The sequence below is a fragment of the Kitasatospora sp. NPDC023176 genome (genome assembly GCF_055560495.1).
Map to the genome: position 1 here is coordinate 1 of NZ_JBVHIP010000040.1, position 51,297 is coordinate 51,297.

At 71.7% G+C, this 51,297-nt stretch carries 42 protein-coding genes and 5 pseudogenes; 24 read left to right on the forward strand and 23 right to left on the reverse strand.

The window, feature by feature from the left end; translation table 11 throughout:
- Positions 1 to 435: 435 nt before the first annotated feature.
- Both ACZ3YL_RS35760 and ACZ3YL_RS35765 read right to left on the reverse strand, forming a co-directional pair.
- Positions 436 to 819: a hypothetical protein gene (locus ACZ3YL_RS35760; RefSeq protein ID WP_465661667.1), complete on the reverse strand. Its 384-nt coding sequence runs from the start codon at positions 817 to 819 to the stop codon at positions 436 to 438.
- 74 nt (positions 820 to 893) lie between these two features.
- Positions 894 to 1,058: pseudogene (locus ACZ3YL_RS35765) on the reverse strand (DEAD/DEAH box helicase family protein); the annotation flags it as partial.
- A gap of 351 nt (positions 1,059 to 1,409) precedes the next feature.
- Between ACZ3YL_RS35765 and ACZ3YL_RS35770 the strand changes: the two are divergent.
- The 3 genes and pseudogenes from ACZ3YL_RS35770 to ACZ3YL_RS35780 all read left to right on the forward strand — a co-directional run.
- Positions 1,410 to 1,949, forward strand: coding sequence for a GNAT family N-acetyltransferase (locus tag ACZ3YL_RS35770; RefSeq protein WP_465661593.1), 540 nt, complete (start codon positions 1,410 to 1,412; stop codon positions 1,947 to 1,949).
- 313 nt (positions 1,950 to 2,262) lie between these two features.
- On the forward strand, positions 2,263 to 2,436 hold the full coding sequence (locus ACZ3YL_RS35775; RefSeq protein ID WP_465661595.1) for a hypothetical protein: 174 nt from the start codon (positions 2,263 to 2,265) through the stop codon (positions 2,434 to 2,436).
- A 3-nt stretch (positions 2,437 to 2,439) separates the two neighbouring features.
- Positions 2,440 to 2,791: pseudogene (locus tag ACZ3YL_RS35780) on the forward strand (IS5/IS1182 family transposase); the annotation flags it as partial.
- Positions 2,792 to 2,935: 144 nt separating this feature from the next.
- On the opposite strand, the gene ACZ3YL_RS35785 reads toward ACZ3YL_RS35780, so the two are convergent.
- Positions 2,936 to 4,909 (reverse strand): hypothetical protein, encoded by a 1,974-nt coding sequence (locus tag ACZ3YL_RS35785; protein ID WP_465661597.1) that lies wholly within the window; start codon positions 4,907 to 4,909, stop codon positions 2,936 to 2,938.
- A gap of 59 nt (positions 4,910 to 4,968) precedes the next feature.
- Here ACZ3YL_RS35785 and ACZ3YL_RS35790 point away from each other — a divergent pair, with 59 nt between their 5' ends.
- Complete coding sequence (locus ACZ3YL_RS35790) at positions 4,969 to 5,358, forward strand: hypothetical protein (protein WP_465661599.1); 390 nt, start codon at positions 4,969 to 4,971, stop codon at positions 5,356 to 5,358.
- Positions 5,359 to 5,609: 251 nt separating this feature from the next.
- Here the strand turns inward: ACZ3YL_RS35790 and ACZ3YL_RS35795 are convergent, their stop codons facing one another.
- Positions 5,610 to 5,918 (reverse strand): hypothetical protein, encoded by a 309-nt coding sequence (locus ACZ3YL_RS35795; RefSeq protein ID WP_465661601.1) that lies wholly within the window; start codon positions 5,916 to 5,918, stop codon positions 5,610 to 5,612.
- A 25-nt stretch (positions 5,919 to 5,943) separates the two neighbouring features.
- Here ACZ3YL_RS35795 and ACZ3YL_RS35800 point away from each other — a divergent pair, with 25 nt between their 5' ends.
- The gene (locus tag ACZ3YL_RS35800) at positions 5,944 to 6,618 is read left to right on the forward strand and encodes a hypothetical protein (protein ID WP_465661602.1); all 675 of its coding nucleotides are present in this window, start codon (positions 5,944 to 5,946) and stop codon (positions 6,616 to 6,618) included.
- Positions 6,619 to 6,666: 48 nt separating this feature from the next.
- Here the strand turns inward: ACZ3YL_RS35800 and ACZ3YL_RS35805 are convergent, their stop codons facing one another.
- Positions 6,667 to 7,026: a hypothetical protein gene (locus tag ACZ3YL_RS35805; protein ID WP_223242277.1), complete on the reverse strand. Its 360-nt coding sequence runs from the start codon at positions 7,024 to 7,026 to the stop codon at positions 6,667 to 6,669.
- 400 nt (positions 7,027 to 7,426) lie between these two features.
- Complete coding sequence (locus ACZ3YL_RS35810; protein WP_465661604.1) at positions 7,427 to 7,999, reverse strand: TetR/AcrR family transcriptional regulator; 573 nt, start codon at positions 7,997 to 7,999, stop codon at positions 7,427 to 7,429.
- A gap of 66 nt (positions 8,000 to 8,065) precedes the next feature.
- Between ACZ3YL_RS35810 and ACZ3YL_RS35815 the strand changes: the two genes are divergently transcribed.
- From ACZ3YL_RS35815 to ACZ3YL_RS35830, 4 genes and pseudogenes are all read left to right on the forward strand, one after another.
- Positions 8,066 to 9,037: an SDR family NAD(P)-dependent oxidoreductase gene (locus ACZ3YL_RS35815; protein WP_465661606.1), complete on the forward strand. Its 972-nt coding sequence runs from the start codon at positions 8,066 to 8,068 to the stop codon at positions 9,035 to 9,037.
- 281 nt (positions 9,038 to 9,318) lie between these two features.
- The gene (locus tag ACZ3YL_RS35820; protein ID WP_465661608.1) at positions 9,319 to 9,777 is read left to right on the forward strand and encodes a TnsA-like heteromeric transposase endonuclease subunit; all 459 of its coding nucleotides are present in this window, start codon (positions 9,319 to 9,321) and stop codon (positions 9,775 to 9,777) included.
- A gap of 303 nt (positions 9,778 to 10,080) precedes the next feature.
- The gene (locus ACZ3YL_RS35825) at positions 10,081 to 10,836 is read left to right on the forward strand and encodes a hypothetical protein (RefSeq protein WP_465661610.1); all 756 of its coding nucleotides are present in this window, start codon (positions 10,081 to 10,083) and stop codon (positions 10,834 to 10,836) included.
- A gap of 341 nt (positions 10,837 to 11,177) precedes the next feature.
- Positions 11,178 to 11,682: pseudogene (locus ACZ3YL_RS35830) on the forward strand (transposase); the annotation flags it as partial.
- A gap of 67 nt (positions 11,683 to 11,749) precedes the next feature.
- Here ACZ3YL_RS35830 and ACZ3YL_RS35835 read toward each other — a convergent pair.
- The 3 genes from ACZ3YL_RS35835 to ACZ3YL_RS35845 all read right to left on the reverse strand — a co-directional run bounded on the left by ACZ3YL_RS35835 (position 11,750) and on the right by ACZ3YL_RS35845 (position 14,362).
- Positions 11,750 to 12,181 carry a hypothetical protein gene (locus tag ACZ3YL_RS35835; RefSeq protein ID WP_465661612.1) on the reverse strand — a complete coding sequence of 144 codons (432 nt, stop codon included), beginning with the start codon at positions 12,179 to 12,181 and terminating at the stop codon, positions 11,750 to 11,752.
- A gap of 610 nt (positions 12,182 to 12,791) precedes the next feature.
- On the reverse strand, positions 12,792 to 13,847 hold the full coding sequence (locus ACZ3YL_RS35840) for a hypothetical protein (RefSeq protein WP_465661613.1): 1,056 nt from the start codon (positions 13,845 to 13,847) through the stop codon (positions 12,792 to 12,794).
- A 32-nt stretch (positions 13,848 to 13,879) separates the two neighbouring features.
- The gene (locus ACZ3YL_RS35845; protein WP_188304916.1) at positions 13,880 to 14,362 is read right to left on the reverse strand and encodes a hypothetical protein; all 483 of its coding nucleotides are present in this window, start codon (positions 14,360 to 14,362) and stop codon (positions 13,880 to 13,882) included.
- A 720-nt stretch (positions 14,363 to 15,082) separates the two neighbouring features.
- On the opposite strand from ACZ3YL_RS35845, the gene ACZ3YL_RS35850 reads away from it, so the two are divergent.
- Positions 15,083 to 15,508, forward strand: coding sequence for an ASCH domain-containing protein (locus tag ACZ3YL_RS35850; protein ID WP_188308408.1), 426 nt, complete (start codon positions 15,083 to 15,085; stop codon positions 15,506 to 15,508).
- 77 nt (positions 15,509 to 15,585) lie between these two features.
- On the opposite strand, the pseudogene ACZ3YL_RS35855 reads toward ACZ3YL_RS35850, so the two are convergent.
- A pseudogene (locus ACZ3YL_RS35855) lies at positions 15,586 to 16,159 on the reverse strand (IS5 family transposase); the annotation flags it as partial.
- A gap of 239 nt (positions 16,160 to 16,398) precedes the next feature.
- On the opposite strand from ACZ3YL_RS35855, the gene ACZ3YL_RS35860 reads away from it, so the two are divergent.
- Complete coding sequence (locus ACZ3YL_RS35860) at positions 16,399 to 16,545, forward strand: hypothetical protein (protein WP_465661615.1); 147 nt, start codon at positions 16,399 to 16,401, stop codon at positions 16,543 to 16,545.
- Between the two features lie 166 nt (positions 16,546 to 16,711).
- Here the strand turns inward: ACZ3YL_RS35860 and ACZ3YL_RS35865 are convergent, their stop codons facing one another.
- A complete protein-coding gene (locus ACZ3YL_RS35865; protein ID WP_465661617.1) occupies positions 16,712 to 17,146 on the reverse strand; it encodes a hypothetical protein in 435 nt (144 codons plus the stop codon).
- A complete protein-coding gene (locus ACZ3YL_RS35870) occupies positions 17,146 to 18,255 on the reverse strand; it encodes a molybdopterin-dependent oxidoreductase (protein ID WP_465661665.1) in 1,110 nt (369 codons plus the stop codon). The genes ACZ3YL_RS35865 and ACZ3YL_RS35870 overlap by 1 nt, the downstream gene beginning before the upstream one ends.
- Positions 18,256 to 18,695: 440 nt before the next feature.
- Between ACZ3YL_RS35870 and ACZ3YL_RS35875 the strand changes: the two genes are divergently transcribed.
- Positions 18,696 to 20,360, forward strand: coding sequence for an IPT/TIG domain-containing protein (locus tag ACZ3YL_RS35875; protein WP_465661619.1), 1,665 nt, complete (start codon positions 18,696 to 18,698; stop codon positions 20,358 to 20,360).
- Positions 20,361 to 20,425: 65 nt separating this feature from the next.
- Here ACZ3YL_RS35875 and ACZ3YL_RS35880 read toward each other — a convergent pair whose 3' ends face one another.
- On the reverse strand, positions 20,426 to 20,782 hold the full coding sequence (locus ACZ3YL_RS35880) for a hypothetical protein (protein WP_465661621.1): 357 nt from the start codon (positions 20,780 to 20,782) through the stop codon (positions 20,426 to 20,428).
- Here ACZ3YL_RS35880 and ACZ3YL_RS35885 point away from each other — a divergent pair.
- The 7 genes from ACZ3YL_RS35885 (at position 20,775) to ACZ3YL_RS35915 (ending at position 28,686) form a co-directional block, all read left to right on the forward strand.
- The gene (locus tag ACZ3YL_RS35885) at positions 20,775 to 21,023 is read left to right on the forward strand and encodes a hypothetical protein (protein WP_317621433.1); all 249 of its coding nucleotides are present in this window, start codon (positions 20,775 to 20,777) and stop codon (positions 21,021 to 21,023) included. The genes ACZ3YL_RS35880 and ACZ3YL_RS35885 overlap by 8 nt on opposite strands.
- A 154-nt stretch (positions 21,024 to 21,177) precedes the next feature.
- Positions 21,178 to 23,874: an AAA family ATPase gene (locus ACZ3YL_RS35890; protein ID WP_465661623.1), complete on the forward strand. Its 2,697-nt coding sequence runs from the start codon at positions 21,178 to 21,180 to the stop codon at positions 23,872 to 23,874.
- A 256-nt stretch (positions 23,875 to 24,130) separates the two neighbouring features.
- On the forward strand, positions 24,131 to 24,586 hold the full coding sequence (locus ACZ3YL_RS35895) for an SRPBCC family protein (RefSeq protein WP_188309098.1): 456 nt from the start codon (positions 24,131 to 24,133) through the stop codon (positions 24,584 to 24,586).
- Between the two features lie 71 nt (positions 24,587 to 24,657).
- Positions 24,658 to 26,091: an MFS transporter gene (locus ACZ3YL_RS35900; RefSeq protein WP_465661625.1), complete on the forward strand. Its 1,434-nt coding sequence runs from the start codon at positions 24,658 to 24,660 to the stop codon at positions 26,089 to 26,091.
- Positions 26,092 to 26,143: 52 nt separating this feature from the next.
- Positions 26,144 to 26,584, forward strand: coding sequence for an SRPBCC family protein (locus ACZ3YL_RS35905; protein ID WP_188309100.1), 441 nt, complete (start codon positions 26,144 to 26,146; stop codon positions 26,582 to 26,584).
- 77 nt (positions 26,585 to 26,661) lie between these two features.
- A complete protein-coding gene (locus ACZ3YL_RS35910) occupies positions 26,662 to 28,008 on the forward strand; it encodes a carotenoid oxygenase family protein (RefSeq protein WP_465661628.1) in 1,347 nt (448 codons plus the stop codon).
- 69 nt (positions 28,009 to 28,077) lie between these two features.
- The gene (locus tag ACZ3YL_RS35915; RefSeq protein ID WP_465661630.1) at positions 28,078 to 28,686 is read left to right on the forward strand and encodes an SRPBCC family protein; all 609 of its coding nucleotides are present in this window, start codon (positions 28,078 to 28,080) and stop codon (positions 28,684 to 28,686) included.
- A 278-nt stretch (positions 28,687 to 28,964) separates the two neighbouring features.
- Here the strand turns inward: ACZ3YL_RS35915 and ACZ3YL_RS35920 are convergent, their stop codons facing one another.
- The 6 genes from ACZ3YL_RS35920 to ACZ3YL_RS35945 all read right to left on the reverse strand — a co-directional run bounded on the left by ACZ3YL_RS35920 (position 28,965) and on the right by ACZ3YL_RS35945 (position 37,535).
- Positions 28,965 to 30,437, reverse strand: a complete 1,473-nt coding sequence (locus ACZ3YL_RS35920) for a hypothetical protein (protein WP_465661632.1) — start codon at positions 30,435 to 30,437, stop codon at positions 28,965 to 28,967.
- Positions 30,438 to 30,705: 268 nt separating this feature from the next.
- A complete protein-coding gene (locus ACZ3YL_RS35925; RefSeq protein WP_465661634.1) occupies positions 30,706 to 33,069 on the reverse strand; it encodes a helicase associated domain-containing protein in 2,364 nt (787 codons plus the stop codon).
- Positions 33,070 to 33,223: 154 nt separating this feature from the next.
- Complete coding sequence (locus ACZ3YL_RS35930) at positions 33,224 to 33,784, reverse strand: hypothetical protein (RefSeq protein WP_317621435.1); 561 nt, start codon at positions 33,782 to 33,784, stop codon at positions 33,224 to 33,226.
- A gap of 88 nt (positions 33,785 to 33,872) precedes the next feature.
- A complete protein-coding gene (locus ACZ3YL_RS35935; RefSeq protein ID WP_188309104.1) occupies positions 33,873 to 34,580 on the reverse strand; it encodes a helix-turn-helix domain containing protein in 708 nt (235 codons plus the stop codon).
- Positions 34,577 to 36,895, reverse strand: coding sequence for a hypothetical protein (locus tag ACZ3YL_RS35940; protein ID WP_465661636.1), 2,319 nt, complete (start codon positions 36,893 to 36,895; stop codon positions 34,577 to 34,579). The genes ACZ3YL_RS35935 and ACZ3YL_RS35940 overlap by 4 nt, the downstream gene beginning before the upstream one ends.
- Before the next feature lie 7 nt (positions 36,896 to 36,902).
- A complete protein-coding gene (locus ACZ3YL_RS35945; RefSeq protein WP_465661638.1) occupies positions 36,903 to 37,535 on the reverse strand; it encodes a MerR family transcriptional regulator in 633 nt (210 codons plus the stop codon).
- Positions 37,536 to 38,026: 491 nt separating this feature from the next.
- Between ACZ3YL_RS35945 and ACZ3YL_RS35950 the strand changes: the two genes are divergently transcribed.
- Positions 38,027 to 39,598 carry a serine/threonine-protein kinase gene (locus tag ACZ3YL_RS35950; RefSeq protein WP_465661640.1) on the forward strand — a complete coding sequence of 524 codons (1,572 nt, stop codon included), beginning with the start codon at positions 38,027 to 38,029 and terminating at the stop codon, positions 39,596 to 39,598.
- A 362-nt stretch (positions 39,599 to 39,960) separates the two neighbouring features.
- Here ACZ3YL_RS35950 and ACZ3YL_RS35955 read toward each other — a convergent pair whose 3' ends face one another.
- On the reverse strand, positions 39,961 to 40,953 hold the full coding sequence (locus ACZ3YL_RS35955; protein ID WP_465661642.1) for an Lrp/AsnC family transcriptional regulator: 993 nt from the start codon (positions 40,951 to 40,953) through the stop codon (positions 39,961 to 39,963).
- Between the two features lie 217 nt (positions 40,954 to 41,170).
- Between ACZ3YL_RS35955 and ACZ3YL_RS35960 the strand changes: the two genes are divergently transcribed.
- The 3 genes from ACZ3YL_RS35960 (at position 41,171) to ACZ3YL_RS35970 (ending at position 44,270) form a co-directional block, all read left to right on the forward strand.
- Positions 41,171 to 41,887: an SDR family NAD(P)-dependent oxidoreductase gene (locus tag ACZ3YL_RS35960; protein ID WP_188309109.1), complete on the forward strand. Its 717-nt coding sequence runs from the start codon at positions 41,171 to 41,173 to the stop codon at positions 41,885 to 41,887.
- A gap of 548 nt (positions 41,888 to 42,435) precedes the next feature.
- Positions 42,436 to 43,095 carry a ParA family protein gene (locus ACZ3YL_RS35965; protein WP_223243388.1) on the forward strand — a complete coding sequence of 220 codons (660 nt, stop codon included), beginning with the start codon at positions 42,436 to 42,438 and terminating at the stop codon, positions 43,093 to 43,095.
- On the forward strand, positions 43,095 to 44,270 hold the full coding sequence (locus ACZ3YL_RS35970) for a ParB/RepB/Spo0J family partition protein (protein WP_465661645.1): 1,176 nt from the start codon (positions 43,095 to 43,097) through the stop codon (positions 44,268 to 44,270). Before ACZ3YL_RS35965 ends, ACZ3YL_RS35970 begins: the two co-directional genes overlap by 1 nt.
- A 147-nt stretch (positions 44,271 to 44,417) precedes the next feature.
- Here the strand turns inward: ACZ3YL_RS35970 and ACZ3YL_RS35975 are convergent.
- Together ACZ3YL_RS35975 and ACZ3YL_RS35980 are read right to left on the reverse strand one after the other, a co-directional pair.
- Positions 44,418 to 44,552 (reverse strand): annotated as a pseudogene (locus ACZ3YL_RS35975) (pYEATS domain-containing protein); the annotation flags it as partial.
- A gap of 93 nt (positions 44,553 to 44,645) precedes the next feature.
- Positions 44,646 to 45,152 carry a hypothetical protein gene (locus ACZ3YL_RS35980; RefSeq protein ID WP_465661647.1) on the reverse strand — a complete coding sequence of 169 codons (507 nt, stop codon included), beginning with the start codon at positions 45,150 to 45,152 and terminating at the stop codon, positions 44,646 to 44,648.
- 138 nt (positions 45,153 to 45,290) lie between these two features.
- Between ACZ3YL_RS35980 and ACZ3YL_RS35985 the strand changes: the two genes are divergently transcribed.
- Positions 45,291 to 45,953 carry a hypothetical protein gene (locus ACZ3YL_RS35985; RefSeq protein WP_465661649.1) on the forward strand — a complete coding sequence of 221 codons (663 nt, stop codon included), beginning with the start codon at positions 45,291 to 45,293 and terminating at the stop codon, positions 45,951 to 45,953.
- Between the two features lie 671 nt (positions 45,954 to 46,624).
- Here ACZ3YL_RS35985 and ACZ3YL_RS35990 read toward each other — a convergent pair.
- The gene (locus ACZ3YL_RS35990) at positions 46,625 to 50,644 is read right to left on the reverse strand and encodes a DEAD/DEAH box helicase (RefSeq protein ID WP_465661651.1); all 4,020 of its coding nucleotides are present in this window, start codon (positions 50,642 to 50,644) and stop codon (positions 46,625 to 46,627) included.
- Positions 50,645 to 51,297 lie beyond the last annotated feature (653 nt).

The following is a 51,297-nucleotide window of genomic DNA, read 5'->3' on the forward strand; positions in this document are numbered from 1 at the left end:
GGGCCACCGAGGTGACCACGAGGGCCTGTGCCCGCACGTTCGTGCGGGCACAGGCCCTCGTGGTGTTTCCCTGCTATCGGCAGTGTCGGCGAACCCCTCCCCAGCGAGCAGCACGTCACTGCCGGATGCCCGGGCGGCTTCCTCACCGTTGTCGAGGAGCAGGCCGCCGAACTCGTCCGCGCCGCCGAAGCGCTCTACCTGTACGGCACCTCCTAGCAGGGCAGCGGCGAGCCGATGCGCTACCTCGACGTCGCCGGCGGCCTGCTCGCCTACTACGTCGTCCCCCGCTTGGAGCTCGTCGTCGTGTGCCAGCTCACGCCGCCTGTGTGACCCGCTAGGTCCCGCCGCGACGGCGGATTGGCCGGGCCCCTCACGCTCGAATCGTGATGATCAGTGAGGGCCCGCCATCAGCCTGCGCGGGCAGCCTTCCGCCCCTCACCGGCCGGGACCGACACGAACCGGAGCCCGTCGTGGACACCCACGACAACCGACGCCGTCGACCTCCTGCTCCGAGGCCGCCGGCAGGTCGGCGGCGAACTCCCGCGCCCCCGACACCCGGGAGTAGAACGTGATCACCCGTCGCAGGTCCAGATCGGCGACCGCGCGCAGCACCGCAAGCTGCAGGGCCAGGCGCAGCAGGTCCTCGTTGGGGCGCTGGGAGCGCAGGTCGGCGACGGCCGGGAGGTTGAGCAGGTCGCGCAGGTCTTCGTCGGTGACGATGGGGACCAGGACGCGGTAGTCGGCGAGGAAGCCGTGCTCGCTGCCCTGCCCGAGGGTCCAGGTGTAGACGGTGGGGCCGTAGATCGTCTCGTCGTCCATCGAGCACAGGGCGGGCAGCTGCTGCGCACCCTCGCTGTCGGCACCGTCCGTACCGGCGGGATCGGCACCAACACCAACACCCGGCCCCCCACCGCCAGACGCCGGGCACACCCGGCCGCGATCAGGGTCTTGCCGGATCCGGTCGCAGCGACCACCGTCGCCCGGCCGCCCGTCTTGGTGGCCTTCACGGCGGCGGCGACGGCATCCTTCTGGAACCAGTGCAGCGGCAACGGGTTCACCGGCGCGCCGACGGCCTGCTGGGACGGGACGCGGCCTTGGCGGCGGCCAGGCCGGCGGCGGTGGTCGTGGTGTCCACGGCGGAGTGTCTCCTCGCTGGGGTGGGGTGGTACCGGGTCCGCTGTGACTGAGCACTTCAGTTGGCGAGTTGAGCGTCGGCTGAAGCAGGTGCCGTCGGCCTCAGGTGACGTAATATGTGCCCTGCAGTAATGGCTATTACATTGCCGATGGTGGGGTCACAGCTTCGGGAGGGCTTGATGGCTGGGGACATAGTCAGGACTTGGGTGGCGGGCTGGGCAGTGTCCCGACGGACGCCCCCGCCGGTCGAGAAGCTCTGGGGGTACTACATCGAGGTGGCCGACAACCCCGACGAAGTGGGGCGTCATGTTCTCCCCGAGGCCAAGGAGACATTGGTCCGCAGCGCCGCTGCCTCCGTGTCCGCACCGCGGACCTGGATGAAGATGCCCGCGGAACCGGAGGAGATCGAACCCTGGCTGCCCCGTGGATGGGTGGTGGCTTGGAAGGAGACCGGACATCTGATGGCCGTTGACCTGACGGCCACACATCCGGCCCCACCCGACGGGTACACCACGACTGTCGAGACCATAGGAGCCGTCACCTGCATCCGGGTGCTGGATGCGGCAGGCGAGCAGGCTGCCAAGGGACAGATGGCCGCCCTTGGGGAGGCCGTGGTCGTGGACCGGGTGGTGACAGAGGAGACCCACCGGCGGCGCGGACTGGGCGGCTTCGTGATGCGTTCGCTCGCCGACCACGCCGTGCGGGAGGGCGCCGTTCTCGGCGTTCTCGGCGCAACGGCCGCCGGGCGCGCGCTGTATGAGACGCTGGGCTGGAAGAAGCACGCAACGCTCACGGAGTGCATCTACCGGCCCTGAAGCCAGAAGCACCCCTCTTGCAAGAAGAGGACTCGGAGCAGTCGGTCGCCGGCGGTGGGGTGTACCGGCCCACCGCCGAGCTCGCGTACACCGCAGGGACCGGCGAGGAGCGGCACCGGCTGCGGGCGTTCGTCGAACGGCACCGCCCCGGGGTCGGCGCCGAGGAGACCGCGGCGCAGCTGGCGGCCTGCGCCGCCCTGGGGAGCAGTCGGGCCCGGGTGGCCGGGGCCGGGCGTGGGAGCGGCGCTGGCGATCCTTCCCGCAGCTGCTGGTCGTCCTGGTCGGCACGGCGGCCGCCGGGGTGCGCGGCGCGGTGGCGGACCTGCGCCTGGCCGCCGAGGAGAACCCGGCCACCGCCGAGCTGCTCACCGCCGTCCCGGCCGACGCCGCCCGGATCGAGGACCTGGTCCAGCGCGGCCCGTCCGCACCGGTCTGGCACCCGCTCGGCGGCCGGGGCGGGCGGGCGTGCTGGTGGACCGAGCTGTAGGCGCCGCGCGAGGTGGCCGGCCATGACGCTACCTCGGGTGACCGCTCGTCGGCCCACCACGTCGGATCTGGCGGGCGTCTCCGGGGCATCGCTGCCACGATCCCCGAGCGCCGTGACCAGGAGGCCAACCGCCGACGCCGGGGGCGCCTCGGCGGCCGACCGCCCGCCTTCGACAAAGTGGTCTACCGCGACCGCAACGTGGTCGAACGATGATTCGTACGCCTCAAGCAGTTCCGCGCGATCGCGACCACGTTCGACGAGCTCGCCGACCGCTACCGCGCCGGAGTCGTCCTGGCGTCCCTGGTTCTCTGGCTCCGTGAGCCCGTCAGGTGATCATTTGTCAGACAGGCCCTAGCGCGGACGGGTGGATCCCCTATCAGGCGAAGGACGCCCGCGAGCCAGCGCAGGACTCGTTCGCCGCTGCCCGAGACGGCCAGGCGATCACGGTTCGTGCCAGCCGGGGCACCGATGGGTGCATCACGCGCCCCGGAGGTACTGGTCAGCGGCGGTACATCAGGTGCATCACGCCGTTGTGGGGGGCGAGGGTGGGCTGGCCGGCCATGACAGGCTCGTGGGTGACATCGTGCCGGTTGTACCAGTACCCCCCATCCCCATTGGTTTGTGCGGCGACGATCCTCCCGTCGCCCCCGCGGACCGCCAACCAGAGGGTGTTGTTCGCGTTTGTTGCGATTGCGGGTCCGTCTGGAGTGCTCCAGCCCGAGGGGATCGGCTGAGGGGTGGACTCCCCTCCGGCTAGGTCCTTGTAGAGCAGGCGGAGTTTACCGCTCTGCTGGCTGTCGCGGAAGGCTACGACCATGTGGCCAAGGCGATCGGTCGCACCCATCTGGTCGTGGGTTTTGATGCCTGTCCCCTGACCGGTGTGCAGCCATGTTCCGTTGGAGTCGTCGAAGTTCAGGTACAAGACCTCCCAGAGACTTCCGGGGGGTTGCCTGTACAGGCACCGCAGTTTGGTATCCACGCGCACCAGGCAGGGGGCATCCTCGGATTCTGCCTTCACGTCAACGGCGGGCCAACTGTTGCCGTTGAGGTGGCTGGTGACCAGGTAGCCCTCCAGCGCGACGACGACAGCGTGCAGCTTTCCGTTGTGCTCGGCCAGGGCGGGCCTGTAGTCGCTCCTCCAGTTGTTGCTCACCTGGACGGGTACCCGCCAGACGCCGTCCTCCAGCACACTCCACATCACCGCCCGGTCGCCGTGGCGGATGTACATGCAGTGGAGCTTGCCTTGGAACGAGCACAGCTCCGCCGGTGAAGAGCTCTCCCAGCCGAGCGTGACCGGGGCGCTCCAGGTGGAGCGGACGGGGTCCCAGGTGACGTACTCCAAGGCGCCGAAGGGGAAGACCGGCCGGTCGCCGGTGTACTTGACCTGCAGGCTGTGGTGGCCGTCGCCGTTGAACTCCCAGACGGCGTCCTTGCGGTTGTACAGCGTCACCAGGGCATGGCGGTCGAAGACGAACATCCGCTCGCAGGACAGGTCGTCACCGTTCTGGAACAGGTCCCTGAGTACCTCTTTGAGGCTGACGAAGATCTGGAGGACCGTTTCGACGGCATCGATGATCTCCCCGCCGACGCCGGTGATGCCCTTGAGGATGGTCAAAGTGAGTTCGACCCAGATGGGTCGGTTCAGCCACGCTTCCAGGACCGTGAAGAGCTTGTCGTACCACTCGGAGGGGCTCTGGTCGGCCTCCCACACCTGGACGAGCATGACCACGAACTCCCCGGCGGGGCCTTCGAAGACCAACTTCCTGTCCGCACGGAACGTGCGGGTGTCGCCCTCCACGACCGCACCGAACTCCAGCGACTGGTAGGTACCCCCGGTGGTCTTGTCCGACCGTGCGGCGGCCGTGAAGTAGATTTCGTCGCGGCCACCCCCCTGGTCGCCGACCGCACGCCTGCAGGTGAAGCTCTCGAACTGGAACGTCGCCTTGTAGGTCGGATTGAGCCGGTCGGGGTCGGCCGGCGGTGGGCCGGTCAACGCCGTGACGCCGAATCCGACATCGCCCAGGGCCGCGGTGAAGGCGGTGCTGTCGACCGGCTGGCCCGCCGCCACCGCGGCAAGGTCGACCTGCGCGCAGTTCGCCCGGCCCGCATTCTCCTGGCGCATCGCGGGCAGGTGCGCGATCAGATCGGCGAGCCCGAAGCCCTCAGCCACCGGCTTGGCCGTGACCACGGGCGGCAGCAACGGCACCTCGCCCAGGTCCCTCACCGTCGCCCGGTACTCCGACCCCGCCGCTGCGATCTCCTGGTCGGTCAGCACCGCGCCCAGGATGTCCAGCACGGACTCCTCCAGCTCGGTCAGCCCATATCCCAGCCCGCGCCGTTCCGCGGCACGCAGCGCCACCCCGAACAGCACATTGTTCTGCCTGCCCTGCCGCAGGCCACGGCGCCACTTGTTGTCCGCGTACGCCCCCGTGTCACGCAGCAGGTCCCGTACCCCTCCCGCGACATCGCGCACCGACGCGTGATCATCCGCCGACCCCATGCTGCCAGCCCTTCGTCCTCGCGGCGCCGAGAGTGGGCACCCGCAGCAAGCGGAACCTCTCCTCAGCCGTCCGACCGCAAACCAGGCGAAGACCCGGCTCCCGGGCCAGTCTCACGCCACCCCACCCCCAGAGACAACGCCAGAAAACCGAGTTCAGCCGCACGGCGGAGCAGGGACGCAAGACCCGTCGGGCGGTCGAGTCGTTCCTCGATCATGTCGTCGGTGACGATCTCGTACGCCACCTCGATGCCGTCGAGCAGCCGCTGACGACGCTCGTTCGCTCGGGCGAGCGCGTCGGCGTCGCGGGCACCCAGCAGCCGGTCGACCGGGATCTTGAGCAGAGCCTCCAGTTCGGCCAGGGTCGGTTCCTCGCGCAGGGGACACCAACGAAACTCCCTGATCAGGGCCTACTCAAGCGCTGAACGGAGCCTGTTCCCATGCTCCACATGATCGTTTCCCAGTCGAATGACAGCGGCCGTGGGGCACTGGCCGCCAACGTGTGCCCGCCAAGCCCTCAGTCGTAGGCGAGTTCGAAGAAGAGCAGCTCTGGGGGACGCGGCGCCGCACGCGCGTCGACGCCGACCTCACCGCCAGTAAACCCTGAAGCCATGAGCGCCTGACACCTGTACCGCCTGCTCCGGCCTCTCAGGTAGAGGCGGTCCGCCGCCCGCCGTCACCTGCACGGCGGGCGGTACGGCGTGCCGGGGAAGTAGCGGTGCCATTGATCGGCGGTGATGGTGGCGCCGACCAGGTCGCAGAGGCGGGCGGTGACCCGGTCGATGTCGGGGTCGATGAGGTAGGCCCGGCCCTTTTCCCCGCTGTAGACGTCACCGGCCTTGTCGATGAGGAGAGTATGCCCGTCGGGGCTGAACGCGGCATGGGCCGAGCGGCGCGGGCCGGGGCAGGTCGCCGTGCTTTTCGGAGCCGGTCGACCTCGTGGGCGGCCCTGTCGGCGGCGGACCGTATCGTTGGCGGAGATCACCGTCCGAACGCACAAGGGGGCACACATGACCGTTCACCGGCCCGGACTGCCGGAGGACCTTCCGCCGGCCGAGGAGCTGTGGGCACGCTGGGCGCTGCTCGCCGCCCTTGAGGCGACCACCGAGGACGAGGAGCGCCCGCCGCGCTACCGGACCGGCCGGTGGATCGATGACGAGGGTCTGCACTGGGACGACTGCGGTTGCACTTGGTGGGTCATGTCCAAGGCGGGCGAGGGCCGGTTCGTGCTCTACGGCGAGGACGAGGCGGGCGACGTCAAGTGGTACGAGCCGGCGATCGACGTGCTGGCGGGCGGCCCGGACTGGCTGCCCTACGAGGCACTGCGGGACCGGCTCGCAGGGCACGAGATCGGCTGCGTCTACTGGTACGAGAACGGCGCCTGGGCCCGGGCGCCGTACCCGGACGGCCTTGACGACGACGGCCTGGACTGCGGTATGAGCTCCTTCATCGACCGAAGCGAGGTGCTGGGCGATCTGACGAACCACCTGGACGACACGATCGACGGGCAGAGCGCGGACAGCCTCCTGGCCGACGCGGAGGCGTACCGGCTGGAGCCGCAGAGGCTGCTGGAACGCCTGGGGCAGACCAACGGCAACGACGATCCGCTGGACCGGCCGGCCATCGTCCGGGCGCTGGCCCGCGCAGGCCTGGCAGGGGAGTTCGCGGCGACCGACACCCTCTGAGCCGCCTGATGCGTCCCCGGGCCGGAGCGGGATGCGGCCGGAGCCCGGTCAGAAGTCCAGGACCTCGCGGTCGAGCGGATACTGCGCACGGTGGAGGCCCTCGTACGGCGAGGGCGTGATCGGCAGGACGCCGGTCGGCTGCCGGCCCAGGTTGTCGTCCCAGATCCGGGGTTCGACCTGTCCGAGGACGCGGAACCGCTGGAAGGTGAACGGCGGGCTGTCGGTCGGGAAGAACTCGGCTGTGGTCGTCACCCGGAAGTGCAGGTGCGGCGTGGTGGAGTTGCCGCTGTTGCCGATCAGCCCGAGGACCCGGCCGACTTCTCCTGGGCGATGACCGACCTGGACGACACCTCTGCCGCGGTCGCCGCCGTCTGCTGATGGCCGGGCACCGGGACAGACGTAGCCCACGCAGCGGCCTCATCCTTTGCAAGGCAACTACCAGACCTACTCACCCCCGTAGATACCCGCCCGATCAGCCTTCGATGGCACACGCTTAAGGTTCGGTGTCACAGGACACCGAGCCACGATAGTTGTCACATCGCCACGCAAACTGTCACCAAGGTCGCCAGCCAGTGCGCTCGCCACCAGTAGGGGCGCGTCCTGTCGCACCGCAGATGGTGGATTCTCACTCGGTCTCATCCGTGTTCTCGGGATCTCACCGCATCGTGTGCCGCGTGCGAGCTTTTGCCTCGCCCAGGCAGTTTGGTGTCGCTTCGCAGGCGGCGTTCTCGTCGCTCCTGCCACCGTCGGCCGAGTGTTCGCTAGGACCGTAGGTGCCAACTCCGGGTGTGCGGCGTGCCGCTTGTCTTCAGTTCACCAGGAGTGCGATGGCGACCTTCAGGCGTTCGAGGTAGAACTCCCGCGACTGGGCCTGGTGCTTGAGGCCGATCGATGTGCTGATCATCGTCTGCGCTACGAGGGCGGCCCGCTTCTGGCCTGAGTCGACGGCGATCGCATCCGTGATCAGCTCCTCGAAACGCCGTGGAGCGGTCTGTGCGATCTCTCCAAGGAGGTCGGGGTTGTCCTCGACGACCACGGCGACATCGCGGGCCATCGGGCCGACGTAGCGGCCCGCCCATCGGTCGAAGGCTTCGAGGAGACGTTGCGGAAGCGGGCGGTCGACATCGCTCAGGACGTGTTCGACCGCCGCGATGTCGCGTTCCAAGGCCTGGGTGACCGCAGCGCGGAACAGGGCCTCCTTCGAGGAGAAGAGGAAGTAGAGCCCTGGGCGGGAGATGTGTGCCGCCCGCGCCACTTCCTCCATCGAGGTCTTCCGGTAGCCGAATCGAGCGAACGTGGCCAGGGCGGAGTCCAAAACCGTGGTCCGACGGTCGGTCTCGGCGGTCGGCGATGCCAGGGGGCCGGCCTCGGGGCTGTTCATGGGGCGATCGTAGAGGGCGGGAGTCTCGCTATACAACTTCAGTCAAGTGTGTATAGCATCGGCACCATGGCAGCTCGCGAACCTCTCGCCACGTCCTTCACCGCCGCCACCACGGCCGCCGAGGTGGTGCAGGACGTTGACCTCACCGGTGTCCGGGCGATCGTGACGGGAGCCTCCTCCGGAATCGGGGTCGAGACGGCTCGCGCGTTGACCGCGGCCGGGGCACGGGTGACACTCGCCGTGCGGAACACGGCCGCGGGTGACGCCGTCGCCACAACGATCGAGAGCTCGACCGGACGGATCCGCCCACGGGTTGTCCGGCTGGACCTCGCCGACAGGGCCAGCGTCGCGTCCTTCGTCGAGGCGTGGAGCGGCCCGCTTCATCTGCTGATCAACAACGCGGGCGTGGTGACGGGCGGCCTCGAACGAACCCGCGAAGGTTGGGAGTTGCAGTTCGCGACAAACCACCTGGGTCATCTCGCCCTCGCCGTCGGCCTGCACGACGCCTTGGCCCTCGGAGCGTCCGAGCGCGACGGGGCACGGATCGTCTCGGTCAGTTCGACGGCGCACATGCGTTCCTGCATCGACTTCGACGACCTCCACTTCGAGCGGCGCCGCTACGATCCGCAGATCGCCTACGCCCAGTCGAAGACGGCGAACTCCCTGTTCGCCGTGGAGGCGACCCGCCTGTGGGCGTCCGATGGCATCGTCGCCAATGCGGTGAATCCCGGTGGTGTCGCGACGGGTCTGCAGCGGAACTTCACCGCGCAACAGAAGCGCTCACTCGATGCGGCCGAGGCCGCCGGAGTCTTCACGTACAAGACGCTCCAGCAGGGAGCCGCCACCACGATGGTCGCGGCCGTCGCCTCGCAGTTCGCCCACTCCGGAGGCCACTACCTCGATGACTCGCAGGAGGCCTACACCGTGGCGAACGACGCCGACCTCGCGCAACATCCGCACGGCGTCAAGGAGTGGGCACTCGATCCCGCTCTCGCCAAGCGCCTCTGGGCGGTCTCGACCGACCTGCTCAGCACCTGATCTCCCGACGCCACGGCACCGCGCGCCCGCCCTCCGGACGGCGACAAGCCGGCCGCCCAGGATTCCGCAGATCAGTTGCGGGGACAGCAGGCGTGCGCCACTCGTGTCGGTGAAGTTGGCGAAGTTGGCGGACAGGGGCCTCTGCGTCTGAATCATCGTGGTGGCGTGACGGTTGCTCGGAGTGTTGCCGCTGGGGCCCCAGCGGTAGTGCGGGGGTTCGAGGTCGCGCATGTCGACCGGGACGGCGGCGAACACCGCGTGGCGTTGGCTGACGCTGCCGGGTGCGGTTCGAGGATGGACGGCCGGTACGGTCGTTTCCCTCCTGGCGAGGGCAGCGCAACCATCCCGGGCTGTGGTGGTCTTCGACGTCCGGTCGGCACATCGGCTACGAGTCGTGGCTGGAGCGCGACCACGCGATGCCGCTGGACTTCGACCAGCAGGTCACCGGCTTCGCGTCGCAGCCATTGTGGCTGTTCTGGCAGGAGGGCGGGAAGCGGAGATCACACGCGCGCCGGACTGGTTCTCCCGCCGTGCCGACGGCTCGGGGCCGGTGGTCGACTGCCGTCCGCCGAACCGGATCAAGCCGCGGGACGCGGAGGCATTCGCGGCGACGGAACGGGCTTGCCGCGAGATCGGCTCGTCCTACCAGGTGGCCGGAGCCGTGGAGCCGGCCCTGTAGGCCAACATCCGGTGCCTGGCCGGCTATCGCCGTCCCCGGCATGCCAGGTGGCGCCAGCTAAGAAGTGCCATGATCCCTGAGCTCGACATCCCCAATCCGTCTCACCAAACCTGGCAATCCGCAGCTCGACATAGCCGCGTCCGCCGTGAATCAGTGAGACCGGACAAATCGCAGCACGCGACCAGCGGCCGGACCCAAGTGCGATTGCGACTGCTCCACGGATCGCAGTCGCGCCCATGGCCTGCGACGGGGAGTTTCGGCGACGCGCAACTCACCAGCCGTGCGGGGCGAAACTCACCGGCAGCCGGCGGGCCGGACACAGCTACGTACCTGCCCGGGGGCGTCAGTGCCCGAAACTGCCTGTGTGGGAGAGTACGACGCGATCATGAATCCTGGGGGTGGATCAGTGCGCGCGCGTCATCGCGCGGTGGTTGGGGTCGTTCTGGCGGTTCTCGGCGGGTCGGCCTGTTCAGTCGACCCGCCGGCCGGTCCGGGGACAGCCGCTGTTTCCAGTCGGGTGCCCCTGGAGCGGCTCCGCGATGGCCTACTGACACGGGACCAGCTGCCGCAGGGTTTCCAGCTCCTCACGGAGGACGTCAACTCGACGACGACCGGTGCTCCGCACACCCCGTCGACGATCCCCATTGCGTCGATGCCCTGCTCCGAACTCGGTGTCGAGTCCTTCATGACGACTCACGCCCTACCCGCGGAGGACGTGGCGGTGGGGTTGGAGCGGACACCGGTCGGCGACGAGGACATGGGCTGGTTGGGTCAGGAGTCGCTCGACCGGTACGCACCCGAGCAGGCGGCCGCGGTCATGGCCTCGATTCGCGGCGCCGTCCAACGCTGCGCCTCTTACACCACCACGAGCCTGGACGGTGGGCAGACCCAGGAGACGGCGTCCGCCACGGCGGCCGAGATTTCGGCGGACGACAGCCTGTTGCTCCGCACCACGTGGACCCACCCCGGTGACCCGAAACCGTTCGTCGGAGAAACCGCTTTCGTCCGCATGGGGGATGTGATCCTCATGGTGCAGCAGGTCGCGGACAAGAAACCGCCGTCCGACACGGAGAAGATCCTCGCCGCAGCCGTGCAGACGTACCGCGCTGCTGGCGGCTGACACCGCGCCCTTCACTCTTCCATGCCCGGGCACCCCAGAGCGGGAAACAGCGGGACATATCCCGCCGCCCTCGACGCCTTCGCGTCCTGGCAGAACGGCCTCTGCCGACCCGAGGCCGGGGAACTCCTGCGTCTGGCGGCCGGCCCCGGCCCGCGCCGCGCGCCTGACCCGCGCCCAGATCGCCGCCCCCCTCAAGCGGGCGGGACGCAGCCGCAAGCTCGACACCGAGACCGACCGCCTCCGCGAGGTCTTCCGCGCCGAGTACGCCCACCAGCCCCAGCTAGGGCGTGTTTCAGAAGTGGCGCCGGGCCCGCTACGCCGGGCATCCCGCCTGGACGCACGACCGGCTGCCGGCGACATACCACCGCACCCATGGCGTCACCTACTTACACAGCTGCTACTCCACCGGCGACGACACCCTGTGGGTCGTCAACCGCCGGCGCAAGGGCATCTTGAACACCCTGGCCGCGCTCCGCTCGATCCGGGCAGTCCGCCCCGACGGCGCCCCGGTCTACGTGATCCTGGACAACCTCTCCGCCCCACAACGGGAAGAAGATCCGCCGCTGGGCCACCGACCACAAGGTCCACCTCTGCTTCACCCCGACCAACGCGTCCTGGGCGAACCCGATCGAGGCGCACTTCGGACCGCTGCGGCCGTTCACCCTCGCCAACCCCAACCACCCCAACCACACAGTCCAGACCCGTGAACTGCACCAATCCCTGCGTTGGCGCAACGCCAACGCCCGCCACCCCGACGTGCTCGCCGCCCAACGCCGCGAACGCGCGCGCATCCGCAGCGAGAAGGGCCTGCGCTGGGGAGGCCGCCCGCTCACCGACGCAGCCTGACCCGCCAGGACACCCGGAGCCCTGCTGGCACTGAGCCTCAATGGACGCGGACCGGCTGACCGCGCCGTCAGTCCGTGAAGCGCGCAAGGCGGCTGAGGTCGGCGGTCAGGTCCAGACCCAGCGCGGTGGCCAGGTCCGTGGCGTGCTCCCAGAGCTCGTACTGGATGGGCAGTTGGTAGTCGGGGTCGGCCAGCAGGACGGACAGTACCCCGATGACGGCGGCGGGGGAGGCCAGGATCGGCACGGGCAGCGGCTCGGGACCATGTACGACGTTGCGGCCGTCCGCAATCATCCACACGTACCGCCAGCCCTCGCGCTGGTCCCACCAGAACTCCAGCCCGTGCGGCCACGCCGTGGTGTAGCGCAAGGTGGCCGACAGCAGCCCGTCAGGCCCTTGCCTGGTGGACCATTCGTGCGGCACGTACGGGCTGGTGGGTCCGTCCGCTCGGGCAACCGCCTCCACGTACCGCTGGTGCGGCAGCTCTCCGACGGCGCTCATCGGCCGACGCCCTGCCGGCGGCCGATGACGACGACGACCGCTCCCGGAGGATCGCCGCCTCCATACCGCAGACCGTGGGACGGATCGTGGTCCGCACACGTGTGCCTCCTGGCGGAGGCGGCGCGGCTGCGGCGGGTGGAGTCATGACGGTGTGCCTCCCGTGAGGGACGGATCACGGCACGTTAAGGGGGCGGGAGCGGTACTTCGATACTGAGGTGAAGCTACCAGAGGGCGACTTGTCACCCGCCAGAGATTCCGATGCCCGCCATCCCTTGAACGTCGCTCCCAACCGCTCGCCGTCCAGCACCGCGGACCGCCAGGGGCTGGTTCCTGATGCACCGTCAATCGCCCGCCTCAACCCCGTGAACCCATGCGGTCAGAGCACGTCGGGGTCTACGGTGTCGCGTTCGAAGCTCCTGTGGGCGGCGATGCTGACGGGTGGTCCGCTGGGGGCGATGCGGCGCGGGTCGTTGCCGTGGGCGCCCTGGTGGAGGAGGCGGCCGGTGCTGGTACCGGCGATGCGTTGGATGGTGGCCGGGGGCAGATCGGCGAGCTGGCCGACGGTCGTGCCGCCGTAGCGGGCCAGGGCGGGGTCCTGACAGCCCCCTCCTCAGCGCCGTCGCTCCGGCCACCGGGCTGCTCGACGCCTCAACCGCCTGGCGCGGGCGACGAAGGCGACGAGGACCGCGGTGAGCAGGCCGGCGAGGCCGATCAGCGCGACGGTGAGGCGTGGCAGGCGGGTGGAGGTCGTGTCGAGCTGCGCCTTGACGGCAGGGCCGGCGCCTGAGGCGTGCGGAAAGGTGATCACGGCGTGGTACGTCTCGTCGAGGAGTCCGCTCTTGAGCTCGAAGGTGGCATTCCAGGGCCCGTCCTCGACCGGGTCGGTCACGACTGCCTCCACCGGTTCGGACTGACCCGGAGCCAAGCTGGTGCCCAGGTCAACGGCGTAGGGGCCGGCGTTGAGTCGTCCCTTCACCTGGGACAGTTTCAGCGTGCCGGTCAGGTCGAGGGCCCGACCGCCGGTGTTGTGGACCTGCGCCAGGACGATCGCTCGCCCGGTGGCGTCGCGCTGGGCGGTCATGCTGTCGATGCTGAACTTCGCTGCCGGGGGGTTGTCGCCGTTCACCGAGAGGTAGACGCGGATACCGGTGCGGTTCACCAGGGCGACGCCGCTCCTGTGTTCGTCGCCGACCTGTGCCCAGATGACCCCGTACCTCTCGCCGGGAGGCGCGTCCTTCGGGACGGCGATGGTCACCGTGTCACGGACACTGCCGCCGGAGGGAATGTCGATGTCGTCCTTCTCCATGGTGGTCCAGGAGGTGAGTTCGCTCACCGTCTTCCCCGCGGCGCCCACGAAGGCGCCGTGCGAGATGTCGGCTGCGTCCGGGTACACGCTGACGCGCAGGGGGGACGCGGTCCTGTTGGTCACCTCGATGCGTCGGTGCACGGTCGTGCCCGGCGCCAGGTTGTCGACGACGTACTGCCGGGCCCGTGGGTCGTCGGCCAGGTCGGCGGGGATGTCGACCAGCCGTACGCCGACACTGCCGGCCTGGTCGGCCGGCGTCCCCTGGGGCAGGACGCCAGCACCGACCGCGGGGCGGACGGTGCCGACGCCCACCGCGAACACGCTCGCCGTGAGCACCGATACGGGAATGAGCCTGCGCACGGTGGAAATCCCCCTTTGCTGATCGGACCTGATCAGGAGACCGAGTGGGTGATCGTCGAACTGTAGGTCCCGGCAAGGGCGTTGGCGGGCAGCGTGACGGAGATGGTGGGGTTCCAGGTGGCGCTGTTGATGCCGGACACGCCGGTGGCGACCTGGACGGGACCTGGCGGGTAGAGCGGGGCCAGGTTGGTGTTGGTGACGATGGCAGTACCCGTGACCGCGGCGCTGGGGCTGGTGTAGCTGCTGGAGCCGGCGGCGGACACCGAGATGTTCTGCGGCCCGGTGAAGTCGACCGCGTTGGCGACCACGGTCCAGCCCGCCGTGCCGCCCCGCCCGTCGGTCACCGAGACCGTTCCGAGCTGGCTGCTGACGGTCTGCGGGCTGCCGCTCACGCTGACCAGACCCAGGTTCGCCGTGCTCGTCGGCACGGTGATGTCGAGCGTGCCGGCCGTGATCTGGATGGTCACCGGGGTCGAGCCGCTGCCGGAGGCGAACGCCGGAACCGGACCGGCCATCAGAGCCACCACAACGCCAGCGGCCACCGAGGACGCTATGTACCTACGAGTACGCATGCTTCTACCTCACTGAGATGCCAGGAGAAAGAGTGGGAGCGATGTGCTCCCGATCGATTCGAATAGTTCCCCGGCATTTCCGGGAAGTAATGCCACATTCTCCGGAATCATCCGATTGCCTCGAACCGGCCTTCGACCTGCGCCGATGCCTCTCGCCATCGCTGCAAGTCGCAATTTCAACGGACTGGGTATTTTCCTGAGCGTTTGTGTCTTGGAGTGTGGTGAAAGGGGGCCGGATCCCTGCCGCCGTCCTGGCGAGCTGATGGTCCTGCGGACCATTTCCGCTGCCGATGCGCACGTTATTGTGATTTCAACCGAGTGGGGAATTCCCGGAGCATCGACCCGCCCGGGCCCGGGGGTCAATCCGACGAACTGTTGATCTACGCGCGGCCGGGCACTGGCATAGCAGCGATCCGGACGTCCTCGTGGTGATGGACGCGGCACCGGGCGCGGCTGGTGGCAGCCCCCGCCGGGCCGACGGGTCGAATGTTTGTCTCCGACAAGCAGTGGGGGTTGGCCGAGCCGGTGATCAGCGCCTGGAAGGCCCGGCACCCGTCGGTCAGCGGCGATTAGGGCGTGTTGTGAAAGTGCTTGCTGTGGGTATCGGGGTGAGCAGAGCGATAGCCATTGATCAATCGCGACCGGGCTTCATACCATCTCCTGATGGGACATGACGACCTTCCGACTCTTGAACTCGCGTTTCCCGGTCCGGAACGTGACCGTGGCGTCGCGGCAATCCTGAGCGGTCAGAAGACCGCGCTCACGGGCCTCCTGGAGATCTACGAGCACGCCGGAGAGGCGGTGCCGCAGACCGGCCAGCGGTTCTCGGTGCTCGACTCCGAGGGTCGTCCGGCCGTCACGATCGAGCTCGTCGACGTACGGGTCGTTCCCATGAAGGAGATCGACGACGACTTCGCGCGAGCCGAGGGGCGCGGCTACTCCGACGTGGCACAGTGGCGGGCAGCCCACGAAGAGTTCTTCCGGAGCGATGGCGTGAGCGAGTTCTTGGGTCGTATCCCCGTCATTGACGACGACACGCTCGTCGTGGCCGAACGCTTTCGGGTGGTCGAGCCTGACGATCCCGCGTGATCGGTGACCCGCATCCGACTCAATAAGAGCCCGGGAGGGCCAGCCGGGGCCGTGCGAGGTGCTGGGAAGGCTGTCGGTCATAGCCACTCGTTGATGGCTGCGACCAGCACTGTTGCCTCATGGCGGACGGCGAGCTTGTCATCTCTCGTGGCTACGGCTCGGTGGCGCTTCAGCCGGTTGATCCCGCATTCCACCGCGTGGCGCTCTTTGTAGTCGGCCTTGTCGAACTTGGGCGGTCGGCCGCCTCGGGAGCCGAGCTTCTTGCGATTGCGGACCTGGTCGGACTTCTCCGGGATCGTGCAAGGGACGCCTCGGCCGCGCAGGTAGGCGCGGTTCGCGCGAGAGCCGTACGCCTTATCGGCGCGGACCTTGTTCGGTCTGGTGCGCGGTCGACCCGGGCCGACGCGGGGCACCCGGATGCCTTCCGGTACGGGCTGGAACTGCGGACTGTCGTGCCGCTGGCCGCGGTAACGAGCAGGGACAGCGGCTTCTGTCCCTGCTCGACCGCGAGGTGCACCTTGGTGGTCAGCCCGCCACGCGAGCGTCCGAGGCCGTGGTCGTCGGGCTCGGTGTCGACGCCACCGGGAGGCTCCTTCTGCAGGTCCCCCTTTTACGCGCCCCGGCGGCGTGCTGGTGGGCGCGGGCGATCGTGGGCGGGTTGGCGGTGTCGGGCCAGCGGCGTCGCCGGTGCTCCAGCCAGGCGAGGACGGCCTGCAGGGTGAGCTCGTCCAGGGGACGGACGCGGCCGTCGATGACGAGCCGGCGGTCGCCGATGTCGAGGTCGTCGAGCTGGAGGCAGCGGATCGCGCCGGGCCGGGCGGCGTGGATGGCTGCGAGGGCGAGGATCAGCCGGTCGCCGCCCTACCGTGCCCGCCCGGGGCGAACTGGCGATGTCCCCCGAGGACGCCGACCTGATGATCGCCGCCCCGCCCCCGCTGGGGCCCGGCCAGTGGGTGGGCTTCACCCTCACCTTCCGCCACAGCCCACCGCTGCGGCTGGTCGCCCGGATCCTGCCACCGGGCGCGCGGCCGCACTGAGGCCCGGCACCGGGCGGGTGGACCCCGAGGGTGCCGGGCCACGTTGAACCAAGTGGTGGGCGGCCCGTGTGTGGGGCGCGGCCGCGCACCGCCTTCACGCCGGCGGGGACGGCGGACCGCTCCGTGGCGGGTGTCCTCGACCCGCCGCCGGGGGTGCTGGACGGTCCTACGACGGGTCTTCGCGCGGTGCCCGGCCGCTTCCTGACCCGGGCCGGTGCCGCCATCGTCGAACGAGGGCGACCAGCAGCGCGAGCACAGCGGAGGCCGCCAGGACGAGCAGCCAGTTGCGCTGGTAGGGCAGCGGCAGCACCGTCGGGTTGGCGTCGTCGGCCCCGGCCCGCAGCACGGCGGGCAGGGCGATCGCGGTCACGGATGCGGCGACGATCAGCCAGCCGCGCAGGACCGGTCCTCGTGCCAGGGACGAGCCGAACAGGCACAGCAGCGGCAGCCACAGGCCGTCGTGCACCACCAGGCCCCCCACCACCCAGGCCAGTACGTCCCACGGGTCGGTGATGTGGACGTCGTTCAGCAGCCCGTACAGGCCGAAGCCGGTCAGGGCGAGTCCGGCGGCCAGCACGGCGCCGCGGAGCCAGGCGGTCATCAGATCACCTCGATTCTGGCGACCCACTTGGTCTGCAGCACGCCGGGTCGGTCAGGCGCGATGATCCGGGCCGGGAAGCCGTGATCCGGGGCCAGGACCTCGCCGTTGACCCGGAGAGCCAGCAGGGTGAGCGGGTCGTCGACGTACTGCGCGGGCATGACCATGACCCCGTACGGCCCGGCGTCCAGCGAGGTGACGCGCACGGCGGAGCCCGCCGGTGCGCCGGCTCGCGCCAGCAGGTCCGCCACCCGGACGCCGGTCCAGCGGGCGCTCGCACTCCACCCCTCCACGCAGGCGATGGGCAACACCACATCGTGCTGCGGCAGCCGGCTCAGCTCGGCGAGCGTGAGCCGGTACGGCTCCGGGCCCTCGACCTGGAGCCGCCAGTCAGCGGGAACGTCGGTCGTCCCGGCCTGAGCGGCTGTCCGGTTGACCGGCAGGCCCTGGGGGCCGAGATCGGGGCGGCGCGGGGCCAGCAGATCCAACCCCCGCAGCCAGGGCACGGCCTGCCCGGCCGTGGTGAGGGTCACCACGCCCACGGCGGCGGTGACCGAGGTCAGGAACGCCCGGCGCCCGGTCACCGGCGCCGCGCGCCGCCTTCTCCAGTGCCGGGCGATGAGCGGGGCTTTGACGGCGATGTGGACCAGCAGCCCGCCGATGGCGAGCCAGCCGAGCCAGAAGTGGGTCTGCCGGAACGGGAACGGCCACACGTACCACTGCAGGGTGTTCAGCAGGCCGGTGAACAGCTCGAGGAGAGTGGCGCCCACCAGGACGGCGATGGACAGCCGTTCGAGCGCGTGCAGCACGCTGCGCGCGGGAGGCCATTCGAACAGCCGCGGGTAGACCGTCCACAGCTTGGCCCCGGCCAGCGGGATCGCGGCGATCCCGCTGACCACGTGCAGTCCCTGGGTGACCCGGTAGCCGTTCGCGGGGCGGGAGGGCAGGAGGCCGGCCAGCCAGTGCGGCGGGTTCTGGAGCAGATGGCTGGTCAGGCCGGTCAGGAAGCAGACGATCAGCGCGGCGCCCAGCCACCGGCCGATGACGACGGCGGTACGCGGCTCGTGCAGCGGCGAGCGGAACGCGCCGTCGCGGAACGGTCCGCGTCGCAGGAACGGCGGCGGGGGCGGCAGTTGGAGGTCGTAGCGGGGGCGAGTGCCGGGGGGCTTGGATTCCACACGTCCATCGAAGCGCTCCCGGAGCCCTGGGAGGAGCACCCCGGTGCTTACGAAATCCGAACAGCGCCCAGCGGGCGACAGCGCCGAAGGCCCCGCGCCCGCCGAGCCGTTGGGCGTCCTTCGTGCGGTGGGGCAGGCGGCATGGACCGGCGCGCTCGGCCGTTCGGGTGGACGATGGTGCTTATGGTGGTGGCGGCTTGACTGTGTGTGGCTGACTTGACGCGACTACCTGGTGGGCTGCCCATCCCGTGCCGGTGGCGGGATGAGGCAGGCCATGGCAGTTCAGCGGCCTGTCGAGTGTCGCCCGGGCCGGGTTGGCACCGTCCCGTCGGTGGGACGGTGCGGGGAGCCCGCGCGACCGAAAGGAGACGCTGATGCGAGTGCTGCACGCGCCGACCCGTCCGATGCTGTCGTGGGCGGCCGAGGATCCCACCGTGACAGTGGGGGCCGGGCCCATTGGTATAGCCTTCACGCCGAGCGGGCGCTTCGCCTATGTGGCTGACAACGGGGGCGGCACGGTCAGTGTGATCGACACCGCCGCTCTGGCCACCGTGGCCACTATCTCCGGGTTCAGCGGCCCGGTGGGCGTGGCGATCACACCGTCGGGGACTCGGGCGTACGTGTCCAACGCGAGCGCCGGATCCGTGAGCGTGGTCGACATCGCCACCAACGCCCTGACGGGTCCGGCCATTGCTGTGGGCAGCAGCCCGTTCGAGCTGGCGGTGACACCGGACGGTACGCGGGTGTACGTGGCCAACAACGGGGGCGGCACGGTCAGCGTCATCGACACCGCCACCAACACGGTCACCGCCACCATCCCGGTCGGTGCCGCACCCAATGGCGTGGCGGTGACGCCGGACGGTACACGGGTGTACGTGTCGGACCAAGGCGGCGCCGCGGTGAGCGTGATCAGCACCGCCACCAACACCGTGACGGCAACCGTTCCCGTCGGGGCCGGCCCCATCGGGGTGGCGGTGACACCGGACGGCACGCGGGTCTACGTGGCCAACAACGGGAGCGGCACGGTCAGCGTCATCGACACCGCCACCAACACGGTCACCGGCGCCCCGATCCCGGTCGGCACAAGCCCGGCCGGGGCGGTCAGGAGCCCCGACGGCACGCAGATCTGGGTGGTCAACTTCGGGTCCAACTCGGTCAGCGTGATCAGCACCGCCACCAACACCGTGACCGCCACCTACACCGTCGGCACCCAGCCCTCCCGTGCGGCGATCACCCCGAACGGGCAGGCCACCTATGTGACCAACAACGGCGCCGGCACGGTCAGCGTGATCGAATTCCTTGGCGTGGCGCCCGACCAGGGACCCACCACCGGCGGCACGGTCGTCACCATCAACGGCGTCAACCTGGCAGGCGCCACCGCTGTCCACTTCGGATCCAAACTGGCCACGATCACCGGGGACACACCGAACCAGATCACCGTGATCAGCCCGCCCGGCACCGGCGTGGTCGACGTGACCGTCACCACCCCCGGCGGCACCAGCGACACGGCGCCCTTCTACTACATCGGCCCGCCCACCCTCACCGCGGTCAGCCCGAACGAGGGCCCGGTGTCAGGCGGCGCCACCGTCACCATCACCGGGTACGGCCTCACCACCGCGACCGGGGTCACCTTCGGCACCACCACGGTCCGCCCGACCAGCACCTCCGAAACCCAGCTCACCGTCACCGCACCCGCGGGCGCGGCCGGCACCGTGCCCGTCACCGTCACCACCGCGGGAGGAACGGCCGACGTCCTCACCTACACCTACACCGCCGCCCCGACCCTCACCGCGGTCAGCCCGAACGAGGGCCCGGTGTCAGGCGGCACGGCGGCGACCGTGACCGGCACCGCTCTGGCCACGACCGATCAGGTCACGCTGGCCGGGACGCCCGTGCCTTTCTCCGTGGTCTCCGACACCACCGTCACGATCACCACGCCACCCGGCGCCCCCGGCGCCGCGGACCTGACGGTCACCACCGCGGGAGGCACCACCACCCTGCCCGGCGCCTTCTCCTACATCCCCGCTCCCACGGTGTAACAGCCGAACCACCCAAGGCGTGCGGAAACACATCGAAGCCGCTCAAAGACGCCAACAAGTCCCCGTCACACGAGATGGCCGGCACACCAGCCCCTCCGCACCGAACTGCGGAGGGGCTGGCAGACCGGCGCGGACAACTCGCCGCCCACCGGCGGTCCCGCCCCGTCGCCGACTTCCTCGACAGGCAGTTCGCCAGCAGCTCGTTGAACTTTCGCCGCCACCTCGGTCCGCTTCCGCCTCAGCGCCGCGGTGAACCCCTGCGCGGTGGCGGGCAGCCCGGCCTGCTCGCAGTACCCGGCGACCAGCGGCTCGCACTCGGCCCAGGACAACAACTGGTCGTGCAGGTTGGCGTACGACTCCGAACCGATCACCGCCACATCCCCGGTCCGCAGCTCCTGGACCAGGTAGGCCAGCGTGCACACCTCGAAGTGGCGCGCGGTCGTAGCGCCACCGGACCGGCCCGAGCAGGCCGTACTCGGCCAGCAGCTCCAGGGTGGTGGCGATGCCCGGTACGGCGTCGTCGTACTCGCGCCAGCCGTCCCCGTCGTGGTCGTGCCGCGTGCCGGCCCGCCAGGAACCGCCCCAGGCATCGCGCGCCAGGTCGCCACCGCCTGCTGCCGCTTGGCCAACGCCACCGGCCCGGCCCGGCCCTGGCACCGGTGACCTTCGGCGCGCAGCGCGTGCTGGAGGTCGGGTGTCGCGGTCGGGGTCGGAGCGCCCATCCGGTCGCATTCCCGGGTACGAAGGGCTCGGGACAGCTTTCGGTCCCGGTATCCGTCCAGCTCAGGGCGCATGTCATGATTCCGGAGTGGCTCCCGTGACCGGCTCTCAGTACTTTCCGCCCACCGAACGCGTCGCTCTCGCTGAGCTGTTCGCCACCGCGCGAGCGGGGCAGGGTGGGGCGGCAGTCGTTCGCGGCGAGGCCGGTATCGGGAAGACCACCTTGCTGCGCCATGCCACCGAAGGGCTGGCGGGCGTGCGGTTGCTGTGGGTGAACGGGGCCGAGTTCGAAGCGGAGTTCGCCTACGCGGCGGTGCACCAGCTCACCCGCTCGTTGCACGACCGCATCGAGCGGCTGCCCTGCGCGCACCGGGAGGACCTGGCTGTGGCCATGGGGCTGCGGGACGGTGGCACACCGAGCCGCTTCACCGTCGGCCTCGGCTTGCTCGACCTGCTGGCCGACGCCGCCGCCGAGGCGCCGGTGCTGTGCGTCGTGGACGACGCGCAGTGGCTGGACCGGGCGTCGGCGCAGGTATTGGCGTTCGTGGCCCGGCGGATCGCGGACGAGTCGGTGGCGATCGTCTTCGGAGTCCGTGAGCCGCACACCGTCGCGGAACTCGAAGGGCTGACGTCGCTGACGCTGTCCAGGTTGCCTGACCAGGCGGCCCGGGCCCTGCTGTCCACCAGCCTCCTGGGCCCGTTGGACGAGCGGGTCCGCGAGCGGATCCTCGCGGAGGCACGCGGAAATCCGCTCGCCCTGCTGGAACTGCCGCGCCGGCTCGGCCCCGCCGGTCTGGCCGGAGGGTTCGGCCTGCCCGCTCCGGTCTCGCCAGCCAGCCGCATCGAGCGTAGCTACCAGGAGCGGATCTCCCGACTCTCCGAGGGCGCACGCACGCTGCTCCTCGTCGCGGCCGCGGAGCCGACCGGGGATCCGGGCCTGTTGTGGCGGGCCGCCGACGTGCTGGACGTGCCGCCGGAGGCCGGAACCGAGGCCGAAGCCACGGACCTGATCGCGTTGGGCGGGCAGTCCCGGTTCCGGCACCCCCTGGTGCGCTCGGCGGTGTACACGTCCGCGTCACCGGCCGAGCGCCGCCGCGTCCACGCGGCACTCGCCGATGTCACCGATCCGCTGACGGCGCCCGACCGACGTTCATGGCACCGGGCACAGGCTGCCCCCCGTCCTGACGAGGACGTCGCGGCCGACCTGCTGCGCTGCGCGCAGCGCGCCCGGAGCAGGGGCGGTGCCGCAGCCGAGGCCGCCTTCCTGGAACAGGCAGCGGCCCTCACGGACGATCCGCGCCTACGGGCCGGCCGAAGCCTCGCCGCGGCCCGAGCCGCGCTGGAGGCCGGCTCCTTCGAGACCGCGATCACGCTGGTCGAAGCGGCCGAAAACGGCGCGATCGACGGCGCCGGCCGGGTAGAGGCCGAACTCCTGCGCGGCCGGGCGGCATTCTTCCGGGACGGCGCGGCCGACGCGGTCGGCCATCTCATCAAGGCCGCCGGTCTCGATCCCGACCGGGCCCGGCTCCACCTGCTGGACGCCCTGCAGGCGGGGCTTGTCGTGGGCCGCGCCTCCGCAGCCGCACGCGACGCACTCGAAGCAGCCCGGCGGGCCCCTGTCACGGCGGGGGAGCGCACCACGGCCGACGAACTGCTGGACGCGCTCGTCGCCTACCTCGACGACGACCTGGCAGCGGTCCCGAGGCTGCTGGAACTGCTGTCGAACGTCACCGATCCGTTCTGGACCGGGCGCTTGTCCCTCGCAGCCCTGCTGGCCATCGAACTGTGGGACGTCGCCCTGGAGGACAGGATCGCCACCCGCGCCGTTGCCGCCGCACGGGCCGGCGGAACGCTGATGACGCTCCCGGTCGGGCTCTGGATGCAGGCCATGGCTGCCGTCCAACGCGGTGACCTGCTCTCCGCTTCCGCCCTGAACAGCGAGGCCGACGCGATAGCCGAGGTGACAGGAGTCCCGCGTCACTGGTACGGCCGCCTGTTCGCCGCCGCGCTGCGCGGCGGAGCCGCCGAGGCGGAACCGCTGATCGCCCGGGTCCTGGCCGAGTCCCACGCGCGGCACAAGGGCATGCTGACCGCGACCGCCCACGCGGCGGCGGCCCTCTACGCCAACGGAACCACCGACCACCGCGCGGCGCTGGCATCGGCCCGGCTTGCCCTGACGGACGGTGACGTCGGGGTCTCCAGCCTCGCACTGCCCGAACTGGTCGAAGCGGCACTGCGCTGCGGCGAGGACGACGCGGCCCGCGAGGCGTTCGCACGGCTGTCGGACCACGCCCGCGCCGCCGGCACCGACTGGGCGCTCGGCGTGCGCGCCCACCTCGCCGCTCTGCTGTCCGACGACCCCGGGCCGCTCCACGCCGAGGCAGTGGCACGGCTGGACGCCGCCGACCTGCGGCTGTGGCACGGCCGGGCCCTGCTCCACCAAGGGGCGTGGCTGCGCCGGGACGGCCGTCGACGGGAGGCGCGCGACGTTCTGCGCGCGGCCCACGAGCTGTTCACCGCGATGGGGGCGGAGGGGTTCGCCGAACGGGCCAGAGCCGAGTTGGTCGCCGCCGGTGAACAGGCCAGGTCCGCCGCGCTCGGGGTGATGGAGCTGCTGACCGGTCAGGAGTTGAACATCGCCAGGCTGGTGGCGACCGGTGCGACCTCCCGCGAGGTGGCCGACCGCCTCTTCCTCAGCCCCCGGACCATCGACGCCCACCTGCGGAGCGTCTTCAAGAAGCTCGACATCACCTCCCGCCGCCAGCTCGCCGCCGTCCTCGGCCAGGCGACGTAGCGCGCCCGTCCGACCGACCATGTGCGTGGGGGCAGGAGGGGGACCGGTCCCCCGGTACCCGCCCAGGGGGGACGCCCTCCGGCGCCCGTGGCGCGGACTGTTCCGCGGTGCCTCGGCGCACGACCCGCCGGGCTCCGCACGACCCGCGGGGCCCCGGACGACCCGGTCTCGGTAGCCGTCTACGCGGGGATTAGGCAGTCGCCTAGGTGACTTTCGCCGATGAAGGGGCGGGGCCGGTCGGACGAGACTCGACCCCATGAAGAACACGCCCTCGGGGATCGACCGGGCCGCTCCGGTCGTCGCCCGTCGTGAACTGCCGATCAGTGCCTCGGCCACCGCTGTCTGGGACCTGCTGACCTCCGTTCCCGACTGGCCGTCCTGGCAGCCGGACATCACCGAGGCCCGGGCGCTGACCCCGTTGACGCCGGGCGCGGTGTTCCACTGGCGGACCGCCGGGCTGGACATCACCTCCACGGTGTACGCGCTCGAGGCACCCCGCCTGATCCTGTGGGGCGGCCCGTCCCAGGGCATCACCGCCATCCATCAGTGGACGCTCACGCCTCGGGCGGGAGCGACCATCGTCGCCACGGAGGAGTCCTGGGACGGCGTGCCCGTACGAGCCGACCCCGCAGGCATCGGGCATGCGCTCGACCAGTCCCTGCTCCAGTGGCTCCTCCACCTGAAGTCCGCCGCCGAACGCGCCCCGCGCTGAAGGGCGCCGCACCCGCCCGGCGCGGAACGCCGCCGCCTTCCCCGTCCTCCACCGGCTCGTCAGGACTTCGCATGCGCAAACCGCCTCCCGGCGCCGTCCTCGCGGTACTGGCCGCCGGCCAGTTCACCGTCATGCTCGCCACCTCCATCGTCAACGTCGCGCTGCCGCAGATCCGTGACGGCGTCGGCCTTTCCGACACCGCCACCACCTGGGTGGTCAACGCCTACGGCCTGGCCTTCGGCGCGCTGCTGCTGGCCGGCGGGCGCGCCGCCGACCTGCTGGGCCGGCGCCGGGTGCTGCTCGTCGGTCTGGGCACGTTCGGGGCCGCCTCCGCCACCGCCGCGCTGGCCTCCTCGCCCGGTGTCCTCATCGCCGCCCGTGCCGCCCAGGGCGCAGGCGCGGCGGCGATCGCCCCCGCCGCCCTCGCCCTGGCCATGGGCCTCCGTCCGCCGGGCCCCGGCCGGAACAGGGCACTCGCGCTCTGGGGCGCGGTCTCCGGTGCGGGGGGTGCGGCGGGAGTGGTCCTCGGGGGGCTCCTCACCCAGGCGTGGGGCTGGCCCTGGATCTTCCACGCCGTGGCAATCGGTACGGTCGCGGTCCTGGTGGCGACGGTCATACTCGTCCCGTCCGCCGCCCCCGCGGACAGGGCCGGCTTCGACCTCGCCGGAACCGCTGCCAGCGCCCTGGCCCTGACCGCCCTGGTGTGGGGCCTGACCACGGCCCGCCGGGTCGGCTGGACCGACACCCGGGTCCTCGCCGCATTCGCCGCCGCCGCCGCACTCGCGCTGCTCTTCCTCCGGATCGAGCGCGGCGTCCCGGCCCCGCTGGTTCCCCCGCGCCTGTTCGCCGGCGGGAACGTGGCGGCCGGGAACCTCCTGATGGCCCTGTTCGGCTCGACGTGGATCGCCCTGTTCTACTTCCTTCCGCTCTACCAGCAGCAGGTCCTCGGCGAAGACCCGCTGACCACCGGGCTCGGCCAACTCCCCCTCGCGGGCGCCAACATGGCCGGTGCCGCACTCGCCCCCGCCCTCGCCCGGCGGGTCGGCCACCGGGCCGTGGTGGTCGGGGCCCTGCTGACCGAGGCGGCCGGGATGCTGTGGCTCTCCCGCATCAGCGCCCACGGCGGCTTCCTGACCGACGTCCTCGGCCCCGGTGTCCTCGTCGGAATCGGACTGAGCATCGCGTTCGTGCAGCTGACCGCCCTGTCCGTGGAGGGCGTCGCCGGGACGGACGCGGGCCTGGCGGGCGGGCTGGTCAACACCACCCGCCAGGTGGGCGGCGCCGTCGGGCTCGCCGTCCTCGCGACCGTCGCAGAAACCGTCACCGCGCACGCCACCGACCACCGGCCCCACCTGGAGGCACTGACCTCCGGCTACCGCACCGCCTTCGCCGCCTCCGCCGCCGTCCTGGCCGCCACCGCCCTGCTCGCGGCCCGCCTGACCCGGCGCACCGCCGCCACCACCCCGGACCCCGCTCCCCGCAGCGTCGTCCCCGGCCGGCGCTGACCACCCGATCCACCACCAATCCCCCGGCACACCGACCGAAAGGAACACCGCCATGACCACCATCGACGAGGCCGCGCCCGTCATCGTCCGCCTGTCCACCGAGATCGACGCCCCGCTGGACCGGGTGTGGGCCCTGCACACCGGCATCGGCGACTGGCCGGTGTGGAACACCGACATCGACCAAGCCCGCCTGGACGGCCCGCTCGCCGAGGGCACCACGTTCACCTGGCGCACCCACGGGCTGGACATCACCTCCACCATCCACGAGCTGGTACCCGGCGCCCGGATCGTCTGGGGCGGCCCCGCGCACGGCATCGACGGCGTCCACGTGTGGACCTTCGAGCGCACCGGCGACCGGGTGCTCGTGAGCACCGAGGAGTCCTGGAGCGGCGCCCCCGTGGAGGCCGACGCCGACCAGCTCGGCACCGCCCTGCGCACCTCCCTGGAGAACTGGCTCGCCTGCCTGAAGAACCGCGCCGAACGGCGCGCCTGACGCACCGCCACGCGCCGGTCGCTCCGCCGCCCGGCCCGCTCCCCACACCACCGCACCGAGGCCCCGAGGAACCGACCATGACCGACAAGCCCTTCCTGACCGGCCACTACACCCCGGTCGCCGACGAGCTGACCGCCACCGAGCTGACCGTCGAGGGCGCCCTGCCGCCCGAACTGACCGGTCGCCTGGTCCGCAACAGCCACAACCCGAAGCCCGGCGTCACCCCCACCCACTGGTTCAAGGGCAGCGGCATGGTGCACGGCGTCCGGCTGCGCGAGGGCCGCGCCGAGTGGTACCGCAACCGCTGGGTGCGCACCCCCGCGCTGGACGGCGCCCCGTACCTGACCGAGAACGGCCCGGACCTGACCGCCTCCACCGCCGGCACCCACGTGATCGAGCACGGCGGCCGACTGCTCGCCCTGTGCGAGGCCAACTTCCCCTTCGAACTCACCAGGGACCTGGAGACGGTCGGCCCGTTCGACTTCGACGGCAAGCTGCGCAGCGCGATGACCGCGCACCCCAAGAGCGACCCGCTCACCGGCGAGCTGCACTTCTTCGGCTCCTCGCCCTTCCCGCCGTTCCTGACGTACTACCGCGCCGACGCGGACGGCAACGTCACCCACAGCGCCGAGATCCCCGGCGCCACCGCCTCCCTCAAGCACGACTTCGCCGTCACCCGCAACCACGTGGTCTTCGTCGAGGGCACCGTCACCTTCGACCCCGCCGAGCACTCCGGCATCCCGTACTCCTGGCAGGACGCACAACCCGCCCGGATCGGCGTCATGCCGCGCGGGCCGCAGGGCGCCGCCGCCGTCCGCTGGTTCCCGATCGAGCCGGGAAACATGCTGCACGTCGCCAACGCCTACGAGGACGCCGACGGCCGCATCGTCCTGGAGGGCCCGACCGTGGACCGCGAGGGCTTCCAACTGTCGTGGAACTGGTGGGTCGGCGCCCCCGGCCGCGGCAGCGAGCCCAACGCCCGCTCCTACAACCGCCGGTGGATCGTCGACCTGGCCGCCGGCCGGGTGCAGGAGCTCGTGATCGACGACCTGCCCATCGAGTTCCCCACGCTCAACGAGGACTACCTCGGCCTGGAGAACCGCTACCAGTACGCGATCTCCTTCCCCGATCAGGACGGCTTCGGCGGCTACGGCGTCGTCAAGTACGACCGCAGCACCGGGGCGCGGCGCGTCCGCCAGGTCGGCGACGCCCGGCTGCCCAGCGAGGCGGTGTTCGTGCCCGCGGCCGGCGGCACCCGGGAGGACGACGGCTACCTCCTGACCGTGGTCTCCGACCTCAAGCAGGACGCCTCCCAGCTGCTCGTCCTGGACGCCGCCGGCCTCGACCGGATCGCCACCGTCCACCTCCCGCGACGGGTGACCGCCGGCATCCACGGCTCCTGGATCCCCGACGGCCCCCTGTGACGAACACCGGGACGGCCACCGCCCCGGGGACGCCCAGCAGACCCACACCTCCCACGAAAGAGCACAGACTTGCGCACGCTCACCACAGCCAGAACCGCAGCCCTCACCGGGGCCGTCACCGGGGCCGTCATCGGGGCACTCCTGCTGACCACCTCCACCTCCGCCTCCGCTCTCACCACGGACCGCCCCACCGCGACGGCCGAGGCGAGTGCGAAGCACCCGGGCGACGTGCAGATAGACCAGCACGCCCCCGTCATCACCCGCACCGAGATCCTCGTCCACGCCCCGTTGCGCACCATCTGGAACATCCAGACCGACGTCGGGAACTGGCCCGCCTGGCAGCCGAACGTCGAGAGCATGACCAAGGAAACCCCCGGCCGTCTGCGCCCCGGCTCGGTGTTCCGCTGGAGCACCGAAGGCCTCGACATCACCTCCACCGTCAAGCAGGTCGTCCCCGGCAGGCGCCTCGTCTGGGGCGGTCCCGCCCAAGGCATCACCGCCGTCCACGTCTGGACCTTCACCCCCACCCGCGACGGCGTCCTCGTCCACACCGAGGAGTCCTGGACCGGCGAGCCGGTCACGGCCAACCAAGCAGTGCTCCAGGCAGCCCTCGACAACTCCCTCCACCATTGGGTCGCCAACCTCAAGCATGAAGCCGAGGCACAGGCCCTCCGCTAACCCGCCGGCCCCTTCCTCGGCCCGGACCGGCAGCCGCCCGGTCCGGGCCGAGGCGCTGCCGGCGCCGGCCCCGCCTCTCGGGCCGCGGCCGGACTCGCCACACCACGGGCTGCCGAAGGGCACCCGCAGGCGCAGGACCAGCCCGCGCGGTGTGGGCCGACGGGTACTGGGCAAGCCTGCCCGTCGGGGACCCGGGTCATCGCCCGCAGCGGGCTTGACCACGTCGACGACGGGGTCGTCCCGCTCGCCGAACCGCCCGGGGCCGAACGGACGGGGCGTCAGCGCTTCTTCCTGGGCACCACCGGATCGAGCTCCAACTCCCAGGTGCCGGGGGTGTCCACCACCAGCAGGCCCGGCCCGGTGATCTCCTCGGTGCGCCGAAAGGTGCCCATGTTGAAGGCGACCGTCCGCCCGAAGTTCCCGTACGTGTCGACGGGGACTCCGTTCGCCAACTCCTGCGCGGAGACCAGCTGCACGCTGCCGTTCTCACCCGGCTGGCGAAGGTGGACGGACAGGCGTAGGTCTCCCTCGGACGGCAAGCGCAGCACCTCCGGCCCGCTGCCGGTCAGCGCGCCGGTCAGCGCGCGAGCGTCGGAGAGCGGCCGCAGCCGCATCGACCAGCGCGCCTCGGGCTGGGTCCTGATCCTGACGTGCGTCCGCTCGGCCGGCACCAGGACCCGGCCGCGGTAGGGGTCGGTGCCCTCGTGGAAGGGCGCCTCGGCGGTGGTGCCCCGGGTCCGGGTGAGCAGGTGAAGGTGGAGGTAGCGGTCCTCGCTCTCGCACGAGATGTCGAGCAGTGCCACCCTGCCCGGCTCCGGGCGGTCGATCGGGACCTCGACCGGCCCGGCGCCCTCGAACCAGTACGGGTCCGGGGTCACGCCCGCCCGCAGCTCCCACTCGGCCTTCGCCAGTTCCTCGGGCGAGACCAGCTCCAGCGGGACCCGCCGGCCGGCAAGCCGCGCCTCCAGGCGCAGGACCGCCACTCGTCCGCTGCCGACCGCGCCGAGCACGCGCTTGGAGCGGTCCGCCTCCAGGCCGCGGGCCGCCTGTTCGGCCCGCTCCAGCGCGGCCTCGGCGGCGCGGCGGTCGCGCAGCGCCTCTGCGGCCTCGGCGGCCGGGTCCGCACCGTCCGGTGCCGGGCCGTCCGGTGCCGGGCCGTCCGGTGCCGGGCCGTCCGGGTCCGCGCTCTCCTGCGGGGCGCAGTCCTGCGGCGGCAGCAGTTCCAGCCGCTCGCGCAGTTCCGCGATCATCGCGGCAGCCTCGCGCCGCTCGGCACGGCTGGACAGCATCTCCTCCAGGGCGGTACGGCCCTGGCCCAGCACCGAACTCAACGACTCGGCCTCTCCCGCGCCGTCCCTGATCCGCTCCGCGGACGCCAGCGCCGCCTCGGCCCGGCGCTGGGCAGTGCGTTCGGCGGGGTCGGCATCGGCGGTGCGGGCGGCCACGGCGGCGCCCAGGTCCAGCCGCAGGGCCTCGACCGCCAGCAGGTCGTCCTCCCCGAGCCCCCGGGCCGCACGCCGCGCACGCGGGGTCGGGGCGGCGGACGACTTGACGGCGGGCAGGGCGGCATCCGGTTGAACGGTCGGAAGAGCGGCGGACGGTGCACCGGCGCGGACGGCCCCGGGCAGTGCGTCCGCAGGCGGGCCCGCCGCCTGCGCCGGTGCCGGCGGCAGGCCGACCCGACGCAGGCCGAGCAGGTAGCCCACGCCCGTACCGGCCGCCAGAAGCAGCCCGATGAAAATCCCACCCACGAACACGATCAACACGGCCCCCCGAGATCATCGAGAGGCCACGCTACCCGGTGCCGGCCAGGGCGACCGAAGCGCCACCGGCAAGGCGCGAGCGGAGGCACCGACGCGACCCCTCCGGCGACAGAGACCACGGCGGGCTGCGGGGGGTCCACCACAACCCCTACGTGCTCCCAACGGCCGCGCCCCCCTGGCAACAGGACGGCTGACCCCGCAAGGCGGGTGGCAGACGTCGTCCCAGCCCGGACCGCACAGCCACGGGTCGGCGCCGTCAGCCGGCGACGGTCTCGGTGTGCCGGTGGAGGGCGTCCAGGAGCGCAGTCTGGTGGTCGGTCAGCTTGCCCTCGGCGCGGGCCCCCGCCTGCTTGCGCAGCCATGCGCCGGGCCGGAACGCCGGGTCGGCCTCGCCGCCGGTGCGGTTGGCCGGGCCGTCGAGGGTGCCGCCGGCGGCGAGGTAGGCGAGCAGGCGGCGGTAGGAGCGGTTCCAGTCCGGCTCCAGGCGCCACAGCTCGTCCAGCGCGTCCAGCTTGGCGACCTGGTCCTTGGTGAGGTTGTCGGCCTTGCGCTGGCGGCGCATCCAGGCACCCACCGCGTAGTCGTCGAGCTTCGCGGTGGCGGGGATGGCGAGGTGGCCGTGCTGGTGGTGGAAGGCGGCGGCGTAGGCGTGGCCGCGTTCCCAGGCGTTGGCGTGCTTGGACCAGATCATGCCGAGCGCGTCCAGCTCGGAGATCCGCGCGGGGTCGAGCAGGTGCTGGCCGTGGAGGTGGCGCTGGCGGGTGAGCCAGGAGATCAGCTCGGCGTGCTTGGTCTTGTCGGTGGGGTCGAGGTGGCCGTGTTGGAGGTGGAAGACCGCCGCGACGGCGTGCATGCGCTGCCACTCGACCGCGCGCGGGTTGAACGCCCGCAGCTTGACGGTCTGGAGGATCTTCGCGGCGTGCCGGCGGGCGTCGATCTTGAGCCACTCGATCGGCGACTCGACCGGGGCCGGCTGCTGCTCGCCCGCCCCGACCGAAGCGGCCTCGCCCTCGGCCGGCGTGGTCGCGGTGGTGTGCGCGGTGCCCTGGGAGCGGCCGGCGCGCAGCTCGGTGATCCGGCCGACCACCCGGGCGTCATGGGCCGCGAGGGCGCGCAGGACCCGCCAGATCGTGCGGAAGGAGCCGGCCTCGATCTCGGCGTCGGCCTCGGCCTTCACCGCCTCGCCGGCGTCGTGGACCTCGGCCGGGTCCGCGGCCGCCGTGTCGTCGCCGACCTCCGGCGTCGGCAGGTAGACCGGGATGATGACCCAGGAGACCTTGCCCTGGCGGTGGGACTGGCGCAGTGCCCGGCCGACGGCCTGGACGATGTCGATGACCGAGCTCTTGGGGTCCGCGAAGCAGATCGCGTCGACGGCGGCCACGTCGATGCCCTCCGTCAGGAGCCGGGAGTTACTGAGGATGCCGCACTCCTCGCCGTCCTCACCCGTGTGGGCCTTGAACTCGGCGAAGGCGGCCCGGCGGTCCTTGAGGCGGTCGGTGCCGGCCACCGCCTTCGCCCAGATCCGCTCCGGGCGCTCCGCGTCCTCCAGCAGCTGGGAGGCGTCGAGCAGGGTGCTAGCGAACTCCCGCGCCGCCGACACCCGCGAGTGGAACGTGATGACCCGGCGCAGGTCGAGGTCGGCGACCGCGCGCAGCACCGCGATCTGCAGGGCCAGGCGCAGGAGTTCCTCGTTGGTGCGCTGGGAGCGCAGGTCGGCGACGGCGGGGAGGTTGAGGAGCTCGCGCAGGTCCTCGTCCGTGACCACCGGCACGAGCACCCGGTAGTCGGCGAGGTAGCCGTGCTCGATGCCCTGGCCGAGCGTCCAGGTGAAGCAGGTCTTGCCGTAGACGGTCTCGTCGTCCATGGAGCAGAGCGCGGGCAGCTTCTCCGCGCCGTCGCTGCCGGTGTCGGCGAGGTCGGCCAGGCCGTCCTTCGCGCGCCGGTCGTCGGCGATCCGTGGGGTGGCGGTGAAGTACAGCCGGCGCTTCGCCGGGACCTGGGCGTCGTCGTGAACCGCGGCCCAGGCCTTGCCCTCCGAACCGGCCGTGCGGTGGGCCTCGTCGATGACCACCAGGTCCCAGGCCGGCAGGCCGAAGTCGCGGTGGGCCTGGACGATCCGCTCCAGCGAGGCGTAGGTGGCGTACACGGTGACCGGCTCGCCGGCCTTCTCGGTGGCGACCAGGTCCGCGATCCGCGGGGCCTGCGTGGTCACCTGGGCGTGGACGCGCCCGCCGGCCTCCGCGCTCTCCAACGCCTCCTCCCGCGAGCACGCCGCCACCGCCAGGCCCCGGCGACCGCCCCGCAGCGACCACGCCTCGGCGGTCTGCTCCAGCAGCTCGATCGTCGGCACCAGCACCAGCACCCGGCCCCGAGCGGCCAGACGCCGCACGCAACCGGCCGCGATCAGCGTCTTCCCGGATCCGGTCGCCGCGACCACGGTGGCCCGGCCGCCGTCCTTCACCTCCCGCACCGCCGCCGCCACCGCGTCCTTCTGGAACCAGTGCAGCGGCAGCGGGTTCACCGCGGTGGTGCCGGACGGCTGCGCCGGGAGCGGCGGTACGGCCTGGGCGCGCAGCCCGGCCGGCACGTCCTGCTCGGCGCTGGCGGTGGTGGTCTCCAAGGCTGCGCTACTCCTTCGGATGCTGAGACGACGGCGCGGGGCTGGCGGGGCTGTGGGAGGGTCGGGGCGGGCGGCCTCTCCCCGGGGCCAGGTCATGGATGGGGAGAGGCCGCCCTGTGACTGAGCACTTCAGTCGGCCGGTCGAGCGGCCGTTTCAGCGGGCTTCTGTCACGATGCGGCTCACCACCGCGCGAAGGCGCTCCCGCCCGGCTCTCACGCTTGTGTCCCACACCCCCGCGGCGTCGCCGGACACCGAGAGCTTCTGAAGTCGCCGTTCCTCGGCCGTGAACGCGGCACCCGCGGTGTTCCGGTCCAGCATGCCGATCGCGGTGAGCGCCGCCTGACCGCATGACACCGCGTGGTCGGCGCTCCCGGTGCCGTTGGCCAGCAGGGCGTGGCGCAGGACCAGGCAGGCGAAGAACGTGGAGGTGCCGACGACGTCGGTGATGCCGTCCTCGGTGGGCTGCAGCTCGGAGAACCGGTCCAGCAGGCGTGCCCGCTCGGCGGCGTCGGACAGCGGTCGGTCGGTCCGCCAGAGGCCGGCCACGGACTCCGTGTAGAGCTCCACGTCGGCTTCCCGGCCCGTCTCACCCGTCCGCAGACCGATGAACAGCGGAGCCATCCGCTCGGCGCAGGCCGCGACGTACAGGCGGACCGCCTCCTCTCCCCCGGTCTGGAGTTCCTCCACGACGTTCTGTTCCACCAGCGTCTTCACACGCCATCCTTTCTGCGGGTCTTTGCTCAACCGGCCGGTTCAACCGCTCACCGGCCAACTGAAGCGCTCAGTCACGGGCCGACCGGAGCTACTGCTGGTCCTCGGGGATCCAGCCGCGGACCTCCAGGTAGGCGATGTCGGCGTCCTCCACCGCGCGGCCGGTCTCCACCAGCCAGGCCCGCATCGCCTCGGTGACGTCACCGTGGTGGTCAGCGACCCGCTGGGACCACTCCGCCGCGTCGAACCCGCCCGTGGAGGCGGAGCCGTAGGTGCGCTCCTCCGTGCCGTCGGAGCGGGGGATGAAGCCGCGGCGGATACCGCCGGAGTCCTTCTCCGAGCCCGCACTGTAGACGTACTGGTCGGCCTTCATCCGGACGGTGAAGGCCAGGCGGCCGCCCGCCTGGCCGGTCTCGTGGACCACGGGCGCGAGGTGGCTCGCGCCGGAGCGGATGGCCTGCTTGCCGGCCCGGCCGGCCATGCTGCCGCCCGCCTCGCCGACGACGTCCTTCCCACGTACCCGCGCCTTCTGCCCGGTCTTCGTGGTCCGGCGGGTGGTGTTCGCCTCGGCGATGCCGGACAGCGCCTCGGTGTCGCGCTCGCCGCCGCGCACCGCCCGCACGACCTGACGCAGCGCGTTCACGAACGCCGCGCCCTTGCCCTTGGTGAAGAACTGCGAGACGAGCGAGGCGTCGCGGCCGAGCATCCTGGCGACCTGGCGCTTGGTGTAGCCCTGGTCGATCAGCTCCTGCGTCAGGCGGGCGGCTTCGTTCGGGTTGTTCGGGTCGGCCGGACTCACTGGTCAGCTCCCATCTGCGCGAGTTCGGCGCGGCCCTGGGCGCGCAGCTTGAGGTACTGCTCCTGGCTGGCCGGGTGGTCGATGGGGCCGGTGAGATGGCCCTTGAGGAGGTAGTCGCCCGGCTCGCCCCGGTACGGCCAGGGCTGGCGCTCGGTCAGCGCGATACCGTCGGTGCCGAAGTACACGACCGTGCCGGGCTTCGCGTGCAGCGCCCCGGCGTGGCCGATGACCTCCTTGCCCTGCCGGTACCTCATGTCCAGCAGCGCAGCGCGGGCCCCCGACCACACGTAGGCCGCCCACTCCGGGTGGGCGTACGGGTCGCGGGAGAAGCCGGCCTGCCGCTGCCACGTGACGACCTCGCCGTCCTGGCCGAGGATCTCCACCCCGGCCGGAAGGGCTTCGCCGAGCGGGGTGGTGCCGGAGACCAGGCGCGGGCGCTGGGCGAAGCCGCCCAGGCCGAACAGCAGCACGCTGCGGACGGCGCGGGAGGCGAGGTAGGCCGCCTGGCGCTGGCGCTCGTCGCCGTGCACCTTCGAGAGGTTCGTCAGGTCTGCCCAGGCGGCCTTGAGGCGCTTGCCCCACTCGTCCAGCGGCTTGCCGTCCTCCCACAGCAGGCCGCCGAGGATCTCGATCCGCCACGGTGCGATGTGGTTCGACAGCGCGAGATGGATCTCCGCGCCGCCCGCCCAGGTGGTGAACACGGCCCCGGGCTCGGACGGGTAGACCCAGGCGCGGTCCCCGGTGACGGGGGCCGGAAGCAGGCCGACGTGGTTCCAGCCGGCCGGGACGGTCACCCGCACGTTCCAGTGCGAGCAGGACATCAGCGCCTTCGTCTGCTCCTGCTCGGTCATCGCGGCGAACGCGGCCGCGGTGATCCGGCGCGGGGTGCCGACCGGGGACTTCCACAGGTGCTTCGCGTAGGCGAAGGTGCGGTCGTACTCCACCAGCGCCGGGAGCTGCTCCGGAACGCGCGGCGGCAGGACCAGCTCGGTACGGCCCTGACCGCCGGTCGCGTGCAGCAGGCCGCGCAGCTCCTCGGACAGCACCGGGTAGCCGCCGGCCCATTTGCCGCTGGTGGGGACGGTGCGCGACCACAGGTCCCGGCCGGTCTGCGACGGCGAGCCCATCAGGACCGCGTCGTCCCAGTGCCGGCGCAGCGCCTGCCACAGCAGCGTGAACGCCTGGCGGCAGGTGACGACGTCGGCGCCGTCGGGGTCGAACCACTCCCCCATCGAACGGATCTCGGTGCTGCCGCCGTCCGGCGCGGCGGCGGGGGCGTAGCGGCCGACCGGCTGGCGCTGGTGGACGAAGTGGCCGGCGAGCTTGTCCCGGCCGGAGCCGACCGCGGTGGTCCAGCGCTCGGACGGCGTGTTCAGCCAGGCGGCGACCGCGTCCTTGAGCGTGGAGTACCGCTCGGCTCCGTCGTGCCAGGGGGCGCCGGCGGTGACGTAGATCCGCTCCGTCCCGGGCGCGGCGTGCAGGACGGCGTCCAGGATCTCGCCCGGGGTGCGGGCGCCGAGGTCGAGCCGCACGGTCTGGTCGCGTACCGCGAGGTCGCCGGTCGCGGCGTCCAGGAACACCGTGCTGCGGGCCTGCTGGACGAAGTTCGGGCGCTTGGAGACCAGGCCGGTGGTCACGGCCTCGAATCGGGCGCCCGCCGGGCCCTCGGGGAGGGTGGGCAGCTCGCGCGGGCCGACCTCGACCACCGGACGCGGCGTGGCAGCGACCGGAGCGACCGAAGTAGTGGACTCCGCGAACGGAGCAACGGATGCGCCCATGGTGGTGCGGGCGGGCTGCCCGGCGACGACCTGGTCCCCGTCCTCACTCGGCATCTCGGCTACGGGAGCGGCCGGAGCCGGCTGCTCGACGATGACCTGGCCCTCGACCTCGGCCGGCGCCTCGACGGTCGGCGCCTCGACGGCCGGGGCCGGGGTCGGCTGCTCCAGTCCGGCGGCGGGGCGGTTCAGCGCCGGAGCGAACGCGCTGGTGGGCTCGGTGACAGGCTCGACCTTCGGCGCCTCGGCGGGCCCCGGCGCGGCCTGGTCGGCGGTCTTGGCCGCGCGGACGACGGCCGGGGTCGGGTCCAGCAGCGGAGCGATCCGCACGACGTCACCGACCGACAGGCCCGAGGCCTTCGCGACGGCGTCGGCCTTCGCGCCCTCGTACCCCGCGAGGCCGGCGACCCGGCGCGCACGCTGGGCGGTGAGCTTGTCCAGCTCCTTCTGCGCGGCCGCGACCTGCTTCTCGGCGGCCGTGATCTCGGTACGCAGCTCGCGCAGACCGGCGAGCTCGGCGGTGTACGTCTTGCGGTCCATCAGCGGGTCACTCCCCCTCGGCGACGACGGTGGCGGGCCGGTCAGCGGTGGCCGTGGTGGGGACGTAGGCGATCGGGCCGCCGGAGACCGACGGCAGGCGGGTGCCGAGCAGCAGGCCCGCGAGGCGGACGTCCTCGGGGTCGGACGGGGTGGCGGCGTTGGCGGGGGCGGTGAGGTCGGTCAGGTAGCCGGCCAGGCGCGCCTTCGGGAAGCGGTAGCGCCCCGCGGTGCCCACGGTGCCGTCGCCCTCCCACTCGGCCAGGCCGGTCAGCACCGCGACGACGAACCCGGCCACCGTCACCGGCAGCACGGCGCCGGCCGCGACCCGGGCCGGATCGCACCGCCACCAGCCGGACAGCGCGGCCAGCAGCTGCGCCTCGTCCAGCACGGTGCCGAAGCCGATCCACTCCCGGTCCGCCTCCTCGACCCGCGCGGGGGCGTCCGAGCGCAGCACCGCGACCTCGGGCGTGCCGAGCGCGGTCAGGTCGGCGGCCGGGCAGGCCTGCAACTGCTGGAGCGCGGCCAGCGGGAACACCTGCCGACCGACGTCGCGCACGCCCGGGATCACGCCGGTGGCCATCAGCTTCTTCACCGTCGGGATCGAGCACCCCAGGGCCGTCCCGGCTTGACCCGTCGTCACGAACACACCCACAACCTCCACGCTTATCCATCTCACTCAAAACGCTAGGGCAACTCTACGTCTCCCACCCGACACCGTCCACGCCTTTTTAGTAAATCGTACAAGCATGCCCGGTGGTCGGTCCGCCCCGGTTTGTCAGTGCCTGGTGAGATGGTGGTCGGCAACCAACACCGGAGGGAGATGAAGAAGATGAGTCCTCGACAGCAGAAGGCCGTGGTGATCCCCGGTGCGGCCCTGGTCGGCACCTACGCGCTCGGCACCGTCGCCAAGGGCCGGGCCCGCCCCGCAGCAGCCCGGGACGGACAGGGCGCCTTCATCACCACCGCGCCCGCGTCACCGGGCAAGACGGTGAGGAACAAGCTCCCAGCCCCCGCTCCAGACCGACCATTCGTGGGGGGAGCCTTGGAGCGCGCTGGAGGAGAGGGCCGCCCCCGTCGCCTGGAGTCTGCCGGGAATTGGCCGGGCGTGCGGGCTGCGCCAAGATATGCGGCATGACCGATTCAGGGGGAACGGCGGACGGCTCCGCCACGAGGGGACTGCTCATCAGCGGCCGCTACCGGCTGCACGAACGCCTCGGGCGTGGCGGTATGGGCACGGTGTGGCGGGCCACCGACGAGCGGCTGCGCCGCCAGGTGGCGCTCAAGGAACCCGTGCTCCCCGACGGCGTCGATGAGCGGGAACGCGACGAGCGCTTCCGGCGGATGGAACGCGAGGCGCAGGCCGCAGCCGCCCTGCGGCACCCGAACATCGTCCGGGTGCACGACATCGAGACCGTCGAGGGCCGGCCCTGGCTGGTGATGGAACTGATCGAGGGCGAGAGCCTGGAGGCGGTCCTGGCCGCCGGCACGCTCAGCGTCCGCGAGGCGGCCGGGATCGGCCGCGAGATCGCCGCCGCGCTGGCCGCGGTCCACACGGCCGGCGTGGTGCACCGGGACATCAAGCCGGCCAACATCATGCGCACCCGCACGGGCGAGACGATCCTCACCGACTTCGGGATCGCCCAGATCGACGGCGGCACCGACCTGACCCAGACGGGCGTCGTGATCGGCTCCGTCCCCTACCTCTCCCCCGAACGCGCCGCCGGCCAGCGTCCCGGGCCGCCCGCCGACCTGTGGGCCCTCGGCGTGCTCCTGTACGAGGCGGTCGAAGGCTTCCACCCCTACCGCAGGCAGCACCCGCAGAGCACCCTCGCCGCGATCCTCACCGACCCCGTGCCCGAACCGCGCCGCGCAGGTGTGCTGACCGTGCCGATCATGTCGCTGCTGGAGCGCGACCCCGCCCGCCGGCCGACCGCCGCGCAGGCCCAGCTCCAGCTCGCGGCGGCGACAGCGACCACTCAGCCCGTGCCGACCGCGCTCGACACGCCTGCCCCGACGGCCGTTCTCCCGGCCGCGCTGACCTTGCGGCTGCGCGCCGCCACCGCGGCCGTCGGCGGCACGAAACGGCGCACGGCGACCGCTGCCCTCGTGGGCCTGGCCGTCATCGCCGCAGCCACCACCTGGGCACTGTGGCCGGCCGGCACGCCGAGCCCCTCGAACATCCCCGCCGGCTACAAGGCGCAACAGGTGGAGTCGTTGGGCTTCGCCGTCGCGGTTCCCCAGGACTACACGGCATCCATCGGCAGCGACGACGCCGCCTGGGCCAGCCCCGACGGACGCATCCAGATCGACCTGCGCGACGAGGGCAAGAACACCCAGGACCCCCGGACGTACGCACAGAAGCGGCTCGACACCATGAAGACCAGCCAGGGCAAGCCGCCGAACTGCAACGACATCCCGGACCCCTTCTTCATCACACCCATCCACGCCCCCCAGTCGATGCTCCACCACGGCGCCGTCAACGCCTCGGTCATCGAATACGACTACTCGACCAAGGCCGACGAGCCCTACCCCTGCATCGCCCAGAACCCCATCGACAAGGCCATCGAGCAGTACATGGTCCACGACGGCCACGTCCTCCACCTCACCGTCACCATCCGCGGCTACGGCAAGGAACAGCCCGACGGCCAGAAAGCCGACTACACCGTCTACGAGAACGCCAACAACTCACTGGCGTTCAGCTGACGCTCGCTTCCCGACGAGTACGTCCGTATGCCCGGGTGCCAGGGGAACCGCCGGGGAATCCACTGGGAGTGGACGATGCTCTCACCGTCGTCGGACCCACCGGTCTGACCGGTGAGAGCGAAGCCGGGGGCTTCGTAGCGACGCCGGGCACGGACGTTGTCCGTGTGGGGGCATGTGCCGCCGTCCCGGCGGCCGCTCATCCCGGCGGCGAGGCCGATCAGTTCCGCTCCGGTGCTCGGGGCGACGACGAAGAACGTGTCCGGACCGGCGAGTCTGCGGCGCGCGCGGTCACGGCTTCCTCCCCTACCGGCGCACGCCCGCTTCGCCGGGCATCGGCGGCACCGATGATCCGGTCAGAGCAACTAGCCGCCGGACGGCTCGACCAGGCGGTCGTCGACGAGCCGGGTGCCGGCCTGCTTGACGAGCCTCAGCACGGGTGAGACCTCCATGCTCTGCAGTCCGGCCAGGGACCCGATGCGGTCCGAGGTGAACTCGAACAGTTCGTCGAGGTCCCGGCAGTGTGCCACGGCGTGCAGGTTCCAGGGCCCGGAGACGGCTGCGGCGAAGGCGATCCCGGGTTCCTGCGCGAGCGCGCGGCCCGCGCTCTTCACCGCCGACGGGTGCACGCGCAGCCAGAGGTTCGCGCGAGTGTGGTAGCCCAGGGCCGCTGCGGCGATCTCGACGTCGAGGTGGACCACCCGCTGCTGGAGCAGCGTGTCGAGGCGTCGCGCGACGCGTCCCGGTGTGAGGCCGGCGGCGGTGGCGAGATCGACGAGACTGGCGCGGCCGTCCGCGCCGAGCGCGTCGAGCATCCGCCCGTCCTCGGGGGTGAGGCGCAGTGGCTCGCGGGTGACGACCGGCGCCTCGGTGAAGGGGGGTTCGCCGCTCCCCAGCGCCGCTTCCTCCTGCGGGGACAGCGTGCCCTCCAGGGCGGACCAGTAGTGGCCGCGGCCGCCGAGGAACTGGCGGAGCATGGCGAAGGCGTTGATGTCGATCACCGCGGCCGTGCGGGGCAGCCGCCGCCCCAGGAGGTCCTCGCGCTGCTCCCGCGTCCGGGACTGCGTCGCGCAGGTGATCTCGCAGCCCGCCGCGCCCAGGGACACCCAGTTGACGTCGTCCCGCTTGGCGAGCGCGTCGGCGATCGCCGCGACACTGCCGGGGCGGCAGCGCAGTCGCACCAGCCACCTGCTCTGCCCCAGGGCGCCCGGGTTGACCACACCGGCCACTCGGACGACACCGTCGGCGCGCAGGCGGCGGTACCGACGGTTGACGGCGCCCTCGGTCAGACCGAGGGCGGTCGCGATCGCGGCGAACGACGCCCGCGGAGCGATCTGCAACGCCCGGATGATTCGCACGTCGTCAGGCTGCAGTGCAGCGGATTCCGTCATGAGCGCCCTTGTCATGTCGGCAATCGTACGAACGAGGGCTCTTCGCTCGCCTGCGCCGCCGCGCGGACGGAACACTTGGGGCGCACGGGTCGAGGGGTCGCGGCAGCGCTCACCTCCCTGCGCCGGTCCCGGGCCTCGACGGGGCCCGACCGGAATCCAACGCCCGAAGAACGGAGATGACCGGATGTCCATGAGTGGCACCGAACAACACCCGCCGACCGCTCTCGTCGTCGGGGCCTCGCGCGGCCTCGGCCACGCGATGGCGGCGGAGTTCCTCCATCGGGGCTGGCACGTCGTCGGCACCGTCCGCGACACCACCGCCCGAACGCCGCTGCACGAACTCGCGGACCACGCCGACGGGCGGGTGACGATCGAGCGACTCGACATCAACGACCCCGCCCACCTGCCCCTGCTGCACGAACGCCTCGCGCACCGCCGGCTCGACGTGCTCTTCGTCAACGCGGGCACCACCAACAACGAGCGGACGCCCATCGGCGCAGTGGCGACGACCGACTTCGTCGACGTGATGGTCACCAATGCGCTCAGCCCCCTGCGCGTCATCGAAGCCCTGGAGGACCTGGTGTCCCCGGCGGGACTCATCGGGGCGATGTCCTCCGGACAGGGCAGCATCACGAACAACACGACCGGAGGCCGCGAGGTCTACCGCGCGAGCAAAGCGGCCCTGAACATGCTGTTCCGGAGCCTCGCGGCCCGGCACGGTGGGACGCAGCGCGCCTTCGTCCTCATGGCGCCGGGCTGGATCCGCACCGCCCTGGGTGGTCCGGACGCGCCGTTCACCATCGAGGAGACCGTCCCCCTGCTGGTGGACGTCCTGCTCTCCCGGCTGGGCACGCCCGGCCTGGCGTACCTGGACCGCTTCGGCCGGACCGTCCCCTGGTAGCCCCCGCGATCCGGTGGTGGACGGCAGACCGCGGCAGGGCCACCGCACGTCCGGAGGTGGCCCGCTCGCCTGACTCCACGACGGCACCGCCGCGCCTGCGCCAACCTGGGCGCGTGCTCTGCCGGCCGGCTCCGGGAACGGCGCGGTCGACCAGCTGAAGGCGACCCCGCAGGAAGCCACGAGACCGGCTGCAACCACACGGGGTCGGCAGAGCCGGGCCGACGCCGACGACCCGTCCGGCAGTGCTGCGCGCTCGGCCGTCCGAGTCCCGGGGGCCGTGGCGTCCTCGGATCGGGAAGGGGCAGTCGCTCCGAGGCAGTGCGGTCAAGTGCCTCGGTCACCACCACGTCCGCTTGCGAACAGTCCGCCAATTCAGGAAAGGCTGCCCAGCACGTCCGGCATTGTGTGCCAACACACGCGGGTCGCGTCAAGCTCCGAGCCGATCGTCTGGAATGCTGTCCCAGTCCGCCGCCCACGGCTTTGAGCGGCGGGCGTCCGCAGTACCGGGCGAACGCCGCCCGGGAAGCCCACGGAGAGAACGGAACATCATGAAGCCATCTGTGCTTGTCGTGTCCACCGACCCCCAGGGGTCCGCGGTCGTCTGGGCCGAGCGGGTGGGCGACAATCTGCCCTTCGATTTCATGGCGGCGCACGACCACGCAGAGCAGCTGGTCCACCTCAAGAAGACCGGCGCGAAGATCCACGTGATCGCCAACCAGAAGGGCGGCGTCGGCAAGACCACCACCACGGTCAACCTGGCGGCGTGCACGTTCGACGTCCTCGGTACGAAGGACGAGTACGAGCACATCTTCATCGACACGCCGGGCACTCTGGCCGATGAGGAGATCCTGCGCCGGGCTCTGGAGATCGCGGACGACGTCCTGGTCCCGATGATCACCGAGCCGCTGTGCTTCGACCCCACGGCGCGGACCATCCAGAAGGTCATCGAGCCGATGGGAATCCCGTACCGGGTCGTCGTCAACAACTGGGACCCGCGCGACGGCCGGGCCGACCTCGAGGACACCGAGGCGTACATCGCCGCACGGGGATGGCCGCACGCCAAGACCGTCCTGCGCCGGTACAAGATCCACTCCCGGGCGGTGGCCGAGGGTACGGTCGTCACCCAGTACAAGGAGAGCGGCACCGCCTACCGCGCCCGCGAGGACTTCTTCCGGCTGTCCCTCGAGCTCGGTTACGGGGGTCGCTGATGGCAGGCCGTCGCGTCTCCTTCGCCTCGATGGCCGCCGACGCGGTCGTCGACGCCCCGGGCGTGGACAGCGCCAACGACTCCCCGGCCCGGTGGATCCCCACCGCCAGCTGCCTCCCCAACCCGCGCAACCCGCGTGACGAGCTGGGCGACCTCTCCGACCTGGCGAGCATCAAGGACCGCCAGCTCCAGAGCTGCCTCGCCGTCACCCCGGCCGCCTACCTCCGGCTGTGGCCGGAGGACCGGCAGGTGCTGGGCGCGGGCCCGGAGGACGTGGTCATCGTCAACGGCAACCGCCGTCGGGCGGCCGCGCAGCTGTACGGGCGCGAGCAACTGCTGGTCGTCGTCGACGACTCGGTGGCGGAGTCCAAGGCGACCCTGCTGCGGGCGGCGCTCGACGAGAACATGGCGCGCAAGGACTTCGACCCGATCGAGGAGGCCAACGCGGTCCTGCTCATCGTGGCGCAGTACCCGACCGCCAAGGAGGCCGCCGAGGCGGAGGGCTGGTCCCAGAGCTGGATCTCGCACCGCAAGAACCTGCTGAAGCTCCACCCCGAGCTGCAGCGCCAGGTGCGGGCCAAGGCGCGCGGCGAGGAGGGCGTCTCCATCAACGTCGCCCGTCGCCTGGGTTCGGTGAAGGGCATCGAGGAGATGTCCCTGGCCGAGCAGACGACGGAGCTGGAGCAGCTGCTCCAGGCCGACGCCGATGCGGTGACGGCCAGGCGCGCGGCGAAGCTGGAGGCCAAGGCGGCTGCCAAGGCTCCCGCTGCCGCGCCGGCTCCGCAGCCTGCGGTTCAGCAGCCTGCGGTGCAGCAGCCCCCGGCCCCGGAGCCCGCCGCGCCCGCCGCTCGGCCGGTCGCCGAGGTGGTCAGGCCGACTCCCGCTGCCAACCGGCCGGAGCCCGCTTCCCCCACTCCGCTGCCGAGCCCCGAGCCGGCTCCGGGCGCCGACGGATTTTCCGCGGAAAATTCCGAGCCCCTCCCGATGCCGGAGCAGCGGGCCGTGGCCCCGTCGGACGAACAGCCGGCGACGGCTGCCCCGGACTCGGGCCTGGACCGCGTCGACTGGCACAACGTCGAGGAACTGGCAGACGCCATCTGCCGCACCCTCTCGGCCGACGAGGCCTACCGCCTCGCCGATGCCCTGGCGAACCGCCTGCTGACGACCAGCAGCTGACACTCCCTCGGGTGCCCCTTCCCGTCTGATCAGGCGGGAAGGGGCACCCGGCTTTCTGCCCGTGGCCCGTTGGCGGCTGGAGCGCCGCGACCGGGCAAGCGAAGTCCTGCCGGTCGGTGGTAAAGAGTAGAGAATTCGCTGAAGGGTCGTCGGTGCCGCTTGGCCTCGTAGACGGACGTCGGCTGTGACCGTGAAGGTCCCCCACACGGAGATCGCCAACTCAAACCCGGTCTCCGGGTCCGTCACGGTGACGTCTGGCTCCGCGAACGTCGGATGGAGGTGATAGACGACCCTTCACGCAATCGAGGTCGTCACCCCCTTCGAGGAAGAGTCGGACGCGGTGGTACTGGCGGTCTTCATGGTCCAGATCGGTGTTCAGGTCGGCTGTGTGGGACAGCCTGAGGTCAGGAGCGGTCGACGGCATCGAGGCGGCGAGGCGTACGGGCTCCGATCATCCGCCATGGCTTCTATGGCCCGACCGGGGAAGCAGCAGTCCAGGATCAGAATCCTGATGGCTGCCGGACTGTTCTCCATCTCCTCGCGCATGACATTCATCGGTAGCGCGGTGTAGTGCAGCAGGGATGGGACCGCCCGCGTCAGGCCCAGGTAGAGAGGGCCTCGGTCGTCGAGCAGGCCGTGACTTGTGTAGTAGGCGAGCAGCACATCGCTGGCACGGCTGATCACCTCGGTGAGCTGGGGGCCGAGCGTCGCCATGTCCGCTGAAGCATCGATGACTCGGCACCGTACAGCGTCAATCGTGCCGGTCTGCAAGTAACCTCGGAACAACACCGCCGAAGCCTTTGCACCGTCGCTCCCGTCACAGTGACCCACCCGGCAACCCCATTCCAAGGCGACATGATCCTTCGACATGGTGCTGCTCACCTGCCTCCTCCCCGCACCCGCGGGGGTCAGCCATACCAGATCAGGTGGATGCCGGGCGTCTCCGCGAAGTTCGGTGCAAGTCAATCCGGTCTCCCCGTACGAGCACATCTGACGCCCAGTCATCGATACGCTGCCTTCGTGAGTCAGCACCCCACCCAAGCCGCCCAACGTCGCCCCGGCCTCTGGTACGTCCTTACGCCGATATTGAGCATCGGCCTGCTCGCCTGCGCACCGTTCTGGCACGCCACCACGCGGCTATCTCGGGCTCATTCGCGGGACGCAGCGAAGGCTCGCCGACTGGCCATTGTGTTCACCGTCATCCTTGCAGGCGGCCTCATCATTCCTCCTGCTGCAGGTTTCACCGCGCTCGCCGGGATGATCATCGCCCCGATCCTCCTGTCTCCGTACCGGGCCCGGATCTATGGCACTCAACGACCAATGCCGGCCTTCTCGCCAGAGCCCGGTGGTGCTCTCGCCGCCGTCCAACAGGCCCGAACTCTGCGCGCCGAGGCGCGTCGCATCGTTCAGGATGATCCCGCCATGGCCCGTGAACTGGGTATCGGCCGACCAGGCCGAGGCACCGGCTACGATGACGGCGGCCTGCTGGATCTGAACAGCGCCGACGCTCAGACGATCTCCCGGGTCCTCGATGTCAGTTCTGACATGGCCGAACGAATCGTCACCGCCCGCCGAGAGGTCGGCGGCGCGTTCCGCTTGTTGGATGAGGTCATCACGTACGCGAGCCTTACCGAGGGCGAAGAACTCGTCATCCGCGAACGCGGTGTTCTGCTGCCGTGTTGAACGGTGAATCGGGCCGTTAGGTACCGGAGAGACCCGTTCTCCACTCCCTATGCCGAACGAACGCCCCTTCACGCGCTCACGGCCGAGGTCACGCTTCCTCCCCGCAGCTGCGAGGGTCGGTCGTCGAACGGCGGGCTCAATTCCCACGGCCCGCTGTATTCATCGCACTCGCAGACATCAGCCATCGCAGTCGGCTTCAGCTCGCTGTATCGCGCTCGTCCGGACCCGTTGGGGGGCGGTGGGCTGATCGGCGAGGTGACGTCCCGCAGACCGAGTCCTCCCTGTACCCGCGGGTCAGCCCGATGGCCCGCGACCGGGGGATCCCGCTCGGAGGAGTCTTCCGTACACCCGCAGGGGTAAGCCGTGCTTGCTACTCCGGCAGTGCTGCCGACGGCACTTCCTCCCCGCACCCGCAGGAGTCAGCCGGAAGCCCTCGGCGTGATCATGTTCGAGATCGACTCCCCGCACCTGCGGGGGCAGCTGTGTGCGCGGTGGTGACTTGGCAAGTCACCACGCAGGTGCGCGTGAACACAGGTACGCGGGTTGCAGTGTGACGGAGCTGCTCTGAGGGCTGCCTCGAACGGAACCGCCGGGGCTCGTCCCGCTGCAGTGGTGTGGGTGGGTCTTTCGGTCGGTCTCGCGGCCGGCCCTTGGGATGGCTCCGGCGGGCACTACACGGATGATGCCGGTGCTTGGGGTCCGTCGAGGGGCCAGGTATCGCGGTCGTCGACGTGGTGGTAGACGGGCAGTTCGGCGGCCAGGACGTCGAAATGCGGCAGTGGGGCCCACAGGGCGCGGTCGCCGATGATGTAGAGGCGGCGTTTGGCGCGGCTGGCGGCGACGTTGAGGAGGTGGGGGGTGCGGGCGGCCCAGTCGCGGGCGCCGCGGCGGCCCGCGCCGAGCAGGAGGATGACGACGTCGGCTTCCTTGCCCTGGGCCTTGTGGACGGTGGCGCAGCGCTCCTCGAGGACCTCGAACGTCCAGCCAGGGTGGGTGCGGCAGGTTTCGCGGGCCTCGCGGACGAGGGCGCGGAAAGGGGCGATGATGCGCACGCGTTCCGGGGTGACGCGTTGCCGGTGGAGGCTGCGCAGGACGAAGTCGAGGGCGCGGCGGTCTCGTTCGCCCCAGGGGTCGTCGCCGTTGCGGGTGGGGTCGGGGGTGTCGAGCCAGCGGCTGGGCAGGAGGCCGTCGTGGTCGGCGTCGGGGAAGGGTTGGGGGTGGGTTCCGTAGACCATGAGGCCGTCGTAGGCGACCTGGTTGCTGACGGTGAACATGGGGTCTTCGCAGCGGCGGTGGACGCGCAGGGGTGAGCCGACCCAGACGGTCTCGTCGTCGTTGCCGGTGGGGTCGGGCAGGTAGGTGCCGTAGCGGTTGACGCGGTCGGCGACGGCCTGGGCGGAGGTGGCGGAGGGGAGCCATTCCTCGTCGACGCCGTGGGCGAGCAGGAGGCGGCGCTGGAGGGCGGTGGGCATGGTGACGACGGGTTCGAGCTGGAGGGGGTCGCCGACGAGGACAGCGCGGCGGGCGCGCCAGAGGGCGCCGACGGCGGCCTGCGCGGTGGCCTGGCCGGCTTCGTCGACGAGGACCCAGCCGATGCTGCCCCGGCCGAGGCGGGCGAACATGCTGCCGATGGAGGAGAAGGTGGTGGAGACGACGGGGACGAGGAGGAAGAGGGTCTGCCAGGCCTGGGCGACCTGTTCGTCGGGGACGGGGCCGCTGGTGCCGGCCATGAGATCCATGAGGACCCGGAGGGTGCCGTGGATCCGCAGGGCGTTGTTGGCGACGAAGGCGCGGTGCAGATCGAGGGCGCGCATGAACAGGTCGCTGCGGGCGGTGCACCAGGCCTCGTCGGACCAGGGGGAGCCGAGTTCCTGTTCGGCGTCGTCGAGGTGGGTCCAGTCGAGGGGCAGGCTGGGGAGGGTGGTGGCGGCCTGGCGGAGGTCGCGGTGGGCGGCGTCGATGGCGGCGGTGGCGGTGGCCAGGTCGCGTCGGGCGGCCGCCGCCTCGTGCCGGGCCCGCTGGACGGCGTCGTGGGCTGCGGACTCGGCGGTGCGGGCGGCGTCCTCGCGGGCGTGGGCGCGGGTGAGGGCGGCGGCAGCTTCGGCGAGTGCGGTGGTGGAGCCGGTGTGCAGGTCGTGGGCGGCGAGTTCCTCGGCGCGCACGCAGCGGGCGATGTGGTCGTAGGCGTCCTCCAGGGCGGTGCGCTGCTGGACGAGCAGGTCGAGGATCTCGGCCTGGGTGCGTTCGTGCTGCTGCTCGGCGGCCTGGCGTTCGGCGGTGGTCTGGAGCAGTCGGCGCAGGCCCGCGCGCAGGCCGGGTTCGGTGGTCAGGGGCGTTTCGTGGCGGGCGGTCAGGGCGTCGACGTACTGGCGGTGGTGGTGGGCGCGTTCGCGGGCGGCCGCCAGGTCGGCGCGGGCGCCGGCGAGGGCTTCACGGGCCCGGGGGACGCGCTGGGTGGCGGTCTGGTGGGCGGCTTCGGCGGCCGCGGCGGTGGATCCGGCGGTGACGGCAGCCGTGGTGGCGTCGGTGTGCCGGGCCTCGGCGGCCGCGACGCGCTGGTCGGCGTGGGCGACGGCGGTGTGCAGGGCGTCGACGCGCTGCCGGTCGCGGCCGGACTCGGTGTCGGCCAGGGCGGCGGCGAGGCGGGCGCGTTCGGTGCGCAGGCGTTCGACTGTGGTCCGGGCGGCCTTGAAGGCGTCGACGGCGTCGTGCCAGGAGGGGACGGGCTGGGCGGGGCCGGCGGGGGGCTGGGTTCCTTCGCCCGGTGCCGTGCGGGCGGGCTTCGGGGCGTCAGCCGGTTTCGGGGCCCGGGACGGTCTCGGGACGCGGGGAGGGATCCAGTCGCCGAGGATCGCGTTCATGCCGCGCAGCGGCGGTAGCCCGGCGGCGGTACGCGCGTCGGCCTCCTTCTCGGGCAGGCTGCCCCACCAGAATCGCTGGCCGAACTTCGTCCGGTTGGCCTTGTTGCCGAGTACGGCGGCGACCAGGCCCCAGGCGGGCGCGCCGTCGAGGAGGGCGGAGGCGAGGTCGGAGAAGTGGTCGGGGCCGCCGTGCCAGTGCTCGTCGAGGGCGGAGGCGCCGGGAAGTTCGGCGGTGACGTTCTCCACGGCGCCGTTGTTGGAGGAGGTGACCACGATCTCGTAGCCGGTGAGCTTGGGGTCGAGGGCGGCAACGTAGCGCTTGCGACGTCCCTGGCGGTCCCTGCCCTGCCAGGCCCGGCCCACGAAGGCATCCTCGGGCCGCCGGTAGGAGGCCATCACCGTGGCCCGTTCGACCACGAGCGCGGCGACGAGGTCGCGCAGCATGGTGGTCTTGCCAGTGCCTGGCGGGCCGTTGACGGAGAACAGGCCGCCATCGGTCCCCTCGCGGTCGGCCAGCATGCGGTCGACCGCGAACTGCTGGCTGAGCGCGAGGGGGTGCCGCGCCTTGGCGGGCCACCGTCCGGCGGGCACGAGGGCGGGGGAGACGCCGTCGAGGACAGTACGGCGGTCCTGACGCAGGTCGGTGCGGGCGTGGACGGGGAGGTCGTGGCGCGAGGCCAGGTAGGCGTCCAGGGCGGGGCCGAGGCCGGCGCCGTCCTCCGCGAGGGAGCCGCGGACCCGGGCGAGGTCGGGCGGCAGGAGGCTGTTGAGGAACGGCTGGTTGGCGGCGGGCTTGGCCCCGGGGTCACGCGGGAGGCGGACGAGGTGGCTGCGGACGCGGATCACGCGCGGGTCGAGGTGGTGCTGGACGCCGCAGAGGTGGGCGATCTGGGCGGTCAGGGCGACGAGGTCGGCGAACGCGACGGGGCGGGCGACGGGGGCTTCCGTGTCCGCTTCCGCGGACGGTGGTGTGTCGGATACGGCGGCGGGCTCAGCCGGCGCCGCGGTGTCGGCGGGCGCCTGGGACTCGGTCTCGGTGACGCCGTCCTGTGCCGGGCGGCGGGCCGCCACCCAGTCCGCGACCCGCCGCACCAGCGGCTCCGTCGCCCCCTGGACGGCGGCGCCCGCGACCTCGCCGAACAGCGCGCCGACCGCCGCCACCGCAGCACCGCCCAGGACCTCGGCGAGCAGCTGCTGCCAGGAGCGGCCCGCTTCCGCCATGGGTACCGGCCCCACTGGCCGGAACACCGGTAGCCCGTACGGGCCCGGGGCGGGACGCTTCCCGGCGGTGTACGCGATCGGCGCGGCGGCCAGCTGAGCCACCGCCACCTCGAACGCTTCGCCCAGTTCCTCGAAGCCGTCCAGCCAACCCGGTGCCGACGGCCCCGGATCGAACAGGCGCCCCGTCGCCCAGGCACACGCCGACACCACCGACGTCCCCTCCACCGGACGCCCGTGCTCGTCCAGGACCATCGCGAACACCGCACTCCGCCCCGACAGCTCCAACTCCTCCTGCGGGACCCCCGGATCCGGCTCGGTGCCCTCCGGCAGCACCGCGATCATCGCCCGGCGCAGCAGCTCCAGGTCGAACACGCCGCCGTACACCTCATGCCGCCACACCATCCCGTGCGGCGCCAGGTGAGCCGCGGTCTCCGGGTGCTCCGCATCCCACGGCAGCACCGGCGCGGCCTGGCCCGCGGCCGGAGTGAGGTCCACGACCAGCGCGTCGGAGGCGCGGAGCCTGCCCGCACGGCGCTTGCGGGGAACCTCCGGGATCGTCGGCGGACTGAACAACTCGATGGCCCGCCAGCACTCCAGTAGGTCCGCCACCCGCCGATCCCGCCCCTGTCCGCCCCGCATGCCACGCCCCCGTGTCGAACCTGCGGCCCGCAGCCGCTTCGTGTGCCGATCAGCAGGCCGCAGAATCTACCGGACGGCGGGCGGGCGAGACTGGGCAACCAGGTAACGCGGGCGGGGGACGCTCGCCGTCATCGCATGCGTCCACGGTCAGCTCCCATCAGCGCGGACCCACCGGGTCGGTCCAGCCCTGGATCAGTCAAAAGCTCGGTACGGAATCATTGGCAGGGTGGCACGATGGGGTCGACTCTTTGACACCTCAACAGATCAGCTGTGCCACTGACGCGTTCGCATGGCAGCAATAGCAAAGAAACAGCAAAACCGCCGAATCAGCCCAGCTCAGAAATGTCCTCCCTGCGCCCGCAGGGGTCAACCGGTGTACCGGACCAGCGGCTCGACCGGCACCCAGTCCTCCCTGCACCCGCAGGGATCAGCCGAGGACTGGCCAGCATCCGCAGGTCGCTGGAGGCGTGCTCCGGCGGTCACGTTCGTGACGGGCGGGTCCGCCGAACGGCGTCGTGGGGGGGGGGGGCCGGGGGGGGGGGGGCGCCCCCCGGGGGGGGGGGGGGGGGGGGGGCGGGGGGGTAGGGGGGGGGGGGGGCGCACCAGGGGGTGGGGAGCCGCGG

What these genes read in the sequence shown, in the direction of transcription:
- ACZ3YL_RS35760 (WP_465661667.1), bottom strand. Translation starts at nt 819, where the DNA reads ATGGACGACGAGACGATCTACGGCCCCACCGTCTACACCTGGACCCTC.
- ACZ3YL_RS35800 (WP_465661602.1), top strand. Translation starts at nt 5,944, where the DNA reads ATGACCGTTCACCGGCCCGGACTGCCGGAGGACCTTCCGCCGGCCGAG.
- ACZ3YL_RS35810 (WP_465661604.1), bottom strand. Translation starts at nt 7,999, where the DNA reads ATGAACAGCCCCGAGGCCGGCCCCCTGGCATCGCCGACCGCCGAGACC.
- ACZ3YL_RS35815 (WP_465661606.1), top strand. Translation starts at nt 8,066, where the DNA reads ATGGCAGCTCGCGAACCTCTCGCCACGTCCTTCACCGCCGCCACCACG.
- ACZ3YL_RS35835 (WP_465661612.1), bottom strand. Translation starts at nt 12,181, where the DNA reads ATGAGCGCCGTCGGAGAGCTGCCGCACCAGCGGTACGTGGAGGCGGTT.
- ACZ3YL_RS35845 (WP_188304916.1), bottom strand. Translation starts at nt 14,362, where the DNA reads ATGGCCGGTCCGGTTCCGGCGTTCGCCTCCGGCAGCGGCTCGACCCCG.
- ACZ3YL_RS35850 (WP_188308408.1), top strand. Translation starts at nt 15,083, where the DNA reads ATGGGACATGACGACCTTCCGACTCTTGAACTCGCGTTTCCCGGTCCG.
- ACZ3YL_RS35860 (WP_465661615.1), top strand. Translation starts at nt 16,399, where the DNA reads ATGTCCCCCGAGGACGCCGACCTGATGATCGCCGCCCCGCCCCCGCTG.
- ACZ3YL_RS35865 (WP_465661617.1), bottom strand. Translation starts at nt 17,146, where the DNA reads ATGACCGCCTGGCTCCGCGGCGCCGTGCTGGCCGCCGGACTCGCCCTG.
- ACZ3YL_RS35875 (WP_465661619.1), top strand. Translation starts at nt 18,696, where the DNA reads ATGCGAGTGCTGCACGCGCCGACCCGTCCGATGCTGTCGTGGGCGGCC.
- ACZ3YL_RS35895 (WP_188309098.1), top strand. Translation starts at nt 24,131, where the DNA reads ATGAAGAACACGCCCTCGGGGATCGACCGGGCCGCTCCGGTCGTCGCC.
- ACZ3YL_RS35900 (WP_465661625.1), top strand. Translation starts at nt 24,658, where the DNA reads ATGCGCAAACCGCCTCCCGGCGCCGTCCTCGCGGTACTGGCCGCCGGC.
- ACZ3YL_RS35905 (WP_188309100.1), top strand. Translation starts at nt 26,144, where the DNA reads ATGACCACCATCGACGAGGCCGCGCCCGTCATCGTCCGCCTGTCCACC.
- ACZ3YL_RS35910 (WP_465661628.1), top strand. Translation starts at nt 26,662, where the DNA reads ATGACCGACAAGCCCTTCCTGACCGGCCACTACACCCCGGTCGCCGAC.
- ACZ3YL_RS35940 (WP_465661636.1), bottom strand. Translation starts at nt 36,895, where the DNA reads ATGGACCGCAAGACGTACACCGCCGAGCTCGCCGGTCTGCGCGAGCTG.
- ACZ3YL_RS35950 (WP_465661640.1), top strand. Translation starts at nt 38,027, where the DNA reads ATGACCGATTCAGGGGGAACGGCGGACGGCTCCGCCACGAGGGGACTG.
- ACZ3YL_RS35960 (WP_188309109.1), top strand. Translation starts at nt 41,171, where the DNA reads ATGTCCATGAGTGGCACCGAACAACACCCGCCGACCGCTCTCGTCGTC.
- ACZ3YL_RS35965 (WP_223243388.1), top strand. Translation starts at nt 42,436, where the DNA reads ATGAAGCCATCTGTGCTTGTCGTGTCCACCGACCCCCAGGGGTCCGCG.
- ACZ3YL_RS35970 (WP_465661645.1), top strand. Translation starts at nt 43,095, where the DNA reads ATGGCAGGCCGTCGCGTCTCCTTCGCCTCGATGGCCGCCGACGCGGTC.